The organism is Micromonospora chalcea (assembly GCF_002926165.1).
In the GTDB taxonomy this organism is placed as follows: Bacteria; Actinomycetota; Actinomycetes; order Mycobacteriales; family Micromonosporaceae; genus Micromonospora; species Micromonospora chalcea.
In genome coordinates, this window is sequence record NZ_MAGP01000094.1 from 1 (window position 1) to 57,450 (window position 57,450).

Here is a 57,450-nt window from a genome sequence, read left to right on the forward strand (position 1 = left end):
CAGGGGGGGCGGCGCGGGGCTGACGTGCCGGGGCTGGAACTCGCCGTTGGCGGGGTCTCTGTGGATCAGCGGCACCTGGCGGACTACGACCGGGTGTGCGGGTTCCGGCTGACCGACCGGCTGCCGGCGACGTACCTGCACGTGCTCGGGTTCCCGCTGTCGCTGCGGCTGATGACGAGCCCCGGCTTCCCGATCCCGCTCACCGGCGTGGTGCACGTGGCCAACCGGATCACCGTGCACCGGCCGGTCGAGGTCGGCGAGCGCGTCGACTTCCACACGTACGCGGAGAACCTGCGCCCGCACGAGCGGGGCCGCCAGCTCGACGTGGTGCTGGTCGGCTCGATCGGCGGCGAGGAGGTGTGGCGCGGCGTGTCCACGTACCTCGGGAAGGAGCGCGGCGGCCCGCGGCGCGACCGGGGTGACCGCCCGGCGCCGCCGGCCGCCTCGGCGCGGTGGCGGGTGACGCCCCGCGTCGGTACGGACTACGCGCGCGTCTCCGGCGACCACAACCCGATCCACACCTCGAAGCTGGGCGCGCGGCTGTTCGGCTTCCCGCGCCCGATCGCGCACGGCATGTGGAGCAAGGCCCGATGCCTGGCCGCGCTGGAACCCCGGCTACCAGAGTCGTACACGGTGGACGTGGCGTTCAAGCTGCCGGTGCCGCTGCCGTCGACTGTGGCGTTCAGCGCCTCGCCGAACGGCGCGGGCTGGGACTTCGCGCTGCACAGCGCCCGGGACGGGAGGCCGCACCTGACCGGTTCGGTGCGCTGAGCGAAAGAGGGGACTTGCCGTCCCCTCTTTTCGGCGCTAAGTTGTTCTCAGAGTGAGTTGTTCTCAACCTGAGAGAGTGAGTGACCGTGAACGAGCAGGACTTCCTCGCCGGGTACGACCCGCGGGACTACCCGGCGGTCGCGGTCACCGTCGACGTGGTGGCGCTGACCATCCGCGAGGGCGCGCTGCACCTGCTGCTGATCCGCCGCGGCGCGCCGCCCTTCGCGGGGCACTGGGCGCTGCCCGGCGGCTTCGTCCAGCCGGACGAGAACCTGACCGCCGGCGCCCGGCGCGAACTGGCCGAGGAGACCGGCCTCGGCGGCGAGCGGCTGCGCCGGGTGCACCTGGAACAGCTCGGCAGCTACGGCGCGCCGGACCGCGACCCGCGCATGCGGGTGGTCTCGGTCGCGCACCTGGCGTTCGCCCCCGATCTGCCCGACCCGGTCGCCGACACCGACGCCGACGAGGCGATCTGGCTGCCGGTCACCGCGCTGACCAGCCGGCAGCTCGCCTTCGACCACGGCCGGATCATCGACGACGGCTTGGAGCGCGCCCGTTCCAAGCTGGAGTACACGCCGCTGGCCACCCGCTTCCTCGCCCCCGAGTTCACGATCACCGAGCTGCGGGAGGTCTACGAGACGGTCTGGGGGCACCCGCTGCACGCCGGCAACTTCCACCGCAAGGTGCTCTCGGTGCCCGGCTTCGTGGAGAGCACCGGCGCCAGCACCGAGCGCGGCGGCGCGCGCGGCGGCCCCCGGGCCAAGCTCTACCGCGCCGGAGACGCCCGGCTGCTGCACCCGGCGCTGCTGCGCCCCGCCCGGGAGGAGACGGTGCGGTGAGGACCGAAGAGGCGATCCGGCTGGTCACTGCCGCGCGTACCCACGCAGACCTGTTCGGCGCCGACGAGCCGGCCCGCCGCTACCGCGAGCTGGTCGGCGCGCTGCACCCCGACCGGCTGGGCGCGGCCGACCCCGGCGTACGCGCCGCCGCCGCCGAAGCGCTGGTCACCGTCACCACCCGCTGGCGCACCCCGGCCCCCGCGTACACCGGCGACGTCGCCACCCTGCACGAACGCAAGGAAGGGCCCCCTGTTAACGCCTCCGGTAGAGGAGGGGCCCCTTCTTATCACCTGGCCAAGGTGGCCCGGCACCCCGGCGACAACGACCTGATGGCCCGCGAGGCGCGCGCGTTGCGCCGCATCGCCGAGCGCGGCGACGCCAAACACCTCGCGTACGTGCCGAAGCTGGTCGACTCCTACCCGGCGCGTGACCCGTCGACCGGCGTGCAACGGCAGGTCAACGAGCTGGTGACCGTACCCGGGTTGCGCAGCCTCGACGACGTGCGCCGCGCGTACCCGGACGGGCTGGACCCGCGCGACGCGGCCTGGATGTGGCGGCGGCTGCTCGTGGCGCTCGGCCTGGCCCACCGCGCGGGCGTGGTGCACGGCGCGGTGCTGCCCCGGCACGTGCTGATCGAGCCGGACGCGCACGGCCTGGTGCTCGTCGACTGGTGCTTCTCGGCCGAGCCGGGCGGGCTCGTGCCGGCGCTGGTGCCCGGCCACGAGGACTGGTATCCGCCGGAGGTCGCCGCGAAGCGGCAGTGCGGCCCCGGCACCGACATCGCGCTGGCCGCCCGCTGCATGACCTGGCTGATGGGCGACCGCGCGCCCCGCGAGCTGCGCGCCTTCGCCGACGGCTGCCAGGGCGCCGCGCTCGCCACCCGGCCCGACGACGCCTGGCGGCTGCTGCGCGAACTGGACGAGGTGCTGCACCGGCTGTACGGGCCGCGCACCTTCCGACCCTTCACCCTCAACCCGTAGGGAGGCTGCCATGGGCAGTGGAATCTGGTCCACCGACGTGTACGACGCCGCCGACCGCTACCGGCGCCGCACCGGCAAGAGCGCGTTCTCGTACAGCGACAGCGGCGCGCGCAAGGTGCACCCGGCGCTCGACCCGCGCGACGCGCTGCGGGAGAGCCGCGACTCCGCCGAGCACCCGCAGTCGACGCCGATCGCCGTGCTGTTCGACGTCACCGGCTCGATGGGGCACGTGCCCCGGGTGCTGCAGAGCAAGCTGCCGCAGCTGCTCGGCCTGCTGCTGCGCCAGGGGTACGCGAGCGACCCGCAGGTCATGTTCGGCGCGATCGGCGACGCCACCTGCGACCGGGTGCCGTTGCAGATCGGGCAGTTCGAGTCCGACAACAGGATGGACGACGACCTCGGCCGGATCGTGCTGGAGGGCGGCGGAGGCGGCCAGATGATGGAGTCGTACGAGCTGGCGCTGTACTTCATGGCCCGGCACACGGCCACCGACAGCTGGGACAAGCGCGGCCGGCGCGGCTACCTGTTCATCATCGGCGACGAGCTGGCGTACGCGGGGGTGAAGCGCGCGGAGGTGGCCCGGCTGATCGGCGACGACCTGAGCGAGGACGTGCCGGTCCGGCAGATCGTGGACGAGGTGACCGCGCGCTGGGACACCTACTACCTGCTGCCCGCCGGCAGCCACTACGCGGGCAACCGCAAGGTGCTGGACTTCTGGCGCGGCCTGCTCGGGCAGAACGCGGTCGAGCTGGACGACCTGGACGCGGTCTGCGAGACGATCGCGCTCACCGTCGGCCTCGGCGAGCAGGCCATCGACCTGGACGCCGGCCTGGCCGACCTGGACCGGGCCGGCTCCACCGCCACGCGGACCGTCTCGAAGGCGCTCGCCCGGCTCGGCTCCGGCCGGCGCGCGGTGGCGACGCTGCCGTTCAGCCCGGCCGACGGCGGAAGCGGGGTCACCCGGCTGTGAACCACGTGATGGTGGTCGACCTCGGCTACGGCGACGCCGGCAAGGGCACAGTGGTGGACCTGCTCTGCGCCACCCGGCAGGTGCACACGGTGGTCCGGTTCAACGGGGGCGCGCAGGCGGCGCACAACGTCGTCCTGCGCGACGGGCGACACCACACGTTCGCGCAGTTCGGCGCCGGGACGTTCCGACCCGGCGTACGGACGCACCTGGCGCGGCACGTCGTGGTGGACCCGCTGGCGCTCGCCGCCGAGGCCGACCACCTCGCGTCGGTCGGCGTACCAGACGCGCTCGACCGTCTGACTGTGGACGGGGAGGCGCTGCTCGCCACCCCGTACCACCGGGCCGCCAACCGCGCCCGGGAGATCGCCCGGGGAGCCGACCGGCACGGCTCCTGCGGGCTCGGGGTGGGCGAGGCGGTCGCGTACGGCCTCGCCCACCCCGACGAGGCACCCCGGGTGGCGGACTGCCGCCGCCCGGCGGTGCTGCGCCGGCGGCTGACCGCGCTGCGGGACCGGCTCACCGCCGAGCTGGGCCCGCTGGACGCGCCGCCGGTCCAGGACTGCCTGCCCGCGTACGCGGCCTTCGCGCGCCGGGTGGCGATCGTCGACCGGACCTGGCTGGCATCCGCGCTGCGCGAGGGCACCTGCGTGTTCGAGGGCGCGCAGGGGGTGCTGCTGGACGAGTGGCACGGCTTCCACCCGTACACGACGTGGAGCACCACGACGTTCGCCAACGCCGAGACGCTGCTCGCCGAGGCAGGGATGGCCGGGACCGCGCAGCGGCTCGGCGTGCTGCGCACGACCACCACGCGGCACGGTCCCGGGCCGCTGGTCACCGAGGACGCGGCGCTGCCGTTCACCGACCGGCACAACGGGACGAACCCCTGGCAGGGCCGGTTCCGGTTCGGGCACTTCGACGCGGTCGCCCACCGGTACGCGCTGGAGGTCGCCGGTGGGGTGGACGGGCTGGCGCTGACCCACCTCGACCTGGCCGGGTCCGAGCTGCGGATCTGCCGCCGGTACGAGGGCCTGGACCGGCTCGTCCCCGGCCCGGCCGGTGACCTGGACCGGCAGGCGGCGCTCACACAGCGGCTGATGCGGGCCCGGCCGGTGCTGGACTCGGCGCCCGCCGACTGGGCGGGGGCGGTTTCGGAGGCGCTGGGCGCGCCGGTGGTGCTCACGTCGCGCGGGCCCACGGCCGAGGAGAAGGAAGGGCCCCTTGTTAACGCCTTTTGTATGGGAAGGGCCCCTGCTTAACACCGCACCACCGAGCATGGGTGCATGGGGGACGCGCTCGACCTGCTGCACCACACGGTGACCTCACCGTGGGTGTACCTGGTGATCATCGCGGTCACCGCCGTCGACGCGTTCTTCCCGGCGGTGCCCGGCGAGACCGTGGTGATCACGGCCGGGGTCTTCGCGGCGGGCGGCGAGCCGGACCTGGCGCTGGTGATCGTGACCGCCGCGTTCGGCGCGCTCGTCGGCGATCACGTCTCCTACGCGATCGGGCGCGGCGGCGGCGCGCACCGGCTGGCCCGCTTCCCGGCGGACAGCCGGCGGCGGGCCGGCTCCGAGTGGGCCCGCCGGGCCGTCGACAGGCGCGGCGGGATGATCCTGACCACCGCCCGGTACGTCCCCGGCGGCCGCACCGCCGTCACGCTGACCATGGGCGCGGTCCGCTATCCGGTGCGGATGTTCCTGCTGTACGACGCGCTGGCCTGCGCGACCTGGGGGATCTACTGCACGCTGCTCGGCTACTTCGGCGGCCTGGCGTTCGAGCACAACCCCGTCTCCGGGCTCCTCGCCGGGGTCGCCATCTCGCTCGCGGTCACCGGGCTGTTCGAGGCCGCCCGCTGGGGCCGGCGGCGGGCACACCGGCGAGCCGCCGCGCGCCGCGACTGTTAAAAAGGGGCCCTTCCACTACCGGAGGCGTTAAGAAGGGGCCCTTCCTTACACAGCGCCGGGGTGCCAGGTGGCGCCGCGCAACAGCTGGTCGGCGCCGAGCCAGGCCACGTTCATCATCCGGGTCGCGGTCTTGCCGGCATCGGCCTCCGGGTGGTCGGCCAGCCAGTCGGCGAGCGACTCGGAGGCGCCGACGAGCGCGTACGAGACCACCTCCAGGTCGGTGGCGCCGACCTCCCGTCCGGCGGCGCGCAGCGCGTGGTCGAGCATCCCGGCCACCACCTCGACCAGCCGTCCCCGCATGGCGGCGAGTTCGGCGGCGAACGGCTGCGAGCCGCGGGCCTGCCGGTAGAGCACGGCCCAGCCGTCCCGGTGCGCGCCGACGAAGCCGAAGAACGCGCGCAGCCCGCGCCAGAGCCGCTCGTCGGCGGGCAGGTCGGGGGCGGCGGCGCCGGCGATGGCCTCCATCATCCGGGTGCTCTCGCGGTGCAGGCAGGCGATGAAGAGTTCTTCCTTGGTGCCGAGGTAGGCGTAGACCATCGGTTTGGAGATGCCGGCGTCGTCGGCGATCTCGTCCATGCTGGCGGCGTGGAAGCCGCGGCGGGAGAACACCTTCACCGCCGCGTCGAGCATCTGCTGCTCGCGTACGGCTCGGGGGAGGCGCTTGAAGGTCGGCGTGCTGGACACTCTTGCGAGCATACCTACCCGTGCGTAGGGTTACGCCAGAGTAACCAAGCTGGCCCCGCCCGAGAGGTGCATTTCCTGATGACTGACTTCGACCCGGCCAACTTCGCGAACGTCGGCCCCAAGGAGTTCGCGCAGCTGGTCAAGTCCACGCCGGACGCCAAGATCGCCGAGATCATGTCCGGCGAGTCGCGCGGCAAGATCCTCAGCGAGGTCTTCAACCGGATGCCCACGCTGTTCCGCGCCGACCGCGCCGGTGCCACCAACGCGGTCATCCACTGGAACATCACCGGCCGCCCGGACGGTGGCACCGACACGTACGAGATCGTCATCGAGAACGGCGCCTGCACCGTCTCGGAGACCGCCACCCGCGACCCGAAGCTGAGCCTCACCATGGGCCCGGTCGAGTTCCTGAAGATCGTCTCCGGTGGCGCCAACCCGGTGATGATGTTCATGACCGGCAAGCTGAAGGCCAAGGGCGACCTGGGCCTGGCTGCCAACATCGCCAACCTGTTCGACATCCCCAAGGCCTGACATGGCCGAGTTCTCGCTCGACCTGAACGAGGAACAGCGGGATCTACGCGACTGGGTGCACGGCTTCGCAGCCGAGGTCGTGCGCCCGGCCGCGGCCGAGTGGGACGCCCGGGAGGAGACCCCGTGGCCGATCATCCAGGAGGCGGCGAAGGTCGGCCTGTACGGCTTCGAGTTCCTCGCCACCTGCTGGGCCGACCCCACCGGCCTCTCCCTGCCGATCGCCAGCGAGGAACTCTTCTGGGGTGACGCCGGCATCGGCCTGAGCATCTTCGGCACCTCGCTCGCGGTCGCCGCGATCTACGGCGCCGGCACCCCCGACCAGCTCGTCGAATGGGTGCCGCAGTGCTTCGGCGACGTCGACTCCCCGGCCGTCGCCGCGTTCTGCACGAGCGAGCCGGAAGCCGGCTCCGACGTCGGATCGATGCGTACCCGCGCCGTCTACGACGAGGCCACCGACGAGTGGGTGCTCAACGGGCAGAAGGCGTACGCCACGAACGGCGGCATCGCCGGCGTGCACGTGGTCACCGCCTCGATCGACCCCGAGCTGGGCTCGCGCGGGCAGGCCGCGTTCGTCGTACCCCCGGGCACCTCCGGTCTGACCGCCACCCGCAAGCTGCGCAAGCTCGGGCTGCGCGCCTCGCACACCGCGGACGTCTTCCTCGACGACGTCCGGGTGCCGGGCCGCTGCCTGCTCGGCGGCAAGGACGCGCTCGACGAGCGTCTGGCCCGCGCCCGGTCCGGGCAGCGCGCCTCCGGCCAGGCGGCGATGCGCACGTTCGAGCTGTCCCGTCCGACAGTCGGCGCGCAGGCGCTCGGGGTGGCCCGCGCCGCCTACGAGTACGCCCTGGACTACGCCAAGGAACGGGTCCAGTTCGGACGGCCGATCATCACCAACCAGGCGGTCGCGTTCGCGCTCGCCGACATGAAGATGGAGATCGACGCCGCCCGGCTCCTGGTCTGGCGCGCCTCCTGGATGGGCCGCAACAACCGGCCGTTCGCCGCCGGCGAAGGCTCGATGTCCAAGCTCAAGGCCGGTGAGGTGGCCGTCTCGGTGACCGACAAGGCGGTCCAGCTCCTCGGCGGCGCGGGTTTCCTGCGCGACCACCCGGTCGAGCGGTGGTACCGCGACGCCAAGATCTACACCATCTTCGAGGGCACCTCCGAGATCCAGCGGCTGGTCATCTCCCGGGCCATCTCCGGGATGCAGATCCGCTGACCGCCGGCGGCACGCCGCCCGGCCCGTGACGACAGGCAGCGCCGTCGCGGGCCGGGCGCCCCCGCCTGGCCGACCGGACCCGCGATCGGGCGCAAGATCACGCAAAACCGGACGGCCGACCCGTCCGGAGCCTGGTCGACGAACCACGAACGCGAAGGAGTTGCGCCTTGGACCTGCCGTTCATCGCCGCCACGCTGACCCGCCGTGGACTACTCACCCCGGGCCGCCCGATCCGGGTCGTCTCGCAGCTCAACGCGCTGCGCCGGTGGGGCTGGAGCCTCGCCGGGGAGCTGCGCCAGGCCGCCGCCCGCGACCCCGGCCGCGTCGCGGTGGTCGACGAGCGCGGCGCCACCATGACGTACCAGGAACTGCTGGAGCGCTCCGAACGGCTGGCCCGCTCCCTCCGGTCCCACCTCGGCGTACAGGCCGGTGACCGGGTCGGCGTGCTCTGCCGCAACCACCACGGCCTGATCGAGGCGATAGTCGCCGCGATGCTGCTCGGCGCGGACGCCGTCCTGGTAAACACCGGACTGTCCGCGGCACAGCTGGGCACCGTGGCCGAGGAACAGGGCCTGCGCGTCCTGGTCCACGACGGCGAGTTCACCGAGCGCGTCCTCGCCCTCCCCGCCGAGGTGCACCGGGTCGACGAACGGCGGCACGAGGAGCTGATCGCCGCCGCGGTCCCCGGCGAACAGCTCCAGCCGCCCGAGCGGGACGGCCGCACCATAGTGCTGACCTCCGGCACCACCGGCGCGCCCAAGGGCGCCCGCCGCCCCACCCCGCACGGCTTCGGCCCGCTGGTGTCCATCATCGACCGCATCCCGCTGCACGCGCGGAACACCACCATGATCGCCGCGCCGATCTTCCACACCTGGGGGTACGCCGCCCTCCAGGTCTCGTTCGCGCTGCGCGCCACAGTCGTGCTGCACCGCCGATTCGACCCCGCCGCCACGCTGACCGCGCTCGTCGCCCAGCGGTGCGACGCGATGTTCGCCGTACCGGTGATGCTGCAACGACTCATGGAGGTCGAGCCGCCGCTGCCCCGGCCCCCGCTCAAGGTGGTCGCGGTCAGCGGATCCGCCCTGCCCGGCAACCTGGCCACCGCCTTCATGGACCGCTACGGCGACGTGCTGTACAACCTCTACGGCTCGACCGAGGTCTCCTGGGCCTCCATCGCCGGCCCACGCGAACTGCGCGCCGCGCCCACCACCGCGGGCCGGCCGCCGCACGGCACCCGGCTGGCGATCCTGGACGAGAACGGCCGCCCCGTCCGGGACGGCGAGGTCGGGCGGATCTTCGTGGGCAACGAGATGCTCTTCGAGGGCTACACCTCGGGCGTCGGGCGGGAGAGCCGCGACGGCCTGCTGGACACCGGCGACCTCGGCCGGCTCGACGCCGACGGCCTGCTCTTCGTGGACGGCCGGGCGGACGACATGATCGTCTCCGGCGGCGAGAACGTGTTCCCGTCCGAGGTGGAGGACCTGATCGCCCGGCTGCCGCAGGTCCGCGAGGTCGCGGTGATCGGCGTACCGGACCCCGACTACGGCCAGCGGCTGGCCGCGTTCCTGGCGCTGCGGCCGGGCGAGACGCTCGACCCGGAGGCGGTCCGCGAGTACGTCCGGCGCTACCTGGCCCGCTTCTCCGTGCCCCGCGACGTGGTGTTCGTCAAGTACCTGCCGCGCAACGCCACCGGCAAGGTGCTGAGCCGGGAGTTGCGCCGCTACTTCGACTGACGGACGGCGCCCGCGAGCCGGTCCCGCCGCGGGGGCGTCGCCCGTCAGCCGGGAATCGTGATCCGGCCCTCCACCGCACCCGCCGCGATGTCGGTGCGGTGGTGGGAGCCGGCCAGCTCGACCTCGCGTACCAACTCGTAGGCGGCGTCGCGCGCGGCGGCCAGGTCGGGGCCGGTGGCCGTACCGCAGAGGACCCGGCCGCCCGCGGAGCGCAACGTGCCGTCGGCGTCGCGGCGGGTCCCGGCGTGGATGATCCCGGCGCGGTCCGCGCCGGTGATCACGTCACCGGTACGCGGGCCCGCCGGGTAGCCCTCGGCCGCCACCACGACTGTCACCGCCGCGCCGTCGCGCCACCGCAGCGGCGGGTGCGCGCCGAGCGTGCCGGTGGCGGCGGCGTGCAGCAGCCCGCCCAGCGGGGTCTCCAGCAGGGCGAGCACCACCTGGGTCTCCGGGTCGCCGAAGCGCGCGTTGAACTCGATCACACGCGGGCCGGACGGGGTGATCGCCAGGCCCACGTAGAGCAGGCCGGCGAACGGGGTGCCCCGGCGGCGCAGCTCCGCCAGCGTCGGGTGCACCACGTCGCGCATCACGTCGTCCACCAGGTTCGGCGGCGCCCACGGCAGCGGCGCGTACGCGCCCATCCCGCCCGTGTTCGGGCCGGTGTCGCCGTCGCCGACGCGCTTGAAGTCCTGCGCGGGCAGCAGCGGCACCGCCGCTTCACCGTCGGTCACCACGAACAGGGAGACCTCGGGACCGGACAGGTACTCCTCGATCACCACCCGGCCGCACTCCGCGGCGTGCCGCTCGGCGGCGGCCCGGTCGTCGGTGACCACGACGCCCTTGCCGGCGGCCAGCCCGTCGTCCTTCACCACGTACGGCGCGCCGAACTCGTCCAGCGCCCGCGCCACCGCAGCCGCGTCCTCGCAGGTGTACGCGCGGGCGGTCGGCACACCGGCAGCCGTCATCACGTCCTTCGCGAACGTCTTCGAGCCCTCCAGCCGGGCCGCCTGCGCGCTCGGGCCGAACACCGCGATGCCCTTGGCGCGTACCGCGTCGGCGACGCCCGCCACCAGCGGCGCCTCCGGGCCGATGACCACCAGGTCCGCCGCGACCTCGACGGCGAGGGCCGCCACGGCCGCCGGGTCGGTGGGTGTCACCTCCCGAAGCGAGGCGACCTCGCCGATCCCCGGATTCCCCGGCGCTGCGACGAGCGCCTCGACAGCCGGATCCCCGGCGAGTCCGAGCGCGAGAGCGTGCTCCCGCCCACCACCACCCACAAGAAGTACGCGCACGACCCCGCATCCTACTGACCACCCCACCCCACCCCGTTGATCAAGGAGTTTGCGTCCCAGATTTGGGGCTTTCCGGCCGCAAACTCCTTGATCAACGGGGTGGGTGACGGCTCTGGCGCAGGGCTCGTCTGACCGTCTGGGGGATGTAGTCGGGGCGGAGGGTATCGGACCAGGTGAAGCGGAGGATCCGCCAGCCGGCGTTGACCAGGCGGTTCTGCCGGAAGCGGTCGGCGTAGACGGCCTCCGGGGTCAGGTGCGGGGCCCGGCCGTCCGCCTCGGCGATCAGGCGCGCGCCCCGCCATGCCAGATCCCCGATGCCGAGCAGGTAACCGTCCTCGTCCCGGACCGGCAGTTGGAGGGTGTCCGGCGGCACGCCGCCGTCGACGCAGCGGAGCCGGGTGCGGGTCTCCAGGGGTGACTGTGCCCGGCCGTCCGCCTCGGCCAGGTACCCCCGGGCGGCGACCGCCCCGCGGCGTCCGGCGAAATGCGCGAGCACCAGGGACAGGTCGTCCTCGGCCAGGATCCCCTGGTTGAGCGCGGAGTCGAGAACGCACACCGCCGGGTAGCGCCGAGCCCGCAGCAACACGTCGGCAACGGTCCGCGCCGGTGTGGTGACCGGCACGCCCTCGACCTGGCACACGTCCGCGTCGGCGAGCGTCAACTGGTGCACCGTCAGTCCCGGCTCCGCCCGGCGTTGCACGTGCGGCCGGTCCGGCGGCACCGAGACGTGGATCGCCGCCGCCGGCGGAAGGCCGGCGATGCCGTGCAGTTCGGCGGCGGTGTCGAGTACGGCGACCGCGCCCGGCCCCAGGCTCGCGATCGCGGCGCGGATGCGGACACGTCGCAGCGCCACCGCCGTCGGCCCTGTGGACGGGAGGTAGCAGCCGCGCGAGACGCGCGTCCATCGTCCGGCCCGGACGAGGTACCGGATCTGCTCCCGGCCGAGGCCCAGGCGCAACGCCTGCCCCGCCGTCACGAACCCGCCCTGCCCGGCAGCCAGCCGCGTCAGCTCGTCGAATTCACCCACACGCGCAGGCTCCCCCGCGCCACTCCACAGCCGAAACCCCTGTGGACAACCCTGTGGATAAACAGACCTGCTCTCCCGGTGGCCACTCCGCGACCGCCCCGTTGATCAAGGAGTTTGTGTACGGATCCGACGCCGGACTGGACACAAACTCCTTGATCAACGACAAAGGGCGGGGTTAGGGGAGGAGGGGGTGGCGGAGGACGTTTTCCTCTCGGCCCGGGCCCACACCCACCACGCTCACGCGGGTGCCGGTCAGCTCCTCGATGCGGGCGATGTAGCGCCTCGCGTTCTCCGGGAGCTCGTCCTCGGTGCGCGCCTTGGTGATGTCCTCCCACCAGCCGTCGTGCTCTTCGTAGATCGGCGTGGCGTGGTGGAAGTCGGTCTGCGTCATCGGCATGTCGTCGAACCGCTCACCGTTGATCTCGTACCCGACGCAGATCGGCACCTTTGCCAGGCCGGTCAGCACGTCCAGCTTCGTGACCACCAGGTCGGTGACGCCGTTGAGGCGGCACGCGTACCGGGCCACCACCGCGTCGAACCAGCCGCAGCGGCGCTCCCGGCCGGTGGTGGTGCCGTACTCGTGGCCGACCTTGCGCAGGTGCTGCCCGTTGTCGTCGAACAGCTCGGTCGGGAACGGGCCGGAGCCCACCCGCGTCGTGTACGCCTTGCTCACCGCGATGACCTTGGTGATCGCGGTCGGCGGAATGCCCGCGCCCACGCACGCCCCGCCGGCCGTCGGGTTCGACGAGGTGACGAACGGGTAGGTGCCGTGGTCCATGTCGAGCATGGTGGCCTGGGCGCCCTCCAGCAGCACGGTCTCGCCGCGGTCGAGCGCGTCCCAGAGCATCACCCGGGTCTCGGCGATGTACGGGCGCAGCCGCTCGGCGTACTGGAGGTACTCCTCGACCGTCTCCTCGACGTCGATCGCCTTGCGGTTGTAGACCTTGAACAGCAGCTGGTTCTTCTCGCGGAGCGCCAGCTCCAGCTTCTTGCGCAGGATGCCCGGGTCGAGCAGGTCCTGCAGGCGGATGCCCATCCGGGCGACCTTGTCGCCGTACGCGGGGCCGATGCCCCGGCCGGTGGTGCCGATGCGGGCGCTGCCGAGGTAGCGCTCGACCACCCGGTCCAGCGCCCGGTGGTGCGGCATGATCAGGTGCGCGTCGCCGGAGATGCGCAGGCGGGACACGTCCACGCCGCGCTCGGCGAGCCCGTCGATCTCCTGCAGCAGCACCTTCGGGTCGACCACCACGCCGTTGCCGATCACGATCATCGCGCTCGGTGACAGCGCACCGGACGGCATCAGGTGCAGCGCGTACTTCTGGCCGTCCGGCGTGATCACCGTGTGGCCTGCGTTGTTGCCGCCGGAGTAGCGCACGACGTAGTCGACCCGCTCACCCAGCAGGTCGGTAACCTTGCCCTTGCCCTCGTCGCCCCACTGGGCGCCGAGCAGCACGATCGCTGGCATCTCTTCCGCCTCCAGAAGGCTCGGGTGCCAGGTGGCGACCGGTCTGCGAGCCCGGGGTGTCAGGCTAACAAGTAGTGACGGCGGGACCAGCAGGGGTTGGTCGAGAAGCAGGAGGCTCCTTCGTGTACGACGTGGTGCTGCTCACCCTCGGCTCGGAGCGGGACGCTCCCGGTGGTGGCTGCGGCAGCGGCGGCGCCTGCTGCGGCGGCGCGGACGACACCGCCGCCGAGAGCGGCGAGGAGCGCTGCGAGACGCCGCGCGTACCGGTGCTGGCCTGCGCGGACGAGCTGACCGCCCGGGGTGCCCGGGTGACCACGGTGACCGCCCGGTCGGACGCCGAGATCGACGAGGTGCTGGCCCGGCTCGACGGCCCACCGCGCCCCGACGGCCTCACCTGGCCGGACCCCGACGGCAAGACCCGGCTGATCGTCGCCACGGCCAGTGACGGTCAGTTGCGCGCCGTCCTGCGCCGGCTGGTGCGCCGGTACGCTCCGCCGCCGAGCCGCCGCCCCGCGGACCTGGCCGACAACCGGACGGTGCCCGACCTGCCCCCGGTCGGCGTACTCCCGCTCGATCCGGCCCGGTCCGGGACGGCGCGTGACCTGGCCGCGCAGCTCGGGCTGCCCCGGGACCCGGCCGGGGTGGCCGCCGCGGTGCTGGACGGCACGGCCCGGCGACTGGACCTGCTGCGCAACGACGGCGGCTCGGTGACGCTGGACGGCGCGCTGCTCGGTGCCGCCGACGACGCCGGCCGGCCGCTGCACTGGCGGGCCCGGGTCGAGGTCGACGGCACGGTGCTCAGCGACGGCTCCGAGCCGATCACGGCCTGCGCGATCGGCAACGCGGGCGGGTACGCGCGCCTCGGCGAGGTGGACCTGCTGGGCGGGCCGGACCCGGCCGACGGACGGGTGACGGTCGGCGTCGCCGTACCAGTGGTGACCCGGTCGGCGTTGGGCCGGAAGAAGGTCCGCCTGGAGGTACGGCGGGCGCGGGGACGTGCGGTGGCGGTGGTGCCCCGCGACGAGAAGGTGCCCTTCCTCGACGACGGCGTCGAGGGCGAGCTGAGCCGCAAGCGCTCCTGGTGGACCGAGCCGGGCGCCTGGGCGGTCTGGACGGGCTGACCTCGGTCGATCCCCGTCCGGCTCGCGCCGCTGGCCGTACCGCCTATCCTCGGCGGAAGGAATGGGGAGGAACCGTGGTGCACGACAACGACGACCGGGCCCACGTGCCGGGTCGAGGGCAGGTGCCGGAGCGGGACGTCGAGCCGCTCTGGCCGCCGGAGGAGACCGACGGCGTGGTCACCGCCCCGCCCTGGGCGGCCGTGCCCTGGCCGCTTCCGCCGGCCGACGCCCCCACGCCGTCGACGTCGGACGTCCCGGTGCCACCGGCGCCCGCGGTCGACCTGGACCTGCCGTTCACGCTCGACCAGCCGCCTCCCGGCGCGACGCCGGCCCAGCCGGGCTCACCGGTCACGGCCGCCACGCCTCCCGCGTCGCAGGCAGCGCCCGGCCCGGATCCGGACGCCGCATATCCCTCGTTGCAGGGCGCGCCCGCTCCCGATCCGGCCGCCACGCGGACACTGCCGGAGCCGGCTGACACGCAGACGGCAGCCGACCCGGAGGACACGCGGACAACGGCGCGCTCGGCCGACGCGCGGGCATCGGCCGACGCGGACGGCGAGGGTGCCGGCAACGGCCGGGCCGTGTCTCCGTGGGCCCAGCCGCCGCAGCGGGCCACTGCCGACTCCGCACCGGACCTCGTTCCCGCTGACGGCGACACGCCGGGGTCCGGCACCGACCCGGCGCGGGCCGTCCACGCCAACGGCGCCGTCTCCGGCCGGGCCTCGGTCGCCGGCACTGCGCTCCCGCCGCCCGACACCGCCCCGGTGACCGGCCGGGCGCAGGTCACCGGAGCGTCGTCGCCGGGCACGGGTGAGCCGGCGCCGGAGCCGCCGCGTCTCGGGCCGTTCCCACCGTCGCCGGGCGTGCCGGCGCCGCCGTCGCCCTACGGCAACGGCTACCCGCAGGCCGGCTACCCGCAGGCCGGCTACCAGCAGGCCGGCTACCAGCCGCAACCCGGCCAGCCCGGCTGGTACCCGCCGCCCGGCTGGACGCCACAGCCCGGCCCGGCCCAGACCGGCGCGGCGCAGGCCAGTCCGGCGCAAGCCAGTCCGGCGCAGGCAGTCGCGGCGCCCAACGGCCCGGCGCACAACGGGCCAGCGCAGACCGGGCCGGCGCAGACCGGCGCCCCGGTGCCACCGCACGTGCCCGCCCCGCCGGTGTCCGGCCCGGCCGCGCCCCAGCCACCGCAGCAGCCGGCGTACCCGGAGCAGGGCTGGACGCCGCAGCAGGCGGTGCCCCCGACCGCCGAGGACTTCGCCCGCCGCCGCCAGGCCCGGCCGGTCGATCCGGTGGCCACCATGGGCGTACGCGCGGTGGTCAACAAGATCGGGCTGGTCCGGCTCGCGCCCGGGCGGCACGAGCAGGAGGTGAAGCGCGACATCGAGATGGTCCGCCGCAACTTCGGCGGGCTGCGCCAGGTGACTGTGGTCAACCCGAAGGGCGGCGCCGGCAAGACGGTGGCGATCCTGCTGCTCGCCATGACGTTCGGCCAGAAGCGCGGCGGATACGTGCTGGCCTGGGACAACAACGAGACCCAGGGCACCCTCGGCATGCGGGCGCAGCAGGACTTCCACGCCCGTACGGTGCGCGACATGCTGCGTGACCTGGCGCAGTTCCAGGGGCCGCACGGCCGGGTCGGCGATCTGTCGCAGTACGTCCGCTCGCAGGGCGAGGGCATGTTCGACGTGCTCGCCTCGGACGAGTCGGCGACCGGCGGCGAGATGCTCACCGCCGCCGCGTTCGCGGAGATCCGCGAGGTGGTCAGCCGCTTCTACAAGCTGATCTTCGTGGACACCGGGAACAACGTCCGGGCGCAGAACTGGCAGGCCGCGATGGACGCCACCGACCAGCTCGTGGTGACCATGTCGGCCCGGAACGACTCGGCCGAGACCGCCGCCCGGATGCTCGACCACCTGGAGCAGAGCGGCCGGCAGCGGCTGGTCCGGCAGGCGGTGACAGTGGTGTCGATGCCGCCGTCGCGCAAGGAGATCGACCTGCCCGCGATCCAGGCCCACTTCGCGGCGCGGACCCGGGCGGTGCTGCTGGCGCCGTACGAGCGGCTCATCGACACCGGCGAGCCGCTGCGGTACGGGCAGCTCTCCTCCGCCACCCGGGACGCCTGGCTGAAGATCGCCGCGTCGGTGGCGGAAGGGCTGTAGGACGGGCGCGACGGCCGGTACCCGGGTGGGGACCGGCCGTCGCGGCAGTGGTCAGTCGCCGGAGAGCGCGTCTCCGGCGGCCGGGTCGCAGTCACGGAGGAACTGGGCGCACCGGGCCGCCTCGTCCGCCTCGCCGATCTCGCCCGCCGCGCGGGACAGCACGTAGAGGCAGCGCAGGAAGCCCTGGTTGGGCGCGTGCGACCAGGGCACCGGGCCGTGGCCCTTCCAGCCGCTGCGGCGCAGCTGGTCGAGGCCCCGGTGGTAGCCGGTGCGGGCGTACGCGTACGCCGTGACGACCTGGCCCGCGGCGAGCGCGCGGCCGGCCAGCGCGGCCCAGGCCGCACTGTAGGTCGGGAAGCGGGCCGCGACCTCGGCGTACGCCTCGTCGGTGCCCTGCTCGGCCGCCGCCGCCAGCGCGGCGTCGGCCTCCTCGTGGGCCGGGAGCAGGGTGGCCGGTGGCTCAGGCAACAGGTTCTGCATCGCCCCATTCAACCCGCTTCGCCATCGGGTACGCGAGGGGCCTCGCCCGTACGGTTGGCTGAACGGCTGAGGGTTTCGTCACGCCTGCGGCGGGAGCACACGTACCCGCGGCCCATGCCGCCGACGTGGTTCTTGCACTACAAATACAGATCCGGAGCCTCCCCAGGACCCGGTTACGCAGGAGCCCGGCGGCGTGCCCGCCGGGCTCCTGTCGTTCCCGCCCCCGGTTTCGGCACTTGCCGTGCGGAGGCAGGATGACGGGGTGCCGACCCCACCACCCGCGGACGTCATCGAGCCGCACGCGCCCCACGTCAACGAGATCGAGACCCGCACCGCGTTCGAGCAGCGGCTGGCCGGGGGGACCCTGGCCGGGCTGACCGTGCAGGGCCTGCGCCTCGACCTCGACCCGGTCCCCGACCTGCGCCACGTCGACGTCACCGGCACGCTCTTCGTGGGCTGCCGGTTCGCCGGCCGCGAGGTGGGCGCGGACCTGGTCCGGCGGGGCGCCAACGTGGTCCCGCCGTTCTCCGGGCTGCCCTACCCGACCCAGCCGTCGCACCTCTACACGGCCGACGAGCTGGCCGCCGGGTTCGCCGAGAGCGGGTTCGCCGGGATGTACGACACCCGGGTGTACGCGCACTTCCGGGCGCACGGCGGCGCGCTGCCGGACGTACGCGAGGCGCTCGGGCAGCGACTGCACGACCACGGTGTGGACAACGCGCTGGCCGACGCCACCCGGTCGTGGCTGGCCGCGCACGGCCCGCAGTCCGTGGTGGGCGTGATGGGCGGGCACGCGGTGCCGCGCGGCAGCGTCGCGTACCGGATGGCGGCGGTGCTGGGCTGGGAGCTGGCGCGGGCCGACCGCCTGGTGGTGACCGGCGGCGGTCCGGGCGTGATGGAGGCGGCGAACCTCGGCGCGTTCCTCGCGGCGTGGCCGGCCGAGGAGCTGTCCGCCGCGATCGACACGCTCGCCGTCGCGCCGGACTTCACCGACCACGAGCGGTACACGGCGGCGGCGCTGGCGGTGCGCAAGCGGTACGCGGACGGCCCGTCGCTGCCGTCGCCCCGCCCGTCGGCGCCCGGCACCGAGTGGGCCCGGTCCGGCGGGCTGGCCATCCCCACCTGGCTGTACGGCCACGAGCCGGCGAACCTGTTCGCGGGCCGGATCGCGAAGTACTTCTCCAACGCCATCCGGGAGGACACGATCCTGCGGCTGGCCCGGGGCGGGATCGTGTTCGCACCAGGCAAGGCCGGCACCGTGCAGGAGGTGTTCCAGGCGGCCACCAAGACGTTCTACGGCACCGACGGGGCGAGCGGGGCGTACGTGTTCCTGGACCGCGCGTACTGGACCACCGAGCTGCCGGTGGAGTCGCTGCTGCGGCCGCTGTTCGCCGCGTCCCCGTTCGGCGACCTGTCGCACACGATCCACCTGACCGACGACGTACGCGACGCCGTCCGCCTGCTGGTGCAGTGAAAGGAAGGGCCCCTTTTTAACGCCTCCGGTAGAGGAAGGGCCCCTTGTTAACGCCGTGCGTTAACAAGGGGCCCTTCCTTACAAGCGGAGGGTCACTTCATGGTGGTGCCGGTGGAGCGCAGGTGCTCGCAGGCCTCGACCACGCGGGCGGCCATGCCGGCCTCGGCGGCCTTGCCCCAGACGCGCGGGTCGTACATCTTCTTGTTGCCGACCTCGCCGTCGACCTTCAGCACGCCGTCGTAGTTGCGGAACATGTGGTCCGCGACCGGGCGGGTGAAGGTGTACTGGGTGTCGGTGTCGATGTTCATCTTCACCACGCCGTAGTCCAGCGCCTCCCGGATCTCCGAGAGCAGCGAGCCGGAGCCGCCGTGGAAGACCAGGCTGAGCGGCTTGTCCTTGCCGTACTTGGCGCCGACCGCGTCCTGGATCTGCTTGAGCACCTCGGGGCGCAGCTTGACGTTGCCCGGCTTGTAGACGCCGTGCACGTTGCCGAAGGTCAGCGCCGCCATGTAGCGGCCCTTCTCGCCCAGGCCGAGCGCGTCGACCATGGCCAGGCCGTCCTCGACGGTGGTGTAGAGCTTGTCGTTGATGGCGTTCTCGACGCCGTCCTCCTCGCCGCCGACGACGCCGACCTCGATCTCCAGGACGATCTTGCCCTTGGCGGCCTCGGTGAGGAGCTGCTCGGCGATCTCCAGGTTCTCCGCCACCGGCACGGCCGAGCCGTCCCACATGTGCGACTGGAACAGCGGCTCCTGGCCGGCCTTGACGCGCTCCTGCGAGATGGCCATCAGCGGCCGGACGAACTTGTCCAGCTTGTCCTTCGGGCAGTGGTCGGTGTGCAGCGCGATGTTCACCGGGTACTTCTTGGCGACCTCGTGGGCGTACGCGGCGAACGCCACCGCGCCGGTCACCATGTCCTTCACGGACGGGCCGGACAGGTACTCCGCGCCGCCGGTGGAGACCTGGATGATGCCGTCGCTCTCCGCGTCGGCGAAGCCCTTGAGCGCCGCGTTCAGCGTCTGCGAGGAGGTCACGTTGATCGCGGGGTACGCGTACCGGCCGGCCTTGGCCCGGTCCAGCATCTCCGCGTAAGCCTCAGGGGAAGCGATGGGCATGTCGAACGCTCCTTACTTACCGCTCTCGGCCGTGCAGGCCGCTGTCTTCCATGGGCGCGACCGTTCCGGTCGCTCACGTCCACGGGTGCGCCGGACCGCGCTGTCCACCGCGGGCAGTATCCCGTAGGAGCGCGCACGGGGCACAACCGGCCCGGGCGCTGCTCACCGATTCTCCAGCCGGTCCGGCACGACGACGCTGATCAGCCAGCTCACCACCGCCACCACGATGGCGCCCCAGAAGGCGGCCCAGAACCCGTCCACGTGGAACGGGAGCTTCAGCAGACCGGCGATCCAGTCGGTCAGCATGAACAGCAGCGCGTTCACCACCAGCGCGAACAGGCCGAGCGTGAGCAGGTAGAACACACAGCCGAACACCTTGATGAGCGGCTTGAGCACCGCGTTCACGACACCGAAGACCAGCGCCACCACGATCAGGGTGAGCACGTTGTTGCCGGTGTTACGGCCGCTCACCTCCACCCCGGGCACGATCAGCGTCGCGATCCACAACGCGACCGCCGTGATCGCCAGTCGGATCAGAAAGCCCATGGCAACCATCCTGGCACCGGCCGCGCGCCGGGAGCGGGACAATCGCCGACTCCGCGTTCCGCCCGCCGCCGGGCGGCGGCCCGGACCAGCCCGTACGGTGGTGGGGACGATGCCCGCACGGAGATCAGGGAGGGACGATGGGTCAGCCCGACGAGGACTTCGCGCCCAGTGACCACCTCGCCCCGGAGGAGCGGGATCTGGAGGCCGAGCCGGCCGACGCGGTCGAGCAGGCCACCACGGTGACCGACGACAGCGACGGCGAGCCGCACCGCGGCCTGGAGGTCGACGACTGGGACGCCATGGAGCAGGCCCGCGTCGTCACCGCCGACGAGGACGACTACCGCTGATCCGGCGCCCGGGTCACCGCAGGCCGGTGACCCGGGCCGGATGGGCGGCGGCCCATTCCCCCAGCCGGTCGGCCCGCAGCGCGTCCAGGAACCCCGGGGTGAGTTCGGGGTCCGCCTCGTACCCGCGACCGTTCCACTCGGCGAGCACCGGGAAGGCGACCGCGACCGGCTCGGCGGCGCCGGCCCGGGCGGTCGCGCCCACCAGCGCCGGCAACGACAGGTCACCGGCGTCGACAGTGACGGCCGGGCCGATCCGGATGAGCAGCCGGTTGAGTTGCGCCGGATCGGTCGCCGTTCCCCGCTCACGCATCTGGCGGAGCAGGCCGGCGGCGTAGCGGGCCGCGTTGCGGTCGCGGTCCAGTCCGCCGTCGCGCAGGCCGTACCGCTGCCGCAGCAGGTCCACCGCCGCCGCGCCGTCGAGCCGCTGGCATCCGGCGGGAAAGCGCCGCTCGGTGTGCACCGAGCGAACCGGCTCCGGCAGGCAGACCGGCACGCCGCCGACCGCGTCGGTCAGGTCACGGGCCCCCGGGTACGTGAGCACCGCGCCGGCGTCGACGCGTACCCCGGTCAGCCGGGCGACCGCCTGGCGGGTCGCCCGGTAGCCGGCCGCCAGGTCGGTGCCCGAACCGGTGGCGCGGGAGAAGGTCGCGTTGAGTTTCTCCGTTCCGCCCGGTGCCGGCACCAGCAGGTCACGCGGGAGCGACACCAGGTAGAGCCGGCTCCGGTCGGCCGGCACGTGCACCAGCAGCACCGAGTCGGCACGGCGGCTGCCGGCCGACTGGTCGACGCCGAGCAGCAGCAGGTTCAGCGCGCCGCCGGGTTCCGGCTCCGGCGTGGCGAGCAGGGGCGCCGCCGTGGGCGCCGGTGGCCGGGGCGCCATGGCGGTGAAGCCGACCAACGCGACGGCGGCGACCGCCAGCGCCGTGCCGGCCAGGCGTACTCGCCGACGGCGTCGACGGCGGGTGATCACCGCCCGGTCGACTGCGGCCCGGACCGGGCCGACGGGCGGGGTCGACTCCTCGAGGCGGGCGAACGCGGCCCGCAGCTCGTCCTCGATCATCAGGAGACCTCCACGAGTTCGGCTCGGAGGGTGGCCAGCGCGCGCGAGATGCTGGACCGGACGGTGCCCACGGCGCAGCCGAGGATCTCGGCTATCTCCCCGTCCGGCAGGTCCTCGTAGTAGCGCAGCACCAGCGCGGCGCGCTGCCGCCGGGGCAGTCGGGACAGCCAGGAGCGGACCTGGTCCCGGTCGACTGCGGACTGGGCGTGGTCGGCGGACGCGGGCACCGAGTCGTCGACGTCGCCGCGCAGCAGCACGCGCCGGGCCCACGAGCCGCGCCGCCAGTCGATGAACTGGTTGGTGAGCATGCGTCGCACGTATCGCTCCGGGGCGTCGCTGCGAGCCACCCGCCGCCAGTGCAGCTGCACCCGGACCATGGTGTCCTGCACCAGGTCCTGGGCCTGGTGCGGGTCTCCGGTCAGCATGACCGCGTACCGCAGCAGGGCGCCCAACCGCGCGTCGGCGAACTCCTCGTACGTCACTGCACCTCCCGGTGTCCGTTTGAAGGACGGTCCCGGGCGGCTGGAACATTGCGGCGGCGACGATCATCCGTTCGGTCAATATTCATCATCTGGGACAACGCGATCCCTTAAGGAATCCTTAAGCTCCGTGGGCTCCACCTGATCACCCCCACGGGAGGACCCTCCACATGCTCAGCAACTCCAGCCGGCGTCTGCTCGCCGGGTTGGGCGTCGCAGGCGCGTTCGTCGCCGCCTCCGCCACACCCGGCTTCGCGGCTGACCCCAAGGTCAAGCTCGGCGTCTACTTCAGCGACACGACGATCGCCGCCGACTCGGACGGCAAGATCGACTACAGCATCATCCGCAGTTCGACCTCGGTCGTGCTGCACGACCTCACCGTCCGCTACGACCTCACCGGCCTCGCCGGCAAGGTGACCGTCGGCGAGGAGGAGAACACCGGTACGGACTGCACCTCGCCGTCGGCGAACGTGCTCGTGTGCACGACGCCCTGGGAGGTGGAGCTCGACGAGTGGGGTCTGTCCGGCGTCTTCCCGGTGCAGATCAAGCCCACCGGCAAGGCCCAGGACGGCGACACCGGCACGCTCAAGGTGACGCTGTCGGCGAACGGCGTCGACAGCGTCTCGCACGAGGCCAAGGTGCGCGTCGGTGAGGGCGTCGACCTGGCCGCCGGCCCGGAGACCACGGTGTCGGCCGCTCCGGGCAAGGGCTTCACCGCGCCGCTGAAGGTGACGAACGTCGGCGAGACCACCGCCAAGGGCGCCGCCGTCGTCTTCTACAACGACTACGGCATGAACGCCGCCAAGCACTACAGCAACTGCACGTACGTCGGTGACGAGCTGCGCACCTGCCGGTTCGACGAGGAGCTCCCCGGCGGCAGCACGTTCGGCGCGACGCTGCCGTACGCGCTCGGCGCGGACACCATGGCGCCCGGCAACCGGTACGGCGAGATCATCTGGATGACGCCGGACGAGTTCGAGGACTTCGAGAACTACCTCGGCAACTACGACGTGACCATCGGCAAGCCGGGCACCGACGGCAAGCTGACGCTGGCCGAGGCCGCCGGCCGCGCCGCCGCGCGGGGTTTCCAGGCCGACCCGCGGCCGGAGAACAACGCCTCGTACCTGCAGGTGAAGGTCACCGGCAACAACAGCACCGACCTGGAGGCGCTCGGCGCGTCGGTCACCGGCAAGGCGGGCGCGACCGTCAAGGCGACGGTGGGGCTGCGCAACAACGGCCCGGCCACGCTCGACTACAGCCGCTCCGGCAGCTCGGTCACGTACCTGACCTTCGACGTGCCGAAGGGCACCACCACGACCGCCGTGCCGGAGAACTGCTTCCCGGTGAAGGGCGACGAGTGGGGTGAGCCGGGCAAGCCGGGCGCGCGTCACTACCGCTGCTACTTCGACTCGTTCCTGAAGGCCGGGGACACCGTGAAGCTGGACTTCGGCCTGAAGATCGACAAGGTGATCCCCAACGACACCGGCCTCGTGAAGATCAACGTGCCGTGCGAGTGCGACGGCGGCTTCTACCGTGACCTGAAGCCGGCCAACGACACCGCCAAGGTCGTCGTCAACGCGGCGCCGGGTGGCGGCGACGGTGGCCAGGACGGCGGTGACGGCGGCACGCTGCCGATCACCGGTTCCTCCACCGGCCTGATCGCCGGCCTCGGCGCGCTGCTGCTCGCCGCCGGCGCGGTCGGCTACGTGCTGACCCGCCGCCGCAAGACCCGCTTCGTAGCCTGACGAGAAGCACAAAGGTGCCCCGCCGACCACAGGTCGGCGGGGCACCACCACATAGAAAGCAAAGACACCCAGCAGCACGGATGAGACAAGCCGGACCAGGTCGGGTTTCCGGGGGAGCCCGACCCGCGCAGGGATCAAGCCTGACCGCCCGGAGCGGGTCGGGCTCCCCCGGAAACCCCCACGACCCGGAGCCCCGGAAACCCCCACGACAAAAACCAGAAAACAACGAGATCATCGACAAGTGCTACTGACCCTGACCACGACCCACCGCCCCGCGACCGACCTCGGCCACCTCCTGGTGAAGCATCCGGACCGCGTGCAGACCTTCGATCTGCCCGCCGGCGCCGCGCATGTGTTCTACCCGGAGGCGGACGAGGCGCGCTGCACGGCGGCGCTGCTGGTCGAGGTCGATCCGCTCAAGCTGGGCGGGGGCCGGAAGAACCGCGCGCCGGAGGGCTTCGCGCTCGGGCAGTACGTCAACGACCGCCCGTACGCCGCCTCCAGCCTGCTCTCGTCGGCGCTGTCGAAGGTGTTCCGCTCCGCGCTGCGGGGCGAGTCGCGTGACCGTCCCGAACTGGCCGCGACCGCGATCCCGCTGACCGTACGGGTGCCGGTGCTGCGCTGCCGGGGTGGCGCGGAGCTGGCGGTACGGATCTTCGCCCCGCTGGGCTGGACCGTTACTGCCACCCCGATCCCGCTCGACGAGACGTACCCGGAGTGGGGTGACAGCCGCTACGTCGACCTGACGCTGACCGGCACGCTGCGGCTCGCGGACGCGCTCAACCACCTGTACGTGCTGCTGCCGGTGCTCGACGACGCGAAGCACTACTGGGTGGCGCCGGACGAGGTGGACAAGCTGCTGCGCGCGGGCGCCGGCTGGCTGGCCGGTCATCCGGAGCGGGCCCTGATCACGCGGCGCTACCTGGCGCACCGCCGGGCGCTCGCGGGCGTGGCGATGGCCCGCCTGACCGAGCTGCGCCTGGCCGACGAGCCGCCCGCCGACGACAGCATCGACCCCGCGCCCGGAGAAGCCCCGGTGGCAGGGGACGTCCGTCGCGCCTCGCTGGCGGTACGGCGGCGCGAGGCGGTGCTCGCCGCGCTGCGGGACAGCGGTGCGAGCCGGGTGCTGGATCTGGGCTGCGGTGGCGGCGCGCTGCTGACCGCGCTCGTCGCCGACCGGCGCTTCACCGAGGTGGTGGGCGTCGACGTGTCCGACCGGTCGCTCGGCCTGGCGGCCCGGCGGCTGCGCCTGGACCGGCTGCCGGAGCGGCAGCGGGACCGGATCCGGCTGTGGCAGTCGGCGCTGACCTACCGCGACGACCGGCTCCGGGGGTACGACGCGGCGGTGCTGATGGAGGTCGTGGAGCACCTCGATCCGCCGCGCCTGCCCGCGCTGGAGGACGCGGTGTTCGGTCACGCCCGGCCGGGCACGGTCGTGGTGACCACCCCGAACGTGGAGTACAACGTCCGCTACGAGGGGCTCGGGCCGGGCCGGTTCCGACACGCGGACCACAGGTTCGAGTGGACCCGGGCCGAGTTCGCGGCCTGGGTGGATCAGGTGGCGGCGGCGCACGGCTACACGACTGTCGTCGGCGGTGTCGGCGACGACGACCCGGAGGTGGGCGCGCCGACCCAGATGGCGGTGCTCACCCGCGCCGACCGCAACGAGAACACCAGCGACGACCGGAAGGAGGCGACGAACCGATGACCGTCCTGGACATCCCCGAGCTGGCACTGGTGGCGCTCGTCGGCGTCTCCGGCTCCGGCAAGTCCACGTTCGCACGGCGGCACTTCGCGCCCAGCCAGGTGCTCTCCTCGGACACGTTCCGCGGCCTGGTCGCCGACGACGAGAACGACCAGTCCGCGTCCGCCGACGCGTTCGACGCGCTGCACCACGTCGCCGCCATCCGGCTGCGGCGCGGCCTGCTGACAGTGGTCGACGCGACGAACCTCCAGCCGCACGCCCGCGCCGGGCTGATCCGGGTCGCCCGGGAGCACGACGTGCTGCCGGTGGCGATCGTGCTGGACGTGCCGGAGGCGGTGGCCTGGGAGCGTACCGAGGCGCGCGCCGACCGCACGTTCGGCCGGCAGGTGCTCAACCGGATGCGCCGCGACCTGCGGCAGTCGTACGGGCGGCTGGCCCGCGAGGGCTTCCGCAAGGTGCACGTGCTGCGCGGCGTGGAGGAGATCGACGCCGCGGAGATCCGCTACGAGAAGCTGTTCAACGACCGGCGCGAGCTGACCGGCCCGTTCGACGTGATCGGGGACGTGCACGGCTGCCGTAGCGAGCTGGAGGCGCTGCTGTCCCGGCTCGGCTACGTGCTGCGACGCGACGACGCGGGCCGCCCGGTGGACGCGGAGCACCCGTCGGGGCGTACCGCGGTGTTCGTCGGTGACCTGGTGGACCGCGGCCCGGACTCCCCCGGCGTGCTCCGCCTGGTGATGGGCATGGTGGCGGCCGGCCACGCGATCTGCGTGCCGGGCAACCACGAGCAGAAGCTGCAGCGCAAGCTGCGCGGCCGGGACGTCCGGCTGACCCACGGCCTGGCCGAGACGATGGAGCAGCTCGCCGCGGAGCCGCCGGAGTTCGTCGCCGAGGTGGAGACGTTCATCGACGGCCTGGTGAGCCACTTCGTGCTCGACGGCGGCCGGCTGGTGGTGGCGCACGCCGGGCTGAAGGAGGCGTACCACGGGCGGGCGTCCGGCCGGGTGCGGTCGTTCGCGCTCTACGGCGAGACCACCGGCGAGACCGACGAGTACGGCCTGCCGGTGCGCTACCCGTGGGCGCGCGACTACCGGGGCTCGGCGATGGTCGTGTACGGGCACACGCCGACTCCCGAGCCGGAGTGGGTGAACAACACCATCTGCCTGGACACCGGTTGCGTGTTCGGCGGAAAGCTGACCGCGCTGCGCTACCCGGAGAAGGAGCTGGTCGCCGTACCGGCGGTGAAGGAGTGGTACGCCCCGGCCCGGCCGCTGGTCCCGGTCGCGCCCGTGCGGCCGGACACCGTGCTGGACCTGGCCGACGTGACCGGGCGACGCCACGTCACCCACCCGTACGGGTCGCTCACAGTGCCGGCCGAGAACGCCGCCGCCGCGCTGGAGGTGATGAGCCGCTTCGCTGTCGACCCGGGCCGGCTGGTGTGGCTGCCGCCGACCATGGCGCCCTGCTCGACGTCGACTGTCGAGGGGTTCCTGGAGCACCCGGCCGAGGCGTTCGCCGACTACCGGGCGGCCGGTGTCGACCGGGTGGTCTGCGAGGAGAAGCACATGGGCTCGCGGGCGGTGGTGCTCGTGGAGCGGGAGCCGGGCCGGTTCGGCGGTGGGGTGGTGCACACCCGTACCGGCAGGCCGTTCTTCGGCCCGCCGCTCGACGGCGAGCTGCTGGCCCGGGTGCGCGCCGCGGTCACCACCGCCGGTCTCTGGGCCGAGCTGGGCACCGACTGGCTGCTGCTCGACGCCGAGCTGCTGCCCTGGTCGGCGAAGGCGAGCGGGCTGATCCGCGAGCAGTACGCCGGGGTGGGCGCGGCCGGGCGGGCGGCGCTGCCGCCGGTGCTCGCCGCGCTGGACTCGGCCGCCGCGCGCGGGCTGCCGGTGGACGGGCTGCGTGACCGGATGGCCGAGCGGGCCGCCGAGGTGACCGCCTACTCGGCGGCCTACCGGGCGTACGTCCGGCCGACCGACGGGCTGCGCGGGGTGACGCTGGCGCCGTTCGCGGTGCTGGCCGGGGCCGGGGTGAGCTACGCCGACCGCGACCACGGCTGGCACCTGGCGCTGTCCGACCGGCTCTGCGCCGCCGACCCGGAGTTCTTCACCCCGACCCGGCGGCGGGTGGTGGACCTGTCCGACGAGTCGGCGGTGGCGGACGCGACGCAGTGGTGGCTGGCGCTCACCGCGGCCGGCGGCGAGGGCATGGTGGTGAAGCCGTACGCGGGCCTGGCCGCCCGTGGTCCGAAGGGCCCGCTGCTCCAGCCGGGGATCAAGTGCCGGGGCCGCGAGTACCTGCGGATCATCTACGGTCCCGGCTACACCGAGCCGGGTCAGCTCGCCGCGTTGCGCCGGCGCTCGCTGGGCCGCAAGCGCGGGCTCGCGCTGCGCGAGCACGGCCTGGGCCTGGCCGCGCTGGACGCGCTGTCCGAGGACGCGCCGCTCTGGCGCCGCCACGAGCTGGTGTTCGCGATCCTCGCCTGCGAGTCCGAGCCCGTCGATCCCCGCCTCTGACGAGGACGCCCGGTCCGGCCGAAATGCCGGACCGGGCCGGGGTACCCTGTGTGGCCGTGGACACAGCAGAGAAGACACGGATGTTCTCCGAGAGCGTGGCGCTGAACCCGCTCGATCCGAAGGACCTCATCCACACCTTCGGCATGATCGGCGTCTGGGTCATTCTCTTCGCCGAGACCGGGCTGCTGGTCGGCTTCTTCTTCCCGGGCGACTCGCTGTTGTTCCTGGCCGGGGTGGCCGCCTCCCCGGTGGCCGACGCCATCTTCGGCGACGGCACCCGCCTGTCCCTGGCCGGGCTGATGATCGGCGGGCCGCTCTGCGCCATCGTCGGCGCGCAGCTCGGGCACTGGCTCGGCGCCCGGTACGGCCGCCGCATGTTCGACAAGCCCAACTCCCGCCTGTTCAAGCGGGAGTACGTGGAGAAGGCCGAGTACTACTTCCAGAAGTTCGGGCCGGCGAAGGCGGTGGTGCTGGCCCGGTTCATCCCGATCGTGCGGACGTTCCTCAACCCGGTGGCCGGCGTGCTCGGCATGTCGGCCCGCCAGTTCTTCGTGTGGAACGTGGTGGGCGCGGTCCTCTGGGTGGACGGCATCCTGCTGATCGGCTACCTGCTGGCCCGGCAGATCTACGACGCCATCGGCGACAAGATCGACAGGTACATCCTGCCGGTGGTCGCGCTGATCATCGTGATCTCGGTGCTGCCGATCTTCTTCGAGTTCCTGCGGGACCGGCGTGCGCGCAAGCGCGGCGAGGCGGTCGCGGTGATCACCGCGGCGACCGTGGCCGGCACCGTGGAGGCGGCTCGCGAGGGCATCGAGGAGCACCGGCCGGGCCACGGAGACGGCGGGCAGCACCGCCGCTGAGCACGGTTCAGACACCGAAGGCCGGCCCTCGGGCGAGGACCGGCCTTCGGCATGACTGATCGAACCGGGTCACACGAACGGCCGCAGCCGTCATCGTGCGCTGATGGCGCCACCCCTCGCACGCCACCGGGCACCCGGCCGGGACGACCCTCTACGGGCCGGCCCGAAAGGTTTCAGCGAGCCTTCTTGGTGGCCCGCTTCCGCGGCGGGGTGAGCAGATCCGCGATCGTGGCGATCGCGGACGGCACCAGCCGGTAGTACGCCCAGACCCCGCGCTTCTCCCGCTCCAGCAAGCCGGCCTCGGTGAGGATTCGCAGGTGGTGGCTGACCGTCGGCTGCGAGAGGCCGAGCGGCGCGGTGAGGTCACACACGCACGCCTCCCCCTCGGGAGCCGACTGGATCAGGCTGAGCAGCCGCAGCCGTGCGGGGTCCGCGAGGGCCTTGAGGACCCCCGCAAGCCGCTCGGCGTCGGCGCGTTCGATCGGCTCGCCGGCAAGCGGCGAGATCTGAGGCATGGTCATTTCAGCCAACGCAGTTCCCACGTATTCCATCCTTCCACCAGCAGCATCGATCCGCCTGCATATCAGCAGATCCGAATCGGCAGACTTTTACGCCACAAGGCCGAGGTCAGCCAACGTATAGGCCGCCCGATAGGGCAATCCGGCGGCTCGCACCGCGTCGCCGGCGCCTCGATCAACAATAACCGCCACACCCACCACTTCGGCCCCCGCCTCGCGTAATGCCTCGACCGCCGTCAAAACACTTCCGCCAGTGGTGGAGGTGTCCTCGACCGCCAGGACCCGGCGACCGGCCACGTCCGGACCTTCGATCCGGCGCTGGAGGCCGTGCGCCTTGCCCTCCTTACGGACCACGAACGCGTCCACCGCGCCGTCGGTGCCGGCCGAGGCGTGCAACATGGCGGCGGCCACCGGATCGGCGCCCAGGGTCAGCCCACCAACCGCGTCGTACGCCCAGTCGGCGGTCAGATCGAGCATGACCCGACCGATCAACGGAGCCGCTTCGTGATGGAGCGTGACCCGGCGCAGATCCACGTACCAGTCCGCCTCGCGGCCCGACGAGAGCACCACCCGGCCGTGGACCACAGCCAGGTCACTGATGAATTTGCGCAGGTCGTCGCGGTCGCCCATGGCCCAAGAGAGTACTTCGCAAGTCTGAGAGCCGTGCTCGGGGTCCGCCCTGGTCAACCCAGTGGGCGACCGATGGGTGGCGATGAGCGGCTACGCTGCGCGACCGTCCATCGAGGTCGGCCGCCGACCGGCCCCGCCGCCGCTCAGCCGCGTCGCCGGTCGACCGCGCCCCGGGTGTCCCGGCGGAAGCCCCGCAGCAGGCGCTTCGGGGCGTACCGCAGCCCGGCGACCGCCACCTTGTACTTCCAGTCCGGGACACTCACGAACTTGCCTTTATGCAGGTCACGGAGCCCTTCGGCGACCACATCGTCGGCACGCAGCCAGGCCCAGGCGGGCAGGCGCGACATGTCGATGCCGACCCGCTCGTGGATGCCGGTGCGGGTGTAGCCGGGGCAGAGCGCCATCACCCGTACGCCGAGCGGCGCGACGGACTGGCCGATCGACTCGCTGAAATTCGTCACCCACGCCTTGCTGGCCGAGTACGTGGATCCCGGCATGGGGACACCGAAGCCCGCAACGGAAGAGACATTTATCACTGCCCCTTGCCCTCGTTCGATCATCGGGCCGAGCGCGGCGTGGGTCAGACGCAGCACCGCGAGCACGTTGAGCCGTACCAGCCGCGCCTCGTCGGCCACCGGCGAGCGGACGAACGAGGTGTTCAGGCTGATCCCCGCGTTGTTCACCAGCAGGTCGACCGGTGGGCCGTCGGCCAGCCGGCGCTCGACCGTCGCACAACCGTCCTCGGTGGACAGATCGGCCGCGATCGTCTCCGCGTCGCCGCCGTGCAGGCCGGTCAGCTCGGTCGCGAGCGCGTCGAGCCGGGTGGCGTCCCGGGCCACCAGGACGAGGTCCCAGCCGTCGGCGGCGAGCCGCCGGGCGAACGCCTCGCCGATGCCGAGGCTGGCGCCGGTGACCAGGGCACGGCGCCGGGAGGGGTGGGTGTCACCGGTCATGGGCGGTCCTCGGGAGGCGGCGGTGCGGCCCACGGCGACGCGGGCGGGGCGGACGGCTGTTGCAGGCCGGGCGGCGGTCCCCAGGGCGTCGGCCCGGAGACGGGCGCGCCGGACACGGTGGCGCCGTACCCGGACGGCCGCGCCGGTCCGGTGCCGCTGCGCAGGAACGCGCCGGCCGACGGCAACGTGAGCAGCGCGGCGACCACCAGATAGCCGAGGATCTGCGCCACCGACACCACCGCGTTCACCGGGATCCACCACCCCGGGTAGGCGTCCCCGACCAGCCCGAGCAGGTCGGCGGTGATCCGGTCCTCGGGGCCGAGTTGCAACGGGGCGGCCCGCTGGCCGACCAGCAACGCCAGCCCGCAACAGCCGCAGAGCAGGCCGGTGCCGGCGACGACCCAGGTTCCCACGCGGGCCCCGGACCGGCCGGCGAGCAGGCCGAGCGCCAGCCCGACCAGCAGCAGCGCGGCCAGCACGCCGAGCACGGCGGCGAGGTAGGTCGAGGCGCGCAGCAGCCCGGCCACCTGGTCGATGTCGCCGCCGCTCGCGCCGGTCTCGTCCGCCGCGGCGGCCCGGAACCGGTCCACCGTGCCGCCGGTGACGGCGAGGTTCGCCACCGCGTACGCCACGGCGCCGACCGCCATCGCCAGCAGCACCGCCACCGCGGCGAGGACGGCGCCCGGCCGGCGGGGGGCGGCCCAATCGGGGTACGACACGACTGATCCCTCCGGTAGGCGTCGGATGCAACCTACTCGGAGGGATCGTCGGCGTCGCCTCAATCCGGACGTCAACTTCCGGGTGGCGGCTCCGGGTCGCGGCGCTCGCCCGGCTGACCGCCCGGCCCGGCCGGCGGCTGACCGGCCGACGGCGGCGGACCGCCCGGCGTGGACGGCGGCGGGGTGCCGGGAGCCGGCGGGTACGCCGGGTCACCGGTCGGGCCCGGGTACGACGGGTACGACGGGTCACCCGCGTGCCCCGGGGCCGCCGGGTACGCGCCGCCCGGTACCGGCGGCTCCCAGCCGGCCTTGGGCTTGCGGAAGAACTCGTTCGCCTTCGGCAGCGCCAGCAGGATCAGCGCGGCCAGCAGGGCGAGCAGCGCCACCAGGCCCAGCAGCAGGTTGACCGGGGTGTACCAGGACGGCAGAGCGTCGTCGAGCCGGCGTTGGATCTCGTCCGGGCTGGGCATGTCACCCGTGGCGGTGCCGCCGGTCATGCCACCGGTGAGGCCGGTGAGCAGCCCGCCGCCGGTGCAGCAGAGCAGGATGCCGCCCAGCACCCAGGTGGTGATCCGGGAGGCGTTCTTGCCCCTGTTGTTCAGCAGCGCGAGCACGACGAGCCCGGCCGCGATCAGCAGCGAAACGATCGCCGTGACGATGCTGAACACGTACGCGATGTCGGCGGCCCCCTCGGCCGAGGAGCCCGCGTACGCGTCGGTGAGGACGTCGCGGACGGTGCCCGCGACGGTCAGCGCCACGATCAGGTTCACCACCTGGATCGCGGCGACGAGAATGAGCAGCCAGCTGGAAAGCGTCACCACACTGGGACGCGCGCGGGGCGCGGTGCCCGGAGCATCGGCCATGATTCTCCCTTTCCTGGATCAGGTGACCACCGTAGCGATCTCGCACCAGGTCAGCATGTCGGAACGGCTCACCGGTCCGCGGCGCGGCGCAGCCGGCGGTGCTCGGCGGTGACCACACCGAGCAGCGCCAGGTCGAGCGCGACCGCGGAGACCGCGCCGAACTGGTTGACGGTGAAGTTGAAGACCTGCCCGAACAGCAGGTCGACCAGGAGCGCCAGCTTGAACAGCCGGAACGCCTCGGCCCGGTCGCGGCGCAGCAGCCAGGCGGCCCACAGGCCGAGCACGGCCGTGATCAGCGCGCTGGCGCTGACACCGAGGATCGCACCCCACTCCCGTTCCTCGCCCAGGTGCCCGGTCACGCCGTCGAGGAACACGGCCAGCACGGTGAGCACCGGCTCCACCACCAGATAGACCACCACCGGCCAGATGAGCCAGCGGCGTCCGGCCGCCCAGACGGCGAGACGCCGGGCCCGGTCCGCCGCTCGCTGCCAGAACCGCACCGGCGGCGGCTCCCGGCGGGGTACGGCGTCCAGCAGTTGCGCCACCGCCGTCTCGGTGGCCGGTCCGGTGCCCTGCACGAGACGCAGCACGGCGATCCGACGCCTGTCGGTCAATCCGCCGGGCAGGCCGCTGAGCACCACGTCCAGCGCGTTGGCGGTGCGTTCGGCGGGGGTGAGCCGGGATCGGCCGGTGCGCCCGCGTACCGCCTGGGTGAGCAGGACCAGCAGCGCGAACGCGACGTAGATGATGGCGGCGGCGGGGGCGTAGAAGTAGTCGGTGCCGGTGGTGACGAACTTGCCCACCTCGTCGATGAACAGGCCGAACCCGATGCCGCCGATCACCGCTCCGCCGCTGCGGGCGCCGCCGCCGAGGAAGACCAGCGGGATGCCCAGACCCACGGCGAGCAGCAGGCCGCCCCAGAGCACGTGCGCGATGTGCAGCCCGCCGCCGCCGAGCTGTGGATAGTCGGCGGCCTTCAGGTACGCGCGTACGGCCAGCACGGTGACCACGCCGGAGAGCACGAACGCCTGGAGGTAGGACGCAGCCTGGATCGCCCGGGTCGGCAGCCGGCGGACCAGCCAGCCGATCCCCGGCCGGTAGCGCGGCGATTCGGGTGGCATGCCCCGAAACCTAGTAGCCGCGCCACTCCTCGCGGGCGTAGTCCAGCACCCTCGGTCGCAACAACGTGTTGGCCGGTATGTCCAGCCGGGCCCGGTCGGCGGGGAACGTGGCGGCTGCGGCCACCACCTCCGGGGTGAGGAAACGCAGCGGCGGCCTGTCGTCCGGCAGCGCCAGTTCCGGCGCCACGTCACCCGGCGCGGCGAGCACGAATCCCCAGTCGCCGAAGCTCGGCACGTCGACGTGGTACGGCACGGTGGCGAAGCCGGCCTCGCGGATCGACCGCTCGATCGACCAGTACGACCGGGGTGCGAAGTAGGGCGACCCGGACTGCACGACGAGCCGCCCGCCGGGGGCCAGCACCGGCCGGATCAGCGTGTAGAACTCGATCGTGTAGAGCTTCGCGGTGGCCGTCTCGTCCGGGTCGGGCAGGTCGGCGATCACCACGTCGAAGCGGTCTGTGGCGGTACGCAGCCACGCGAACGCGTCAAGGTTGAGCACCCGTAGCCGGGGGTCGGTGAGCGAGCCGCCGTTCAGCTCGCGCAGTTGCGGCTCGCGGCGGGCCAGCTCGACCACTGCTGGGTCGAGGTCGACGAGCGTCACCGAACGCACGTCCGGGTACTTGAGGATCTCCCGCGCGGCCAGCCCGTCCCCGGCGCCGAGCACCAGCACGTCGCCGTGCGCCCCGCGCATCGCCGGGTGCACGAGCGCCTCGTGGTAGCGGTACTCGTCGATCGAGCTGAACTGCAGGTCGCCGTTGAGGAACAGCCGCAGGTCGGTGTCGGAGCGGCCGGGCTCGGGCACCGAGCGGGTCAGCACGATCTCCTGGTAGCGGCTGCGCTCGGCGTGCACCACCGGGTCGCGGTAGAGCTGCTGGCGGGTGGTGACCTCGAAGTCGTGGGCGGTCACCCAGGCGTACCCGAGGAGCAGGCCGACCACGGCGGTGGCCACGCCCAGCGCGGCCCGCGCCCGGCGGCTGAGGTCGGCGCGGAACACGGTGAAGACGAGCGCGACCCCGGCGACCGCGTTCACCGCGCCCACCACGAGCGCGCCCTTGAGCTGGCCGAAGACCGGGATCAGCAGGAACGGGAAGGCCAGCCCGCCGAGCAGCGCGCCCACGTAGTCGGCGGCGAACAGGTCGGCCACCGCGCTGCCCGCGGACTGCTCCCGGATGCGTTGCAGCATCACCATGAGCAGCGGAATCTCCGCGCCGATCAGCAGGCCGAGCACGAACGCGGTGCCGACGAGCGCCGGGCCGTACAGGTCGAGCCAGGCGAACGCGGCGTAGAGGCCGAGCACGGAGAGGCCGCCGAGCAGCGCCAGCGTCAGCTCGATCACCGCGAACGAGACCACCGCCCGGGACTGCAACGGCTTCGCCACCAGCGCGCCGACGCCCATCGCGAAGACCATCACGCCGAGCACGATCGACGCCTGACCGACCGTGTCGCCGATCAGGTAGCTGCCGAGCGCGACCAGCGCCAGCTCGTACACCAGGCCGCAGGCCGCGCAGACGAAGACCGCGAGCAGGACCGCCGCGCGGGCCAGGCGCCACCGCGGCCGTGCGGCCACGTCGGCGGTCACCGTCTGCTCCGGGTACGTCCGGCGGCTCCCGCCCCGGCGCGCTGCGCGGGCACCCGTCCCCGGTGGCGGCGGCGCTGCCGCACGCCCACGGCGATGAGCAGCGCGGCGAGCAGGAACAGTCCGACCGAGCTGAGGAGGTAGGCCCAGCGGTCCCGCCAGAAGTCGTTGCCGGCGTCCGGCAGCGGCGCGGCAGCGGTGGACGGCGCGGCGGTGGGCGTCGCGGCCGGCTCGGCGAGCCCGCGTTCGGCGGCGAGCAGCGGCAGGATCGTGGCGGCCCGGGTGACGGCCCAGCCCGGGTCGTCGAGGAACGCGTCCTCGTCCAGCCCGAAGCGACCCAGCCGGGTCTCGATCGCGGCGAGGTCGGCGAACTCGATGTCGTCCGACCCCTTGATCCGGATCGTGGCGGAGTCCTCCGACTCGCTGCTGGACGAGGTGTACCTGACGTTCGCGGAGACCGCGATCCAGCGCGCGCAGCCGGGCGCGTCGACGACTGTGGTGCCGTCGCCGAGGTTGGAGCCGACGCTCACCTCGTCGTACACGTCGAGCAGTTCCCAGCCGTAGCAGATGCCTTGGCTGTCGGCGGCGGCCCGGAGGATCGGCACGGTGCCGGAGCGTTCGTCGGCGGCCGGCGCGGGGACGGAGGTGTCCGAGTCGCCGCTGAACGCGCCGACGGCGCAGACGACGACCACGACCCCCACGACCACGGACCAGATCACCGTCTGGGTGCGTTTGTCCTTCCCCGCCGAATGCTGTGCGGGCTTTCCGCTCATCAGATGATTGCGGCTGCGATGATCGCGCCGGTGGCGAGGTGCACGGTGGCCGAGACCCACACCGCCGGGTGCGGCTCCGGATCGACCAGCAGCTCACCGAGCTTGCCCGGAGTGGCGGCGTCGAGCAGCATGAACGCCACCGCCATGATCACCAGGCCGAGGATGCCGTACGCGCCCGCGCCGATCAGCCCCAGCCGGAAGTCGTTGTCGCTGGCCACGATCGCGGCCACCACGATGGTGCCCACCCCGACCAGGTTCGACGAGAGCAACAGCGCCGCGTTGCGGTTGCGCTCGACCCAGATCAGCTCGTGAAGCTTGCCCGGGGTGGCCACGTCGACCAGGACGTAACCGATGGCCATCAGTACGACGCCGACCACGCCGTACGCGAGGGTGACCAGCAGATCGGTGACGAGATGCTGCACAGAAGACTCCAGGGTGAGGGGGCGAAGGGGGCTACTTACCGGAACCGGGGCCGCCGCCCCGGACCGTGCTGCCTCGGCCCCAGCCCCAGCTGTTGCCGACGACGGTGTGGTAGCGGGGGTAGGCGGTGGTCATCTTCTCCAGCAGGATCACCGAGCCGACGGCGAGCGGGAGGATCACCACCGAGTCGTCGTCGTAGCGCAGGTAGACCCCGCTGCCGTCGACGTACTGGTCGGCCGGCTTCCAGGCGTCGGTGATCTGCTTGGACACCTCGCTCGGCGTCTTCCGGGAGGTGTACGCGATCGCGTTCGAGCCGATGTCCCGCCCGGAGGCGCGGGAGAAGTTGTCCTCCACGTAGCCCCGGGGCGAGAAGTTGCCGTAGAAGATCGTGAAGGTGGCGATGAGCGCGCCGATGACGGCGACCGCCACGCCCACCACGAACCACCGTCGGTACGTCACAGCTCCTCCACCACGGTCTCGGTCAGGACCAGCTCGTTCGTCTGGGGGTAGACGTGCCAGGTACGCCAGGCGAGCGCGCCGTCCGGCGGCCGGGGCCGGACGGAGAGCGCGGTGACCGCGTCCTCGTCGCCGGGGAAGACCCCGATCAGCGCGTACGGGTCCTCGGCCAGCTCGGAGCGCAGCGCCGCGACCCGGGTACGCAGGCCGTCGCCCTCCGGCCGGAGCACGGTGGCCATGAACCGGTAGCCGGTCGTCTCGTCGTGCAGCGCGTCCGGCAGGTGCGGCGGGCGGCCGGGCAGGCAGGCGACCGTCTCCGTGAGTCCGCCGAGCACCACCTGGTGGGAGGCGCCAAGCAGGCGCAGCCGAAGCCGGGGCAGGCCGGGCAGGTCGATGTCGCGTACGGCGAGCGCCGGCAGCTCCGGGCCGCCCAGGGCCAGGCTCAGATCGGCGGCGCTGGTGTCGACGTAGGGCGTGTCCAGGGAGACGAGCACGTCAGCGCACCGTCTCCGGGCCGCCCTGCGGGTAGATCATCACCTCGGCGCGGCGCAGCTCCTCACCGAGGTTGACCTCCCAGCCGGCCTCCCCGTACGCCTCGAACGACAGCCGCGCGCCGCCGGGCGCCTGGTAGTCGTAGTAGCGCATGGTGCCGTGCGGATCGAGGCCGGTGCCCTCGGTCGCGGTGTACCGGGCCTGGCCCGACTCGTCCCAGTTGTAGCGGCGGCCGGCGATCTCCAGCGTCGGGGCGCCCGGCGTGACGGTGGCTGACGGCTCGCTGGTCCAGAGCACCAGCTCCAGGTCCGGGTCGGACTCGACGGAGAGCCAGCGCTTCACCCCGCCCGCGTCGTCGAGCAGGTGCTCCGCCCAGCTCCAGCCACCCTCGACCAGGTGCACCGAGCCGCGCACGGTGTACGGCACCGAGCGGATCTCGACGATGTCGCCGGGCTTGAGCGCGCGCGGGTCGCCGCGCAGCGCGTCCGCGTCCCGGTCCCGGAACGGGTCGCCCGGTGCCGCCTTCGTCTTCGGGCCGGACTCCGACCGGGACTTCCGTACCGCGATCACGGCGATCACCACACCGGCCACCCCGACGAGGCACCCCAGCGTGGTCACCACGTACGCCAACGAACCGTTCACGACCGCCTCCCCCAACCTGCTAGGCGGGAACGGTAACAACCGCATGCACGCCTTCTGAAGTCCCGTTCGCTGAGTGTGCGCTCAGCTACCTTCGGCATCGGCGAGCCGGTCGGCGGCGTATTCGCCCAGCGTGGCACGGCCCATGAGGCAGCCGGAGAACGTGGTGAACTCGCCGTCGTCGTCGCGCAGCCGGGTCCACGCCGCCCGCCCGGCGGCCGGGTCGACCGCCTCCAGCAACGTGGCCGCGTATGCCCGGCCGGCCGGGGAACCCTTGCGGAGCAGCTTGTCGACCCGCTTGCGGGCCGCCTCCGGGTGCTCCCGCAACCCCTGTTCCAGCCGTCGGTACGCCTCGGTCGCGGGCAGCACCTGCCCCGCCAGTCCCACCCCGCCGAAGGCAAGGGTGTCCGCGCCGTCGAGTTCCCGCACGGCCGCGTCCAGTTCCCGCTCCCACGCACTCATGCCCCACTATGTGCCCACGGCACCACCCCCTCACCCCTCCGCCCCCGACCCTCCCCGTTGATCAAGGAGTTTGTGTCCCCGCCGGCGCCTCCAGAGGACGCAAACTCCTTGATCACCAGGCGAGGGGTGGGGGCGGGGACGGCGAAGGCCCGGCCGGAGGCCGGGCCTTCGCAGGAGCGGGTCAGGCGGCGGTGACCGCCAGGGACTCCTTCGTGTCGGACAGGTCGACGCGGACCGTGTCGCCGTCGCGGATGTCGCCGGCCAGCAGCGCCTTCGCGAGCTGGTCGCCGATCGCCGACTGCACCAGCCGGCGCAGCGGGCGGGCACCGTAGATCGGGTCGTACCCGTGCTCGGCCAGCCAGGTCCGGGCCGCTTCGGTGATCTCCAGGCCCAACCGGCGGTCCGCCAGTCGGCGGCGCATCCGGTCGAGCTGAATGTCCACGATCGACCGCAGGTCCTCGCCCTGGAGCGCGGCGAACACCACGATGTCGTCGAGCCGGTTGAGGAACTCCGGCTTGAAGTGCGACCGGACCACCGCGAGCACACCTTCCCGGCGCTCGTTCTCGGTGAGCGTCAGGTCGCTGATCACCGACGAGCCCAGGTTCGAGGTGAGGATCAGGATCGCGTTGCGGAAGTCCACGGTACGGCCCTGACCGTCGGTGAGCCGGCCGTCGTCGAGCACCTGCAGCAGTACGTCGAAGACGTCCGGGTGGGCCTTCTCCACCTCGTCGAGCAGGATCACCGAGTACGGCCTGCGGCGTACCGCCTCGGTGAGCTGGCCGCCCTCCTCGTACCCGACGTATCCGGGCGGGGCACCGACCAGGCGGGCCACTGAGTGCTTCTCGCCGTACTCGCTCATGTCGATGCGGACCATGGCCCGCTCGTCGTCGAAGAGGAACTCGGCGAGCGCCTTTGCCAGCTCGGTCTTGCCGACACCGGTCGGGCCGAGGAACAGGAAGCTGCCGGTCGGGCGGTCCGGGTCGGCGACGCCGGCCCGGGCGCGGCGTACCGCGTCGGAGACCGCGCCCACCGCCTCGGCCTGGCCGACGACGCGGGCCCGCAGCGACTCCTCCATCCGGAGCAGCTTGGCGGTCTCGCCTTCGAGCAGCCGGCCGGCGGGGATGCCGGTCCAGGAGGCGACCACCGCGGCGATGTCGTCCGCGCCGACCTCCTCCTTGAGCATCGCGCCGTCGGCCTGGAGCCGGGCCAGTTCCTCCTCGGCCTGCTTCAGCTCGGTCCGCAGCGCGGGGATCCGGCCGTACCGCAGCTCGGCGGCGCGTTCCAGCTCGCCGTCGCGCTCGGCCCGCTCGGCCTCGCCGCCGAGGCGCTCCAGCTCCTCCTTGGCGGTGGAGAGCTTGGTGATGTGGCTCTTCTCGGTCTGCCAGCGTTCGGACAGCGCGGTGAGCTGCTCGCGCTTGTCGGCCAGTTCCTTGCGCAGCCGCTCCAGGCGCTCGGCGGACGCGGCGTCCGGCTCCTTTGCAAGCGCCATCTCCTCGATCTCCAGGCGGCGTACCGCCCGCTCGATCTCGTCCACCTCGACCGGGCGCGAGTCGATCTCCATGCGCAGCCGGGACGCGGACTCGTCCACCAGGTCGATTGCCTTGTCCGGCAGGAACCGGTCGGTGATGTAGCGGTCGGAGAGCGCGGCGGCGGCGACCAGCGCGGCGTCGGTGATGCGTACGCCGTGGTGCACCTCGTAGCGCTCCTTGAGCCCGCGCAGGATGCCGATGGTGTCCTCGATGGTCGGCTCGCCGACCAGCACCGGCTGGAAGCGGCGCTCCAGCGCGGGGTCCTTCTCGATGTGCTCCCGGTACTCGTCGAGCGTGGTCGCGCCGACCATCCGCAGCTCACCGCGCGCCAGCATCGGCTTGAGCATGTTGCCGGCGTCCATCGAGCCCTCGCCCTTGCCGGCGCCGACCACGGTGTGCAGCTCGTCGAGGAACGTGATGACCTGGCCGTCGGAGTTCTTGATCTCCTCCAGCACGGACTTCAGCCGCTCCTCGAACTGGCCGCGGTACGACGCGCCGGCGACCATCGCGCCGAGGTCGAGCGAGACCAGCTTCTTGTCCCGCAGCGACTCCGGCACGTCGCCGGCCACGATCCGCTGGGCCAGGCCCTCCACGATCGCGGTCTTGCCGACGCCCGGCTCGCCGATCAGCACCGGGTTGTTCTTGGTACGCCGGGACAGCACCTGGATCACCCGGCGGATCTCCGAGTCCCGGCCGATCACCGGGTCGATCTTGCCGTCGCGGGCGCTGGCGGTGAGGTCCACGCCGTACTTGGCCAGGGCCTGGTAGGTCTGCTCCGGGTCGGCGGTGGTGACCCGCCGGTCCCCGCCCCGGACGGTCGGGAACGCGGCGACCAGGTTCTCCTCGGTGGCGCCCGAGTTCTTCAGCGCGACCGAGACCGCGCCGCCGACCCGGGCCAGCCCGGCCAGCAGGTGCTCGGTGGAGGTGTACTCGTCGCCCAGCGGCCGCGCCATCTGCTCGGCGGCGCCGATGGCGTTGACGAACTCGCGGGCCAGCGTCGGCTCGGCGATGCTCGACCCACGCGCGGCGGGCAGCGCGTCGACCGAACGCTGGGCGACTCGGCGCAGCTCGGCCGGGTCGGCCCCGACGGCGCGCAGCAGGCCCGCGGCGGTCGAGCCCTCGGTGTCCAGCAGTGACAGCAGCAGGTGCCAGGGCTCCACGGTGGCGTGACCGCGCTGGTTCGCCAGCGCGACGGCACCGGTGATGGCCTCGCGGCTCTTGGTGGTGAGACGTTCCGTGTTCATGGGCTCCCCCGGATCGGCGTGTCCACTGGACATGACACAACCAGAGTTGAGTCTATTCCGCTCAACTCCACCCCTGTGACCTGAGTCACTCTCCGCCGATTCAGCCGGAGAGATCTTGGTACGAAAAGGCCCTCGGAGGGGCCGTTTCGTACCAAGATCTAGCGGCGTGGGAGGCGCGTGAGGCAAGGGGTCTCGTGGTCGGCGCGCAGCACGCAACGCCGGCCGCCGTCCAGCTTGCGGTCGCAGAAAACCCAATGGCGTACGGCCTGGTCGTCCTCCGTCGACACGGTGATCCCGCCCAACTCCACCACCGCGAGGAACGCCAACGACCGGCCGGCCGTGCGACCGAGCATCTTCGCCCGGGCCAGATCCGCCGCGCGCACCGGCAGATGGATCACGTACCGCCCGGTCACGGCCGCCCGGCCAGGTCGCGCATTGAGGGAGCCTGACGGGACTGCCACTCGCGCAACGCGCCCTTGATCCGCGCCGTCTCCTCACGGCTCCGGGCGACTTCGGCGTACGCGGCGGCGAGATCCCCGGCCACGCGGTCGAGGAACGCGGCGACCTCGGCCGGGTCCAGCCCTCGCCGGCGCGTCGTGAAGCTGCGACCTCGCACCTGCCAGGGCCGGAGCGGAAGGTACGACGCGGAGCGGTACGCGGCGCCCGGCGCGGAGTCGGGCGGGCGCGCGTTCCGCCGCTTCAGACGTATTCGCAGGAGATTGCGCACGACACTGTCCCTTCTTCCAGGCCAAGGAGACGGGTAAGGCGACACGACTGGCCGCGCACGACCAGTCGCGCCGACCACGGGTGCCAACCGGAGGGCCGGTTTGCCTACCAGGCGTTCCGCCGAGGGCATCCGCACGAGCAACATACAATGCAAAGCATTGCATGACAAGGAGTGAGCATGCTTAGCACGCGAAGTGTTGGCTGACCGGTCTGACTCGTGGGAAGATCTTGGGGCCTACCAGGAGTTGCCGCCATGCCCCGAGTTTCAGACCGTCAGAGAATCGCGCAGGACATCAGAGACAAGATCGCTTCGGGCGAGTACGGCCCCGGCGACAAACTCCCCTCCCTGCGTGAACTGATCGCGCACTACCAAGTGTCCGCAGAGCCGGTCCGGTCGGCGCTGTTGATCCTTCAGGCCGAAGGTCTCGTCGAGGGGCACCAGGGCAAGGGCACCTACGTAACCGGTCGGGACGAGACCCCCTGATCGCACGATGACGGGCGATCGATCGACCCCGGACGCAGCAGGTGCGCGCCCGGAGTAGCCTCACCCGCGTGCGAGTACGTGTCGAACAGACCGCCCTGCCGGGTATCGGCGTACGTCATGACCTGATGACGGAGTCCGGCCGCCGGCTCGGTGTGGTCTCCCACCGCAATGGCCGTCGCGACCTGGTCCTCTACGACCCGGAAGATCCCGACTCCTGTCAGCACGACATCCCCCTGACGGACGACGAGGCGGAGGCGCTCGCCGACATCCTCGGCGCGTCGCTGATGCTGGGTCAGCTCTCCGGGCTGCGCGAGCAGGCCGCCGGGCTGCTGACCGAGCAGATCGCCATTCCGGCCGGCTCGAAGTACGTCGGCAAGCGGCTGGGTGACACCAAGGCCCGGACCCGGACCAGCGCGTCGATCGTCGCCGTGCTGCGTCAGGGCACGGTGAACGTCTCGCCGGATCCCACTTTCCGGTTCGAAGCCGGCGACGTGGTCGTCGTGGTCGGTACCCGCCAGGGGCTCGACGGCGTGACCGCGATCCTCGCCGAGACCGACCCGGACGTCTGACGCGTATGCACGAAACCACAATCCTGCTCATCGAGGTCGGTGCGCTGCTGCTCCTGCTCGGCCTGCTCGGCCGGCTGAGCCGTCGCGTCGGTGTCTCGCCCATCCCGCTCTACCTGCTCGCCGGCCTGGCGTTCGGGCACGGTGGCCTGCTGCCGCTCAACGCCAGCGAGGAGTTCTTCGCCGTCGGCGCCGAGATCGGCGTGATCCTGCTGCTGGTCATGCTCGGCCTGGAGTACAGCGCCAACGAACTGGTGGGCAACCTCCGCTCGGCCGCGCCGGCCGGTCTGATCGACGCGGTGCTCAACGCGCTTCCCGGCTTCGGGTTCGCGCTGCTGCTCGGGTGGGGCTGGGTCGCCGCAGTGGTGCTCGGAGGCGTCACCTGGGTGTCGTCCTCGGGCGTGATCGCCAAGGTGCTCGGCGACCTGGGCCGGGTCGGTAACCGGGAGACGCCGGTGATCCTCTCCGTCCTGGTGATCGAGGACCTGGCGATGGCCCTCTACCTGCCGCTGGTCACCGCGCTGCTCGCCGGGGTCGGCCTGATGAAGGGCGGCATCGCGCTCGCCATCGCGGTGTTCACCGTCGTCGTGGTGCTGGCCGTGGCGATCCGGTACGGCCACTTGATCTCCGCCGCGCTCTCCGCCAAGGACCCGGAGGCGCTCCTGCTCGGGGTGCTCGGCCTGACCCTGCTGGTCGCCGGTATCGCCGCCAAACTCCAGGTCTCCGCCGCTGTCGGCGCGTTCCTGGTCGGCATCGCGTTGTCCGGCCCGGTGGCGCACCACGCCACCGAACTGCTCTCCCCGCTGCGGGATCTCTTCGCCGCTGTCTTCTTCGTGTTCTTCGGGCTGGTCACCAACCCGCTGGACATGCCGCCGGTGCTGCTGCCGGCGCTGGTGCTGGCAGTGGTCACCATGGCGACGAAGGTGGCCACCGGCTACCTGGCCGCCCGCCGGGCAGGGATCGCCGAGCCCGGTCGCTGGCGGGCCGGCCTGGCGCTGACCCCGCGCGGCGAGTTCTCCATCGTCATCGCCGGACTCGCAGTCGCGGCCGCCTACCCGGTGAACCCGAAGCTGGCGGCGCTCGCCACCGCGTACGTGTTGATCACGGTGGTGACCGGGCCGCTGCTCGCCCGGCTGCCCGACACCCAGTGGTTCAAGCAGTGGCTGCGCTCCCGCGCCGCCGCCGCCCGTGCGGCAGCGGCGTTGCCCGCGCCGACCGGGGACTGACCCGCGCCGGGCCGGACCTGCCACAGGCAGATCCGGCCCGGCGTTGTCAAATTGATCCCCGGAAGGTCTACCACTGCTCCGCTCAGCCGCGTTAACGTTTCGGCCCAGCAGCCAGGGTCCGCGGGTGGCCGGTGCCCCCGCCAGCGCAAGCGGAAGGTCGGCCGGTGAGCGTGCAGGAAGATACGTTCCACGGCTTCGCCAATCCGGTCGATCCCTCGCCCGCCGAACTCCGGGCGTGGGCCTATCAACCGGATTCGGTGCCGCTGACCTCGATGCCGCCCGACTGGGACCTGCTGGTCGCCGGTGACCATCTGGTGCAGACGCTGTTCGACCTGGCGATGGACGAGCGCTGCCCGGCCCGGCGGTTCGCGCTGCACTGCCTCTACATCTACGCCGCCGACGGCATCCGGACGAACTTCCGCGCCCATCCCAAGCGCCGGTTCCGCAAGCTTGTCGAGCAGGCCGAACGCGCCGGTGACGACCTGATGCGCAACTGGGCGCACAACAGCCGCGTGCTGCTCGCCCGGCCCGACCTGTTCGTCTACCGGGACTGGTGCGAGGGCGGCCTGGTCCGCGAGAACCGCCGCCTCTGACGCGTCGCCGGCTTGAACGGCGAACGGGCCGGGATCCCCCGTGGATCCCGGCCCGCACGTCGGCGGATCGTCAGGTCGACCCGCCCTGCTTCTTGCGCCTCTCGTCGTCCCGGGCCCGGTCCACGCCGTGGTCCGTCTGGTCGGCGAAGCGCCCTTCCTTGACCTTGTCGCTGAAGCGTCCCTCGGTGACCCGGTCGAACCGCTCGCGGACGTTCTCGGCCACCTTCTCCAGCCGTTCCTCGGCGCGTTCCGCCACCTTCTTAGCCGGTTCCGCCATGGCTCCCCCTGCCAACTCGGCGTCCGATTTAGGGGTTTTGGCCCTACCGGCGAGCCTAGTCGACAGCGCCCTGCCGCATCCCGCATTCCCCGACGAGCGCCCCGAACCAGGGACGCACGAGGGCCGGACGTACGAAGGCCGGCGCGGCCCCGGGGGAGCGGGGCGCGCCGGCCTTCCGGTGAAAGGTCAGCGGTCGGGAGCGCGGCGTGGTCGCCAGACGACGAGCGCGGTGGACGTGCGGTTGGTCGGCACGAGGTCGCCGCGGGCAAAGCCACCGAGCGACTCCAGCTCGGCGATCCGCCGGTACGCGGCGTCCAGCTCCGCCTCCAGCCGGGCCACCCGCTGCTGTGCCTCTTCGAGCAGCCGCTCCAGCCCGATGATCCGCTTGACCCCGGCCAGGTTGATCCCGTCGTCCTGGCTGAGCCGCTGCACCTCGCGGAGCAGCACCACGTCCCGGACGCTGTACCGGCGACCACCGCCGGACGCCCGGCCGGCCTGCACCAGGCCCAGCCGGTCGTACTGGCGCAGCGTCTGGGGGTGCATTCCCGCCATCCGCGCAGCCACCGAGATCATCAACACCTTGGCCTCGTAGGCCGGGTCACCCGAGCCGACGTACTCCTCCGACATGCCCGCTCACCTCCGCTGCCGCCGTCAACTGAATCGACGTACCCGCGCGTCGAGATGTTCCCGCGCGGCGGGCGGAGTCTGCTCCGCGAAGGTCTCCAGCGCCGCCCGCGCCTCGTCCGAGACCTTCGCCGGGACCACCACGTCGAGCGTGACCAGCAGGTCACCGGCGCGGCCGTCCTTGCGTACGACGCCCTTGCCGCGGGCGCGCAGCACCCGCCCGCTGGGCGTACCCGGTGGCACCCGCAGCGTCACCGTCCCGTCCAGGGTCGGCACGCGCAGGTCGGTGCCGAGGACCGCCTCGGCGTACGTGATCGGGACGTTCAGGGTCAGATCGTCCCCGGTACGCCCGAACAGCTCGTCCGGGCGGACCTTCACCTGCACGAACAGGTCGCCGGCCGAGCCGCCCCGCTCACCGGGCTCACCCCGGCCGGCCAGGCGGATCCGCTGCCCGTCGGCCACCCCGGCCGGGAAGCGCACGTTCAGCGTGCGGGTCTTGGTGACACCGCCGGTGCCGTGGCACTCCGGGCACTTCTCCTCGACGATCGTGCCGACGCCCTGGCAGTTGCGACACGGCTCGGAGAAGCTGAACGACCCCTGGTTGCGGGTGGTCACGCCGGCGCCGTGGCAGACCGGGCAGGCCACCGGCTGGGTACCCGGCTTCGCGCCGTTGCCGTGGCAGGTGTCGCAGACGCCGGGCGCGCGCAGCGTCAGCGGCAGCGTGACGCCGCGTACCGCATCCTCGAAATCGAGCGCCACCTCGGTCTCGACGTCCCGGCCCCGCGCCGGACCGCGCGGACGCGCCGCGCCGCCCCCGCCGCCGGAGAAGATCGAGCTGAACAGGTCGGTGAAACCGCCGCCGCCGAACCGGGTGTCCCCGCCGCCCGCGCCGCCGCCGAACAGGTCGGAGACGTCGAACGGCACGCCGCCCGGCTGGCCCGCGCCGCGGGCGCTGCGGCGGAAGGCGCCCGAGCCGAACAGCGAGCGCATCTCGTCGTACTCGCGTCGCTTCTTCTCGTCGCCCAGCACCGCGTACGCCTCGGAGACGGTCTTGAACCGCTCCTCGGCCCCGGTGTCGCCGGGGTTGTGGTCCGGGTGCGACTCCCGGGCCAGCTTGCGGTACGCCTTCTTGATCTCGTCCGAGGAGGCGGACTTCTCCACGCCCAACGCGGCGTAGTAGTCCTTCTCGATCCAGTCCTTGGAACTCACCGGTCCACCCCCTTCCACGGGTCGAAGCCCGGCCGTCCCGCCCGCCCGGTGGGGGCGGGCGGGACGTCACGGGTCGGCACTACTCCGGGTCCGCGACCGCGACCATGGCGGGCCGCAGCAGCCGCTCGCCGAGCTGGTAACCGCGGCGCATGACCTGTACGCAGGTCGACTCGGTCACGTCGGCGGAGGTCTGGTGCGCCACCGCCTCGTGCCGGGTCGGGTCGAACGGGTCGCCCTTCTCGCCGAACGCGGTCAGGCCGAACTTGCCCAGCGCGGCGGTGAGCTGCTCGGCCACGCTGCCGAACGGGCCCACCAGATCGCCGTGCTCACGGGCCCGGTCCAGGTCGTCGGGGATCGGCAGCAGCGCGCTGAGCACAGTGCCGGTGGCCTGCTCCTGGACCAGGTTGCGGTCCCGGTCGACCCGCTTGCGGTAGTTGGCGTACTCCGCCGTGACCCGCTGGAGGTCGCGGGTGCGCTCCTCCAGGTCGGTGCGGAGCGACTCCAGCTCGGCGCCGAGCGGCGCGGTGAGGTCCGTCTCCCCGCTCGGCTCGGCCGGGGAGTCGACCACCGTCGGCCCGGTGACCTCGGCCTCGCCGCCGATCTCGTCGACCACGACCTCGGCCTCCTCGACCAGCCCTTCGGCGGGCGCGTCGGCAGCGGCGTCCGCCGCCGAGGCGTCGTTCGCCGGCTGCTCGGTCACCTTGCCGAGCTTGCGCTTGTCGCGGATGACGACCCGGGGTTCGTCGCCGGCGTCCTTGCCGGCGCCCGCCGACCCGGTGGCACCCGGGTCGGCCGCGCGTGGCTTGTCCGTCATGCGGTTACCTCATCCCTCTGCCGTGCGAATCGTGTCCGGGACCGGATGTCACTTCTTGTCCTCGTCCACGATCTCCGCGTCGACCACGTCGTCATCGCCGCCGGCCTTCGGGCCACCGGTCGCGCCCGCGCCCGCGCCGGCGCCCGGCCCGGCCGCGCCACCCGGCGCCGCCTGCTCGCCCTCCTGCTGCTGGGCGTAGAGCAGCGAGCCGGCCTGCTGGGAGACCTGCGCCAGCTTCTCGTGCGCGGACTTGATCTTCTCGATGTCCTGGCCGCCGAGCGCGCTGCGCAGCTCGCCGAGGGCCTCGTTGAGCTGGTCACGGTTCTCGCTGGGCAGCTTGTCGCCGCTCTCGGCGAGGAACTTCTCGGTCTGCCACTGGAGCGCCTCGGCCACGTTGCGGGTCTCGGCCTCCTCGCGGCGGCGCTTGTCCTCGTCGGCGTGCTCCTCGGCGTCCCGGCGCATCCGCTCGATGTCGTCCTTCGGCAGCGAGGAGCCGCCGGTGATCGTCATCTTCTGCTCCTTGCCGGTGCCCAGGTCCTTGGCGTGCACGTTCACGATGCCGTTGGCGTCGATGTCGAACGTGACCTCGATCTGCGGCACGCCGCGCGGGGCCGGCGGGAGGCCGGTCAGCTCGAAGGTGCCGAGCTTCTTGTTGTAGGCCGCGATCTCCCGCTCGCCCTGGAACACCTGGATCAGCACCGACGGCTGGTTGTCGTCGGCCGTGGTGAAGACCTCGGAGCGCTTGGTCGGGATGGTGGTGTTGCGCTCGATGAGCTTGGTGAAGATGCCGCCCTTGGTCTCGATGCCCAGGCTCAGCGGGGTCACGTCGAGCAGCAGGACGTCCTTGACCTCGCCCTTGAGCACACCGGCCTGGAGCGCGGCGCCGACGGCGACGACCTCGTCCGGGTTGACGCCCTTGTTCGGGTCGCGGCCGGTGAGCTGCTTGACCAGGTCGGTGACGGCCGGCATCCGGGTCGAGCCGCCGACCAGGATGACGTGGTCGACGTCGGAGATCTTGATGCCGGCGTCCTTGACGGCCTGCTCGAACGGGCCCTTGCAGCGGTCCAGCAGGTCCTGCGTCATGCGCTGGAACTCTGCGCGGCTGAGCGTCACGTCGAGGTGCAGCGGGCCGGCCGAGCCGGCGGTGATGTACGGCAGGTTGATGTTGCTGGTGGTGGCGGCGGACAGCTCGATCTTGGCCTTCTCGGCCGCCTCCTTGAGCCGCTGCATGGCCATCTTGTCCTGCGAGAGGTCGATGCCGTGCTCACCGCGGAACGTCTTCACCAGGTGGTCGATGATGCGCTGGTCCCAGTCGTCACCGCCGAGCTGGTTGTCACCGCTGGTGGACTTGACCTCCACCACGCCCTCGGCCAGCTCCAGCAGCGACACGTCGAAGGTGCCGCCACCGAGGTCGAAGACCAGGACGGTCTGCTCCTTGGAACCCTTGTCCAGGCCGTACGCCAGGGCGGCCGCGGTCGGCTCGTTCACGATCCGCAGCACGTTGAAGCCGGCGATCTCACCGGCCTCCTTGGTGGCCTGGCGCTGCCCGTCGTTGAAGTAGGCGGGGACGGTGATCACCGCGTCGGTGATCTGCTCGCCCAGGTACGCCTCGGCGTCCCGCTTGAGCTTCATCAGCGTGCGGGCCGAGATCTCCTGCGGGGTGTACTTCTTGCCGTCGATGTCGACGGTCCAGTTGGTGCCGATCTCCCGCTTGACCGAGCGGATGGTCCGGTCGGGGTTGGTCACCGCCTGGCGCTTGGCGACCTCACCGACGAGCACCTCGCCGTTGCGGGCGAACGCGACGATCGAGGGAGTCGTACGCGAGCCCTCTGCGTTGGCGATGACGGTGGGCTCACCGCCCTCGAGAACGCTGACGCAGGAGTTCGTCGTGCCGAGGTCGATGCCGACCGCACGTGCCATGTTCGCTTCCTCGCTTCGTAACGGGTGAGCAGGTCAGACGGCCTGCCCGGGAGGGCCGCCCGGAAGCGACCGCACCACAAGTTGAGTGAACTTGACTCAATAGTGCCACGCCATCGCCAAACCGCAAGTCGAGGTTGAGCCGACCCGGCGCAACCCGACCGTTACTACTGTCCGGTTGTCTTACCTTGCGTCGGTCGGGCACGCTTTAGCGGTGACGACGCATGGCGATTCCGCCACCCGTGCCGGCGCGCCCGCCGTCGCAGCCCGCACCGGAGCCACCACCGGCGCCGACCAGCCTGCGCACGCCGCGGAGGGCCTGCCCGCCGCGCTCACCGGCCTGCGGTCGGCGATCGGCGCGGCCCGCTTCCCGCTCGCCCTCCCGTCGGCCGAGCCGGCCCGGCACGCCGCCACGAGCCTCACCGACCAGCTCGACGACTACCTGCTTCCCCGGCTGGCCCGGCTCGACGCCCCGCTGCTGGTGGTGGTCGGCGGCTCCACCGGCGCGGGCAAGTCGACGCTCGTCAACAGCCTGGTCCAGGCACGGGTCAGCGCGGCCGGGGTGCTCCGCCCCACCACCCGCTCCCCGGTGCTGGTGTGCAGCCCGACCGACGCGGCCTGGTTCCGACAGGGCGAGCTGCTGCCCGGCCTGACCCGGACCACCGAGCCGAGCGAGCAGCCGGGCACCCTGCACCTGGTCACCGCACCGGCGCTGCCGCCCGGCCTGGCCTTCCTCGACGCGCCCGACATCGACTCGGTGGTCGACGCCAACCGGGCGCTCGCCGGGCAACTGCTCGCCGCCGCCGACCTCTGGCTGTTCGTCACCACCGCCGCCCGGTACGCCGACGCCGTCCCCTGGGAGCTGCTTCGCAGCGCCCGCGCCCGGGGCACCGCAGTGGCGATGGTGCTGGACCGGGTCCCCCCGGAGGCCGCCGACGAGGTCGCCGCCCACCTGTCCGAGATGCTCGCCGAGCAGGAGCTGGGTGCCGCGCCGCTGTTCGTGCTGCCGGAGACCTGGGTGGACGGGCAGGGGCTGCTGCCGGACCGGATAACCGCCCCGCTCAGTGACTGGTTCGCCCGGCTCGCCGCCGACGCCGACGCCCGCGCCGCGGTGGTCCGGCAGACGCTCGACGGCGCGCTGGCCGCGCTGCACCCGGTGGTGGAGGCGCTCGCCGAGGCCGCCGACGAGCAGTGCACCGCCGCCGACGCGCTGGACGAACGGGTACGGGCCGCGTACCGGGGCGCCGAGCGGAGCGTCGACCAGGGGCTCAGGGACGGCCGGCTGCTGCGCGGCGAGGTGCTGGCCCGCTGGCAGGAGTTCATCGGCACCGGCGAGTTCTTCCGGGGCCTGGAGGCACGCATCGGCCGGCTGCGGGACCGGGTCGTCGCGGCGGTCACCGGGCGGCCCGCGCCCGCCGCGGAACTGCGTACCGCGATCGAGTCGCAGCTCGTCACGCTGCTGCGCGGCGTGGCCGCCGAGGCGGCGGAGAACGCGTACACCGGTTGGAAGGCGCACCCGGCCGGCGCGGCGCTGCTGGAGCCGGATCTGGCCCACGCCTCGGCCGACCTGCCGGAGCGGGCCGAGCAGCTGGTCCGCGACTGGCAGCGCGGCGTGCTGGAACTGGTCCGGGTCGAGGGCGGCGACCGGCGGTTCGTGGCCCGCACCGCGGCGTACGCGGTGAACGCCACCGGCCTCGCCGTCATGATCGGCGTGTTCGCCTCCACCGCGTTCATCCCCACCGGGCTGGAGGTCGCCGCCGGCACCGGCACGGCGGTCGCCGGGCAGACCGTGCTCCAGGCGATCTTCGGCGACCAGGCGGTGCGGAACCTGGCCCGCAAGGCCCGGATCGACCTGCTCGACCGGACCGGCAAGCTGCTGGCCGAGGAAGCCGAGCGCTTCCTGGCCCGCACCGAGGCCGAGCGCCCGGCCGACAACGCCGGCGCGGCGCTGCGCTGGGCCGCCCTGGAGGTCGAGCGGGCCCGGCACCGGAGCGGCTTGTTCCCGAGCCCCGAGCAGGACGGACGCCAGTGAGTAACGTCGTCGGACGGATGCGGGACGCGCTGCGCGGCGAGCAGCGGGTCGACCCGGACGTGCTGATCGAGCGCCTCCAGGCGATCCAGCGGTTCCTTTCCGCGGTGGACGGCGATGTGCCCGACGCTCAACTGGTCGCCGCGCACACGGTGGTCGAGCGGGCCGGTGACCGGCTCGCCCTCTCCGGTCGGCACACGGTGGTCGCGCTGGCCGGCGCGACCGGCAGCGGCAAGTCGAGCCTCTTCAACTCGCTGGCCCGGCTCGACCTCTCCCCGGTCGGGGTGCGCCGGCCGACCACCGGCGTCGCGCACGCCTGCGTGTGGGGTCCGCTGGACGGCGCGGTCCGGCTGCTCGACTGGATCGGCGTGCTGCCCCGGCACCGGTTCGTCCGGGAGAGCCCGCTGGACGCCGACGACGAGTCGACGCTGCACGGCCTCGTCCTGCTCGACCTGCCCGACTTCGACTCGGTGCAGCACGGTCACCGGCTGGAGGTCGACCGCCTGCTGGGCCTGGTCGACCTGGTGGTCTGGGTGGTCGACCCGCAGAAGTACGCCGACCGCGTGATCCACACCAGCTATCTGCGCGAGTTCCACAGGCACAAGGACGTCACGGTCGTGGTGCTCAACCAGGCCGACCGGCTGCACCCGACCGAGCTGCCCAAGGTCCTCGAGGATCTGCGCCGGCTGCTCGACGAGGACGGGCTGGGCGGGGTGCCGCTGCTGCCCACGGTAGCGGTCGACCCGAACGGGCTGAGCGGCCTGCGGGCCGAGCTGGAGCGTACGGTCGCCGAACGGCAGGCCGCCCTGCGCCGGCTCTCCGGCGACGTGGACGCCGTGGTGGCCGATCTCGAACCGCTCGTCGGGCCGGAACCGCCGAGCAGCAAACCCGGCGACGCCTCGGCGCAGGAGCTGAACCGGGCGCTGGCCGGGGCGGCCGGGGTGCCGACTGTGGCGGCGGCGGTCGAGGGGGCGTACCGGCACCGGGCCGTCAGCAACACCGGCTGGCCGCTGCTGCGGAGCTGGCGCAAGCTACGACCCGATCCGCTGCGCCGGCTGCACCTGCCCGGGCGGGACCCGGACGCGCCGGCGGACAGCCTGGTCGCGGCCACCTCCGTACCCGATCCGACAGCCGCGCAGCGCTCGGCCCTCACGCTGGCGATCCGCGCGGTGGCCGACCGGAACGGCGCCGGTCTGCCGGCTCCGTGGCCGGCCGCGGTGACCGCGGCGGCCCGGTCCCGGCAGGCCGACCTGCCGGGCGCGCTCGACCACGCGGTCGCCGCGACCGACCTGGGCATGGACCGCCGGCCGGCCTGGTGGCGGGTGGTCGGCGTGCTCCAGTGGGTGGTCACCCTGGCCGCGCTGGCCGGCCTGGTCTGGCTGCTCCTCGGGTACGCGGTGCGCCTGCTCGGCCTGCCCCCGCTGGAACACCCCACGCTCGGCGTGGTGCCGTGGCCGACGATCCTGCTGCTCGGTGGCCTGCTGGCCGGGCTGCTGATCGCGGCGCTGACCCGGCCGGTGGTCGGGTGGGCGGCCCGCCGGGCCCGGGCGCGGGCCGAGCGACGCCTGCTCACGTCGGTGGGCAGCGTCGGCGAGAAGTACGTGCTGGACCCGGTGTGGGCGGTGCTGACCCGCTACGGCACGGCCCGGGAGGCGCTGCGCGAAGCCGTGCGGCGCTGAACCCGGCGTGCTGACCGGTGTGGGGGCGGCCCGCGCGGCGTAGGGTCGATGCATGGCCACGCCACAGACCCCCTACGACGCGGTTCTGCACGCCGCGCGCGACGTGACGAGGCTCGACTCGGCCCTGGACGCGGAGATGCTCGGCGCCGCGTTGCTGGGCAGCGTCTACGCCGTCGCGGAGCACGACCGGGAACAGGCCGTCCGCGAGTTCGTCACCGGCTTCCTCGCCGCCACGTCCCGGCGGCGCAGCGCCGCCGCGACCACACTGCGCGCCGTCTTCGCCGCCCTGGTGCCCGACGCCGAGGGCGCCGCCCGGGTCCGGCCCGGCGCGTACGCCCCGACGTGGGCCGGCCAGCTCGGCCGGGTGCACGTCACAGGCGCCTGGGCGTACGGCGACGTGTACGGCGACCAGACGTCCTACCTCGCCACGTTCGCGTACGACGACGAGGAACAGGGCGGGCCCGAGCACGCGCTGGTGGCGCTGGTCGACCACAACATCGGCATCACCAAGGACGTCTTCGTCGGCGGCCCGGCGGCCCGGATCGTGGAGCAGGCCCGGGAGATCTGCACCGAGGACGAGTTCACCTGGTTCCGTACCGAGGACCCGGCCCGGATGCACGCCGAGGTGAGCCGCCACCTGGCGGTCACCGACGACCTCGCCGAGCTGCCCGCACAGGGCTCGCTCGCCACCGACCGGGCGCTCGTGGGCGCACGGCTGGCCGCGCTGCCCGGGCCGACCCCGCCGGCCGGTCCGGCGGTCGTGCCGCCGCCCACCGACGAGGAGCGCACCCGCCTGGTACGCGCATTCCTCGACTCGCCCGAGGCGTCCCGGTTCGGCCTGCCCGGCTTCGCCGACGGTGAGCTGGCCTCGCTGCACTTCTGCCTCGGCCTGCTGCTCGACCACGCGGCCAGCTTCCCGGACGCCGACCCGATGCGGTGGAGCCCGATGGTCGCCGAGCTGTTCCTGCTCGACTGGGTGCACCGCCGGGCCGTGCTGGACATGGACGACGCGGCGATGCTGCCCCGGGTGCTGCGCGCCTGGGCGGCGTACGCGGCCCGGCAGCGCGGACTGTCGCAGTCGGCGGCCGCCCGGACGGACGAGGCGATCACCGAGATGGTCCCGGAGTTCGCGCGGCTCTACAGCACCGGTGAGCGGCGCAGCCCGGCCACGGCCGCGGTGGCCCAGCTGATGGCGGACGGCGTGGACCCGGACGACCCGGAGGCGCTGAACGCCTGGATCGAGGCGAACCGCCACCGCCTGACCGACGACCCGGCCTAGGCAGTCGCACACGCATGATCGACACCACCTCGGCGAGGTGGCGGCATCGGACGGCCAGAACCACACCACTACGCCGTACTGGTGTCGATCATGCGGGCGCCGGCCCTCGGTGGCCCCGCCCCTCGTTGATCCACACCACCCCGGCGAGGTGGTTGTATCAAACCGGCCGGAACCACACCACCACGGCGTAACGGTGTCGATCATGCGGCCCTGGGTGCCCCGCGCGAGGGGCCTCCCCGAACCTCCTTGATCGACACCACCCCGGCGAGGTGGCTGCATCAAACTGGCCGGAACCACACCACCACCCCGCAACGGTGTTGATCATGCAGCCTGCGCCCTCCAGACCACCCCGCCCCGCACGAGGGCCAGGCCCCCGGACCTCGTTGATCGACACCACCTCGGCGAGGTGGCCGCATCGGACCCGCTGGGACCACACCACCACCCCGTAATGGTGTCGATCATGAGGCCTGCCGTCCCCCGACCACCCCACCCCGGCACGAGGGCACACCCCCCGGACCCCTGTTGATCCACACCACCTCGGCGAGGTGGCCGCATCGGACCGGCTGGGACCACACCACTACGCCGAAGTGGTGTCGATCATGAGGCGCGGGACACCGATGGGCGGGCCGGGCCGGAAGGAGCGGACGCGGCGGACGACCCGGCAGGACCCGACGGCCCAGCAGAACCGGACGGATCGGCAGGACCCGACGGCTCGGCAGGACCCGACGGCTCGGCGGGACCCGACGGCCCAGCGGAACCGGTCGGCTCGGCAGGACCCGACGGATCAGCGGGACCGGACGTACCCGATGGGCCGGACGGGTCGGACGAACCTGCCGAGGGCGTCGGCTCGACGGACGTGGCGGACGGCTCGGGGCTGGGGCTCGGCTCGGGCGTCGGCGTACCCGGGTCGGACGGCGGGTGCGACGGCGACGGTGAGGGCACCGGCGAGGGGTGCGGCGGGCGGACCGGGGTGGGCCGGACCGGCGTGGACGGTGGCGGCGGCGCGGCCACCGGGCGGGACCGGTGGCGGGCGGCGAGGTCGCTGTCGTCGGGCAGGCTCGGCGCGGCCGGGAGGACGGGCCGCGCCGGGGGTACGGAGGTGACGTCGGAGGTGGGTGTGGACGGCACTGCGGGCTGGGTCGCCTGGGGCGGCGGGATCACCACCGGCCCGATCGAGGGTGTCGGCAGGAACGGGGTGCTGGTGTCGGGGAGCGCGCTGTTGCCCACGGTCGCCGATCCGGTGCTGATGGCGGCGAGGATCGGCATCGACGCCGCGCCGGCGAGCAGCGCCACTGTGAGCAGGTAGCCCCGGCTGGGGGCGCCGGCGCCGGGGGCGCGGTGCGCGCCGACGACCCGGCGGTACGGGGAGGCGGGCAGCGCGCGGTGCCGGCCGAGGAAGGGTGAGCCGGGGGGACCCTCTGGTTCGGACACCGGCACACTCCTCACGCGCGAACGGGGACGGGAGAGCACGCGCGGATATTCGGACAAATGCCGCGCAACAGCTCACCGCAAGCTTGACCCAGTGACGCTCAGTTCACCAGTCGCAACCGCGTGTCGACACACATTTTGTACGTCAGCCGATCCCGCCACTGGGGACAAAGACGGCTATCCGTCATGAAGACGATGGAACCTCACCCACCAAGGAGGCCATACTGTGGGCCCGCTCACCTCCTCTGCAATCATTCAGACACGACGGCAACGCAGCCGCCACCTCCGCGTACCCCGCGGCTGGTGCGGAACGGCGCCGGCGCTCCCGGGCCTGGGTCTGTCCCCGACCGACTCCGGCTCACGCCGCGCGGCAACCCCTACCGGGGTCAGGCGCGGTCGCCAGGGACCGACCCGGCATCAGCCGGGCGGGCGCACGAGGTGCTCGGCTCGGGTAACCCCCGGCGCCGGCGCAGACAGACAGGGAGAGACGGATGGCAAAGGGCGACCCCGGGGCCGCCACCCGCAGCAAGCGGGCCGCACCCCGCACCAGGCGCGCCGCCGCGGCCGGTGAACCGGAACTCGTACAGCTGCTCACGCCGGAAGGTGAGCGGATCGAGACCGCGCTCGGCCCGGACGGGACCGAGTACCGCGTCGACTTCACCGACGAGGAGTACCGCGGGCTCTACCGCGACCTCGTGCTGGTCCGCAAGCTGGACGCCGAGGCCACCGCGCTGCAGCGCCAGGGCGAGCTGGGACTGTGGGCCAGCCTGCTGGGCCAGGAGGCGGCGCAGGTCGGCTCCGGCCGGGCGCTGCGTACGCAGGACATGGCGTTCCCGACCTACCGCGAGCACGGCGTGCTCTACTGCCGCGGCATCGACCCGATCATGCCGCTGGGCCTGTTCCGCGGCGTCGACCAGGGCGGCTGGGACCCGAACGAGTTCAAGTTCAACATGTACACGATCGTGATCGGGGCGCAGACCCTGCACGCGACCGGGTACGCCATGGGTGTCGCCATGGACGGCAAGACCGGCGGCGAGGACGGCGAGGCGGTCATCGCCTACTTCGGCGACGGCGCCACCAGCCAGGGCGACGTCAACGAGTCGTTCGTCTGGGCCAGCGTCTTCAACGCCCCGCTGGTGTTCTTCTGCCAGAACAACCAGTACGCCATCTCCGAGCCGCTGG

General features: G+C 72.8%; 56 protein-coding genes (1 of these 56 only partly in view). 26 read left to right on the forward strand and 30 right to left on the reverse strand.

Going from position 1 to position 57,450, the window contains the following annotated elements:
- The 6 genes from BAW75_RS09860 to BAW75_RS09885 all read left to right on the forward strand — a co-directional run.
- Positions 1–771, forward strand: a 771-nt coding sequence (locus BAW75_RS09860; RefSeq protein WP_104113419.1) for a MaoC/PaaZ C-terminal domain-containing protein, incomplete at its 5' end; no start/stop codon positions are given.
- Between the two features lie 80 nt (positions 772–851).
- Positions 852–1,610: an NUDIX hydrolase gene (locus BAW75_RS09865; RefSeq protein WP_208635223.1), complete on the forward strand. Its 759-nt coding sequence runs from the start codon at positions 852–854 to the stop codon at positions 1,608–1,610.
- The gene (locus BAW75_RS09870) at positions 1,607–2,590 is read left to right on the forward strand and encodes a BUD32 family EKC/KEOPS complex subunit (RefSeq protein WP_104113372.1); all 984 of its coding nucleotides are present in this window, start codon (positions 1,607–1,609) and stop codon (positions 2,588–2,590) included. Before BAW75_RS09865 ends, BAW75_RS09870 begins: the two co-directional genes overlap by 4 nt.
- 10 nt (positions 2,591–2,600) lie before the next feature.
- Complete coding sequence (locus BAW75_RS09875; RefSeq protein ID WP_104113373.1) at positions 2,601–3,560, forward strand: hypothetical protein; 960 nt, start codon at positions 2,601–2,603, stop codon at positions 3,558–3,560.
- Positions 3,557–4,816: an adenylosuccinate synthetase gene (locus BAW75_RS09880; protein ID WP_104113374.1), complete on the forward strand. Its 1,260-nt coding sequence runs from the start codon at positions 3,557–3,559 to the stop codon at positions 4,814–4,816. Before BAW75_RS09875 ends, BAW75_RS09880 begins: the two co-directional genes overlap by 4 nt.
- A gap of 24 nt (positions 4,817–4,840) precedes the next feature.
- Entirely contained in the window at positions 4,841–5,464 is a 624-nt protein-coding gene (locus BAW75_RS09885) for a DedA family protein (protein WP_043327550.1), read from the forward strand.
- Between the two features lie 45 nt (positions 5,465–5,509).
- On the opposite strand, the gene BAW75_RS09890 is transcribed toward BAW75_RS09885, so the two are convergent.
- Positions 5,510–6,148 (reverse strand): TetR/AcrR family transcriptional regulator, encoded by a 639-nt coding sequence (locus tag BAW75_RS09890; protein WP_030500578.1) that lies wholly within the window; start codon positions 6,146–6,148, stop codon positions 5,510–5,512.
- Between the two features lie 78 nt (positions 6,149–6,226).
- Between BAW75_RS09890 and BAW75_RS09895 the strand changes: the two genes are divergently transcribed.
- The 3 genes from BAW75_RS09895 to BAW75_RS09905 all read left to right on the forward strand — a co-directional run bounded on the left by BAW75_RS09895 (position 6,227) and on the right by BAW75_RS09905 (position 9,628).
- Positions 6,227–6,679, forward strand: coding sequence for an SCP2 sterol-binding domain-containing protein (locus BAW75_RS09895; RefSeq protein ID WP_043327552.1), 453 nt, complete (start codon positions 6,227–6,229; stop codon positions 6,677–6,679).
- A gap of 1 nt (position 6,680) precedes the next feature.
- On the forward strand, positions 6,681–7,895 hold the full coding sequence (locus BAW75_RS09900) for an acyl-CoA dehydrogenase family protein (protein WP_064447943.1): 1,215 nt from the start codon (positions 6,681–6,683) through the stop codon (positions 7,893–7,895).
- 167 nt (positions 7,896–8,062) lie between these two features.
- Entirely contained in the window at positions 8,063–9,628 is a 1,566-nt protein-coding gene (locus tag BAW75_RS09905) for an AMP-binding protein (protein WP_104113375.1), read from the forward strand.
- 44 nt (positions 9,629–9,672) lie between these two features.
- Here the strand turns inward: BAW75_RS09905 and purD are convergent, their stop codons facing one another.
- From purD to BAW75_RS09920, 3 genes are all read right to left on the reverse strand, one after another.
- A complete protein-coding gene (gene purD / locus BAW75_RS09910; protein ID WP_104113376.1) occupies positions 9,673–10,920 on the reverse strand; it encodes a phosphoribosylamine--glycine ligase in 1,248 nt (415 codons plus the stop codon).
- Positions 10,921–11,011: 91 nt separating this feature from the next.
- Positions 11,012–11,947: a type IV toxin-antitoxin system AbiEi family antitoxin domain-containing protein gene (locus BAW75_RS09915; protein WP_104113377.1), complete on the reverse strand. Its 936-nt coding sequence runs from the start codon at positions 11,945–11,947 to the stop codon at positions 11,012–11,014.
- Positions 11,948–12,122: 175 nt separating this feature from the next.
- A complete protein-coding gene (locus BAW75_RS09920; protein WP_043327554.1) occupies positions 12,123–13,412 on the reverse strand; it encodes an adenylosuccinate synthase in 1,290 nt (429 codons plus the stop codon).
- A gap of 122 nt (positions 13,413–13,534) precedes the next feature.
- On the opposite strand from BAW75_RS09920, the gene BAW75_RS09925 reads away from it, so the two are divergent.
- Both BAW75_RS09925 and BAW75_RS09930 read left to right on the forward strand, forming a co-directional pair.
- Positions 13,535–14,533 carry a diacylglycerol kinase family protein gene (locus BAW75_RS09925; protein WP_104113378.1) on the forward strand — a complete coding sequence of 333 codons (999 nt, stop codon included), beginning with the start codon at positions 13,535–13,537 and terminating at the stop codon, positions 14,531–14,533.
- Positions 14,534–14,607: 74 nt separating this feature from the next.
- A complete protein-coding gene (locus tag BAW75_RS09930) occupies positions 14,608–16,692 on the forward strand; it encodes a MinD/ParA family ATP-binding protein (protein WP_104113379.1) in 2,085 nt (694 codons plus the stop codon).
- Positions 16,693–16,743: 51 nt separating this feature from the next.
- Here BAW75_RS09930 and BAW75_RS09935 read toward each other — a convergent pair whose 3' ends face one another.
- The gene (locus tag BAW75_RS09935) at positions 16,744–17,172 is read right to left on the reverse strand and encodes a DUF3151 domain-containing protein (protein ID WP_043327556.1); all 429 of its coding nucleotides are present in this window, start codon (positions 17,170–17,172) and stop codon (positions 16,744–16,746) included.
- A gap of 262 nt (positions 17,173–17,434) precedes the next feature.
- Between BAW75_RS09935 and BAW75_RS09940 the strand changes: the two genes are divergently transcribed.
- Complete coding sequence (locus BAW75_RS09940; protein ID WP_210869622.1) at positions 17,435–18,646, forward strand: LOG family protein; 1,212 nt, start codon at positions 17,435–17,437, stop codon at positions 18,644–18,646.
- Positions 18,647–18,738: 92 nt separating this feature from the next.
- On the opposite strand, the gene fbaA is transcribed toward BAW75_RS09940, so the two are convergent.
- Together fbaA and BAW75_RS09950 are read right to left on the reverse strand one after the other, a co-directional pair.
- Positions 18,739–19,761, reverse strand: coding sequence for a class II fructose-bisphosphate aldolase (gene fbaA / locus BAW75_RS09945; RefSeq protein WP_043327558.1), 1,023 nt, complete (start codon positions 19,759–19,761; stop codon positions 18,739–18,741).
- 162 nt (positions 19,762–19,923) lie between these two features.
- Entirely contained in the window at positions 19,924–20,307 is a 384-nt protein-coding gene (locus BAW75_RS09950) for a phage holin family protein (protein ID WP_043327559.1), read from the reverse strand.
- Between the two features lie 137 nt (positions 20,308–20,444).
- Here BAW75_RS09950 and BAW75_RS09955 point away from each other — a divergent pair, with 137 nt between their 5' ends.
- On the forward strand, positions 20,445–20,654 hold the full coding sequence (locus BAW75_RS09955) for a hypothetical protein (protein ID WP_030500565.1): 210 nt from the start codon (positions 20,445–20,447) through the stop codon (positions 20,652–20,654).
- A 13-nt stretch (positions 20,655–20,667) separates the two neighbouring features.
- Here BAW75_RS09955 and BAW75_RS09960 read toward each other — a convergent pair whose 3' ends face one another.
- On the reverse strand, positions 20,668–21,714 hold the full coding sequence (locus tag BAW75_RS09960) for an LCP family protein (RefSeq protein WP_064447949.1): 1,047 nt from the start codon (positions 21,712–21,714) through the stop codon (positions 20,668–20,670).
- Positions 21,714–22,196, reverse strand: a complete 483-nt coding sequence (locus tag BAW75_RS09965; protein ID WP_043327561.1) for a SigE family RNA polymerase sigma factor — start codon at positions 22,194–22,196, stop codon at positions 21,714–21,716. The genes BAW75_RS09960 and BAW75_RS09965 overlap by 1 nt, the downstream gene beginning before the upstream one ends.
- A gap of 167 nt (positions 22,197–22,363) precedes the next feature.
- Here BAW75_RS09965 and BAW75_RS09970 point away from each other — a divergent pair, with 167 nt between their 5' ends.
- The 4 genes from BAW75_RS09970 (at position 22,364) to BAW75_RS09985 (ending at position 29,022) form a co-directional block, all read left to right on the forward strand.
- On the forward strand, positions 22,364–23,938 hold the full coding sequence (locus BAW75_RS09970; protein ID WP_104113380.1) for an LPXTG cell wall anchor domain-containing protein: 1,575 nt from the start codon (positions 22,364–22,366) through the stop codon (positions 23,936–23,938).
- A gap of 241 nt (positions 23,939–24,179) precedes the next feature.
- Complete coding sequence (locus BAW75_RS09975; RefSeq protein ID WP_104113381.1) at positions 24,180–25,646, forward strand: 3' terminal RNA ribose 2'-O-methyltransferase Hen1; 1,467 nt, start codon at positions 24,180–24,182, stop codon at positions 25,644–25,646.
- Positions 25,643–28,159 carry a polynucleotide kinase-phosphatase gene (locus BAW75_RS09980; RefSeq protein WP_104113382.1) on the forward strand — a complete coding sequence of 839 codons (2,517 nt, stop codon included), beginning with the start codon at positions 25,643–25,645 and terminating at the stop codon, positions 28,157–28,159. The genes BAW75_RS09975 and BAW75_RS09980 overlap by 4 nt, the downstream gene beginning before the upstream one ends.
- Before the next feature lie 23 nt (positions 28,160–28,182).
- The gene (locus BAW75_RS09985) at positions 28,183–29,022 is read left to right on the forward strand and encodes a DedA family protein (RefSeq protein WP_104113383.1); all 840 of its coding nucleotides are present in this window, start codon (positions 28,183–28,185) and stop codon (positions 29,020–29,022) included.
- Between the two features lie 173 nt (positions 29,023–29,195).
- Here the strand turns inward: BAW75_RS09985 and BAW75_RS09990 are convergent, their stop codons facing one another.
- From BAW75_RS09990 to BAW75_RS10065, 16 genes are all read right to left on the reverse strand, one after another.
- A complete protein-coding gene (locus BAW75_RS09990) occupies positions 29,196–29,573 on the reverse strand; it encodes an ArsR/SmtB family transcription factor (protein WP_007454255.1) in 378 nt (125 codons plus the stop codon).
- Between the two features lie 57 nt (positions 29,574–29,630).
- On the reverse strand, positions 29,631–30,170 hold the full coding sequence (pyrE, locus tag BAW75_RS09995) for an orotate phosphoribosyltransferase (protein ID WP_043327566.1): 540 nt from the start codon (positions 30,168–30,170) through the stop codon (positions 29,631–29,633).
- Between the two features lie 143 nt (positions 30,171–30,313).
- Complete coding sequence (locus BAW75_RS10000; RefSeq protein WP_104113384.1) at positions 30,314–31,123, reverse strand: SDR family NAD(P)-dependent oxidoreductase; 810 nt, start codon at positions 31,121–31,123, stop codon at positions 30,314–30,316.
- Positions 31,120–31,842: a hypothetical protein gene (locus BAW75_RS10005; RefSeq protein ID WP_104113385.1), complete on the reverse strand. Its 723-nt coding sequence runs from the start codon at positions 31,840–31,842 to the stop codon at positions 31,120–31,122. Before BAW75_RS10005 ends, BAW75_RS10000 begins: the two co-directional genes overlap by 4 nt.
- A gap of 71 nt (positions 31,843–31,913) precedes the next feature.
- A complete protein-coding gene (locus tag BAW75_RS10010; RefSeq protein WP_104113386.1) occupies positions 31,914–32,705 on the reverse strand; it encodes a hypothetical protein in 792 nt (263 codons plus the stop codon).
- A 68-nt stretch (positions 32,706–32,773) separates the two neighbouring features.
- Positions 32,774–33,772, reverse strand: a complete 999-nt coding sequence (locus tag BAW75_RS10015) for a hypothetical protein (RefSeq protein WP_043330768.1) — start codon at positions 33,770–33,772, stop codon at positions 32,774–32,776.
- A gap of 64 nt (positions 33,773–33,836) precedes the next feature.
- Positions 33,837–35,405, reverse strand: coding sequence for a polyamine aminopropyltransferase (locus BAW75_RS10020; protein WP_104113387.1), 1,569 nt, complete (start codon positions 35,403–35,405; stop codon positions 33,837–33,839).
- Entirely contained in the window at positions 35,402–36,175 is a 774-nt protein-coding gene (locus BAW75_RS10025) for a hypothetical protein (protein WP_104113388.1), read from the reverse strand. Before BAW75_RS10025 ends, BAW75_RS10020 begins: the two co-directional genes overlap by 4 nt.
- Positions 36,175–36,597: a DUF350 domain-containing protein gene (locus tag BAW75_RS10030; RefSeq protein ID WP_043327571.1), complete on the reverse strand. Its 423-nt coding sequence runs from the start codon at positions 36,595–36,597 to the stop codon at positions 36,175–36,177. Before BAW75_RS10030 ends, BAW75_RS10025 begins: the two co-directional genes overlap by 1 nt.
- 31 nt (positions 36,598–36,628) lie before the next feature.
- A complete protein-coding gene (locus BAW75_RS10035; RefSeq protein WP_043327572.1) occupies positions 36,629–37,054 on the reverse strand; it encodes a DUF4247 domain-containing protein in 426 nt (141 codons plus the stop codon).
- Positions 37,051–37,545 (reverse strand): DUF2617 family protein, encoded by a 495-nt coding sequence (locus BAW75_RS10040; protein ID WP_104113389.1) that lies wholly within the window; start codon positions 37,543–37,545, stop codon positions 37,051–37,053. The genes BAW75_RS10035 and BAW75_RS10040 overlap by 4 nt, the downstream gene beginning before the upstream one ends.
- A gap of 1 nt (position 37,546) precedes the next feature.
- Complete coding sequence (locus BAW75_RS10045; protein WP_064447959.1) at positions 37,547–38,185, reverse strand: DUF4178 domain-containing protein; 639 nt, start codon at positions 38,183–38,185, stop codon at positions 37,547–37,549.
- Between the two features lie 81 nt (positions 38,186–38,266).
- A complete protein-coding gene (locus BAW75_RS10050; protein ID WP_104113390.1) occupies positions 38,267–38,644 on the reverse strand; it encodes a hypothetical protein in 378 nt (125 codons plus the stop codon).
- Between the two features lie 181 nt (positions 38,645–38,825).
- The gene (gene clpB, locus BAW75_RS10055; protein WP_104113391.1) at positions 38,826–41,417 is read right to left on the reverse strand and encodes an ATP-dependent chaperone ClpB; all 2,592 of its coding nucleotides are present in this window, start codon (positions 41,415–41,417) and stop codon (positions 38,826–38,828) included.
- Positions 41,418–41,575: 158 nt separating this feature from the next.
- A complete protein-coding gene (locus BAW75_RS10060; protein WP_104113392.1) occupies positions 41,576–41,830 on the reverse strand; it encodes a hypothetical protein in 255 nt (84 codons plus the stop codon).
- The gene (locus tag BAW75_RS10065; protein ID WP_104113393.1) at positions 41,827–42,144 is read right to left on the reverse strand and encodes a DivIVA domain-containing protein; all 318 of its coding nucleotides are present in this window, start codon (positions 42,142–42,144) and stop codon (positions 41,827–41,829) included. Before BAW75_RS10065 ends, BAW75_RS10060 begins: the two co-directional genes overlap by 4 nt.
- A 252-nt stretch (positions 42,145–42,396) precedes the next feature.
- Between BAW75_RS10065 and BAW75_RS10070 the strand changes: the two genes are divergently transcribed.
- From BAW75_RS10070 to BAW75_RS10085, 4 genes are all read left to right on the forward strand, one after another.
- Positions 42,397–42,627 carry a winged helix-turn-helix domain-containing protein gene (locus BAW75_RS10070; protein WP_043327577.1) on the forward strand — a complete coding sequence of 77 codons (231 nt, stop codon included), beginning with the start codon at positions 42,397–42,399 and terminating at the stop codon, positions 42,625–42,627.
- Positions 42,628–42,695: 68 nt separating this feature from the next.
- Positions 42,696–43,196 carry a cation:proton antiporter regulatory subunit gene (locus BAW75_RS10075; protein ID WP_064447962.1) on the forward strand — a complete coding sequence of 167 codons (501 nt, stop codon included), beginning with the start codon at positions 42,696–42,698 and terminating at the stop codon, positions 43,194–43,196.
- A gap of 5 nt (positions 43,197–43,201) precedes the next feature.
- Positions 43,202–44,419: a cation:proton antiporter gene (locus BAW75_RS10080; RefSeq protein WP_043327579.1), complete on the forward strand. Its 1,218-nt coding sequence runs from the start codon at positions 43,202–43,204 to the stop codon at positions 44,417–44,419.
- A 164-nt stretch (positions 44,420–44,583) separates the two neighbouring features.
- Positions 44,584–45,012 (forward strand): hypothetical protein, encoded by a 429-nt coding sequence (locus BAW75_RS10085; RefSeq protein WP_030500541.1) that lies wholly within the window; start codon positions 44,584–44,586, stop codon positions 45,010–45,012.
- 70 nt (positions 45,013–45,082) lie between these two features.
- Here the strand turns inward: BAW75_RS10085 and BAW75_RS10090 are convergent, their stop codons facing one another.
- The 5 genes from BAW75_RS10090 to dnaK form a co-directional block, all read right to left on the reverse strand.
- The gene (locus BAW75_RS10090) at positions 45,083–45,289 is read right to left on the reverse strand and encodes a hypothetical protein (protein WP_043327580.1); all 207 of its coding nucleotides are present in this window, start codon (positions 45,287–45,289) and stop codon (positions 45,083–45,085) included.
- A gap of 186 nt (positions 45,290–45,475) precedes the next feature.
- The gene (locus BAW75_RS10095) at positions 45,476–45,916 is read right to left on the reverse strand and encodes a heat shock protein transcriptional repressor HspR (protein ID WP_030500539.1); all 441 of its coding nucleotides are present in this window, start codon (positions 45,914–45,916) and stop codon (positions 45,476–45,478) included.
- A 24-nt stretch (positions 45,917–45,940) separates the two neighbouring features.
- On the reverse strand, positions 45,941–47,122 hold the full coding sequence (gene dnaJ / locus BAW75_RS10100; protein ID WP_064447963.1) for a molecular chaperone DnaJ: 1,182 nt from the start codon (positions 47,120–47,122) through the stop codon (positions 45,941–45,943).
- A gap of 79 nt (positions 47,123–47,201) precedes the next feature.
- The gene (gene grpE / locus BAW75_RS10105) at positions 47,202–47,936 is read right to left on the reverse strand and encodes a nucleotide exchange factor GrpE (RefSeq protein WP_104113394.1); all 735 of its coding nucleotides are present in this window, start codon (positions 47,934–47,936) and stop codon (positions 47,202–47,204) included.
- Positions 47,937–47,984: 48 nt separating this feature from the next.
- Positions 47,985–49,856 carry a molecular chaperone DnaK gene (gene dnaK, locus BAW75_RS10110; RefSeq protein ID WP_043327583.1) on the reverse strand — a complete coding sequence of 624 codons (1,872 nt, stop codon included), beginning with the start codon at positions 49,854–49,856 and terminating at the stop codon, positions 47,985–47,987.
- A 211-nt stretch (positions 49,857–50,067) separates the two neighbouring features.
- Here dnaK and BAW75_RS10115 point away from each other — a divergent pair, with 211 nt between their 5' ends.
- The 5 genes from BAW75_RS10115 to pdhA all read left to right on the forward strand — a co-directional run.
- Complete coding sequence (locus tag BAW75_RS10115; RefSeq protein WP_064447964.1) at positions 50,068–51,885, forward strand: GTPase family protein; 1,818 nt, start codon at positions 50,068–50,070, stop codon at positions 51,883–51,885.
- A gap of 17 nt (positions 51,886–51,902) precedes the next feature.
- Positions 51,903–53,561, forward strand: a complete 1,659-nt coding sequence (locus BAW75_RS10120; RefSeq protein ID WP_104113395.1) for a GTPase — start codon at positions 51,903–51,905, stop codon at positions 53,559–53,561.
- Positions 53,562–53,613: 52 nt separating this feature from the next.
- Positions 53,614–54,840, forward strand: a complete 1,227-nt coding sequence (locus tag BAW75_RS10125; protein ID WP_104113396.1) for a hypothetical protein — start codon at positions 53,614–53,616, stop codon at positions 54,838–54,840.
- 856 nt (positions 54,841–55,696) lie between these two features.
- Positions 55,697–56,146 (forward strand): hypothetical protein, encoded by a 450-nt coding sequence (locus BAW75_RS10130; RefSeq protein ID WP_244206066.1) that lies wholly within the window; start codon positions 55,697–55,699, stop codon positions 56,144–56,146.
- A 613-nt stretch (positions 56,147–56,759) separates the two neighbouring features.
- Positions 56,760–57,450, forward strand: partial view of a pyruvate dehydrogenase (acetyl-transferring) E1 component subunit alpha gene (gene pdhA / locus BAW75_RS10135; RefSeq protein WP_030500531.1) — the 5' portion only. Its footprint extends 488 nt past the window's final position; 691 of the gene's 1,179 nt are visible here — the first part of the coding sequence; it begins with the start codon at positions 56,760–56,762; its stop codon lies beyond the right edge, outside the window.

Coding starts and splice junctions, on each gene's coding strand:
- BAW75_RS09955 (WP_030500565.1), top strand. CDS start 20,445: ATGGGTCAGCCCGACGAGGACTTCGCGCCCAGTGACCACCTCGCCCCG.
- BAW75_RS09935 (WP_043327556.1), bottom strand. CDS start 17,172: ATGCAGAACCTGTTGCCTGAGCCACCGGCCACCCTGCTCCCGGCCCAC.
- BAW75_RS09950 (WP_043327559.1), bottom strand. CDS start 20,307: ATGGGCTTTCTGATCCGACTGGCGATCACGGCGGTCGCGTTGTGGATC.
- BAW75_RS09900 (WP_064447943.1), top strand. CDS start 6,681: ATGGCCGAGTTCTCGCTCGACCTGAACGAGGAACAGCGGGATCTACGC.
- BAW75_RS09895 (WP_043327552.1), top strand. CDS start 6,227: ATGACTGACTTCGACCCGGCCAACTTCGCGAACGTCGGCCCCAAGGAG.
- BAW75_RS09875 (WP_104113373.1), top strand. CDS start 2,601: ATGGGCAGTGGAATCTGGTCCACCGACGTGTACGACGCCGCCGACCGC.
- BAW75_RS09980 (WP_104113382.1), top strand. CDS start 25,643: ATGACCGTCCTGGACATCCCCGAGCTGGCACTGGTGGCGCTCGTCGGC.
- BAW75_RS09970 (WP_104113380.1), top strand. CDS start 22,364: ATGCTCAGCAACTCCAGCCGGCGTCTGCTCGCCGGGTTGGGCGTCGCA.
- clpB (WP_104113391.1), bottom strand. CDS start 41,417: ATGAACACGGAACGTCTCACCACCAAGAGCCGCGAGGCCATCACCGGT.
- BAW75_RS10120 (WP_104113395.1), top strand. CDS start 51,903: ATGCGGGACGCGCTGCGCGGCGAGCAGCGGGTCGACCCGGACGTGCTG.
- BAW75_RS10010 (WP_104113386.1), bottom strand. CDS start 32,705: ATGGCCGATGCTCCGGGCACCGCGCCCCGCGCGCGTCCCAGTGTGGTG.
- dnaK (WP_043327583.1), bottom strand. CDS start 49,856: ATGGCACGTGCGGTCGGCATCGACCTCGGCACGACGAACTCCTGCGTC.
- BAW75_RS09885 (WP_043327550.1), top strand. CDS start 4,841: ATGGGGGACGCGCTCGACCTGCTGCACCACACGGTGACCTCACCGTGG.
- BAW75_RS09990 (WP_007454255.1), bottom strand. CDS start 29,573: ATGGAATACGTGGGAACTGCGTTGGCTGAAATGACCATGCCTCAGATC.
- BAW75_RS09960 (WP_064447949.1), bottom strand. CDS start 21,714: ATGATCGAGGACGAGCTGCGGGCCGCGTTCGCCCGCCTCGAGGAGTCG.
- pyrE (WP_043327566.1), bottom strand. CDS start 30,170: ATGGGCGACCGCGACGACCTGCGCAAATTCATCAGTGACCTGGCTGTG.
- BAW75_RS09920 (WP_043327554.1), bottom strand. CDS start 13,412: ATGCCAGCGATCGTGCTGCTCGGCGCCCAGTGGGGCGACGAGGGCAAG.
- BAW75_RS10090 (WP_043327580.1), bottom strand. CDS start 45,289: ATGGCGGAACCGGCTAAGAAGGTGGCGGAACGCGCCGAGGAACGGCTG.
- BAW75_RS10080 (WP_043327579.1), top strand. CDS start 43,202: ATGCACGAAACCACAATCCTGCTCATCGAGGTCGGTGCGCTGCTGCTC.
- BAW75_RS10095 (WP_030500539.1), bottom strand. CDS start 45,916: ATGTCGGAGGAGTACGTCGGCTCGGGTGACCCGGCCTACGAGGCCAAG.
- BAW75_RS10000 (WP_104113384.1), bottom strand. CDS start 31,123: ATGACCGGTGACACCCACCCCTCCCGGCGCCGTGCCCTGGTCACCGGC.
- BAW75_RS10125 (WP_104113396.1), top strand. CDS start 53,614: ATGGCCACGCCACAGACCCCCTACGACGCGGTTCTGCACGCCGCGCGC.
- grpE (WP_104113394.1), bottom strand. CDS start 47,936: ATGACGGACAAGCCACGCGCGGCCGACCCGGGTGCCACCGGGTCGGCG.
- BAW75_RS10050 (WP_104113390.1), bottom strand. CDS start 38,644: ATGAGTGCGTGGGAGCGGGAACTGGACGCGGCCGTGCGGGAACTCGAC.
- BAW75_RS10070 (WP_043327577.1), top strand. CDS start 42,397: ATGCCCCGAGTTTCAGACCGTCAGAGAATCGCGCAGGACATCAGAGAC.
- fbaA (WP_043327558.1), bottom strand. CDS start 19,761: ATGCCCATCGCTTCCCCTGAGGCTTACGCGGAGATGCTGGACCGGGCC.
- BAW75_RS09985 (WP_104113383.1), top strand. CDS start 28,183: ATGCCGGACCGGGCCGGGGTACCCTGTGTGGCCGTGGACACAGCAGAG.
- BAW75_RS10025 (WP_104113388.1), bottom strand. CDS start 36,175: ATGAGCGGAAAGCCCGCACAGCATTCGGCGGGGAAGGACAAACGCACC.